Origin of the sequence: Pseudomonas entomophila (assembly GCF_018417595.1) — a bacterium.
GTDB classification, from domain to species: domain Bacteria; phylum Pseudomonadota; class Gammaproteobacteria; order Pseudomonadales; family Pseudomonadaceae; genus Aquipseudomonas; species Aquipseudomonas entomophila_C.
On sequence record NZ_CP070982.1, the window covers coordinates 3,672,650 to 3,729,940 of the forward strand.

Below are 57,291 nucleotides of genomic sequence, written 5' to 3' on the forward strand. Positions count from 1 at the left end.
CTGCCGTTGCTTGGAATGCGTTCTACTGAAGCGCCCAGTCCATCTGTTTGAGATGCACGCCCAGTATCATAGATTTTCATGTAAGACGATGCTGCCCCCGCCGCCAAACGCCCTCCCAATTCAAATACCTCACCGATGTGCAGCATCACGTAACTGAAGCAACTGCATTCCGCTCGCCCCCGGAGATCATCATGACCTTGTAACCTTGACAAACGACGCTAGAAAAAATAGCCCTCCCAAGCCAACAAACAAGCAATAGCTACTTATTTTCATGCTGTACTTCAAGAAATTCGGAAACTCATTACTGTCTTCGAGATTCAACCAACCACGACGAAACCCTAAGGATGGCCATATAAAAGCTAGACTCATGGCACTCACGATCAGCATGCGCGACCTTAATCTCGTCGTCCCCCAGAGGAAAATTTCATCCTCAAGGCCGCGACTCCGACCAAATGCACGGCACATGATATTAAATTGATGGGAGCCCGCAATATAGGCATTGATGACGACTCCAATAATCAACAATAGAAAGGGGACGATCAGCAACACCAGCCTTAAACCAACAGGCCATTCACTTAGATCAATCATATGCGGCCTCACAAACCAGTTAGCACGACCATCCTCCTGATTCAGCCCTCACTCGCTCCATCGAATGATCCGCTCCAACGGGGATATCAAGCACGCCTAAACTCTACTAAAAGTGCAACGAAAGCCATCCAGGCGAGAGCTATAAGTATGCAATACATACCTAACTTCATGCGCTTTCTCAAATAGGTCGGAAAATCATGAATGTCCTGCGGGTTCAGCCACCCCTGACGAATGCCTAGTCTTGGCCAAACCATCCCCGCCGTCATGGCACTCACCGTCATCAGTCGAAACTTTAGCGTCAGCGCCCCACCACTTTTCAGCTCCTCACGAAGACCTTCGCTTCGCTGCAGTGCGTCGCACATCACCTTGAAATGTCGCGAACCTGCGATATGCAGTTCAATTGCAAGCCCGACCAGCCCAACGCCGAAAGGAGCGAGTATTAACACTATTCTTAGTTCCACAGGCCACCAACTCAAGTCAATCACAAACAGCCTCGCACAACAATTCGCCTGCCCTTCCACCGAGCTTCCCCCCCGAAGGAACATGCCCTGATCGCTGCAATCTCACAGTTAAATCCACACGACAGACCTCATGAAACCTATTTTTAAGGTGTCGAAAAATGGTAAGTCCATCAGCCTGATCGTGCGAACGTCAACAAACCAGTAGCAAGCACCAACCACAAAAAACCAACAAGAGATAACCATGCGGAAATCACCATCAGTCGCCGAAGATTCTTAGGAAAACTCCTAATCTCCTCCTCTTCGAAAAGCCCTTTCCTAACCACATAAGACGGATAGAGAAACGCCCTACTTATTGTATTCACAAAATGCCATCTGTATTTTAAACTCGCCTCGCCGAGGTACCACCTCTGCTACTCGACCACACGCTTTTAGTCAGCACTCCAATCACTTGGCGATAACATTCAGCGCGAGCAAGAAAATACTCATTTCGCCCACCACCATATAAGGACTCCCTCAACCACTCTCCTCCCTTTCCATGGCTGAGGCTCCCAGATAAGAACCAGCTCCACACGGGCGCTGTGGCCATCAGACATGCATCATGCACGTTTGAACTCAACAAAAATCACAATAAACGATACCCAGCCCATACCAATAGCCATAAAACACATGGCGATTGTCATCAGCCTTTTTAGATAACCCGGAAATTCTCGATAGTCCTGCGGATCCAAATCACCTTGTCGTATTGATTGCGCCGGCCACAACAGAGCACCTGTCATCGCACTAACCGTCATAGCTCTGAATTTCAAAGTATAGGCACCCCCTCGCCCAAGTTCCTCACGCAGACATTGACTTCGCTGAAGCGCTGCGCACAACACATCAAAGTTGTGCGACATAGCAATATACATATGAATCGCCAAGCCCGAGAATATGATAAAAAATGGAATCAGCAATGAAGCAATCTTTAAATCTGCTGACCAATTACTCAGATCAATCACGAACGCACCCACAGTATTTCATGAGCGAGCCACATCAACAAAAAGCACAATAAATGCCGCAGAACTCAAGGCAATAAAAACACAACAAGCCGCAACCTTCATACGCTTTTTGAGATAGGCCGGAAACTCACGATAATCCTCAGCATTCAGACTACCTCTTCGAATTGCTAAAGCCGGCCATAATAGCTCACCCATCATGGCACTAACCGTCATAGACCGAAATTTTAAAGTATAACCTCCCCCTCTCTTCAGCTCCTCACGCAGACATTGACTCCGTTGAAGCGCCGCACACATAACATCAAATTGTCTCGAGGAGGCCATATGCGTGACTAGTACAACACTGACAAACAAACTTACGAACGGAACTAATAGTATCACAATCCTCAAGCCTACCGACCAATGGCTCAAGTCAATCATATATAGCCTCGACCATTGCGTTTCCACAGGCTGCTTTACCAATTTATCGAAACAACGAGCTTACTTGATTGCCGCGCCCCACCCAGAGCGCCTATGCCGCCTCCAGAAAGTTAACTTAGATATTAAAACCCCGGCACAATACAAGCTCCCACTGGAACGCTACTCATATCCATTTAGTGCGCACCTTAAAACTCAAGAAATAGCATAATGAATGCAGCCCAGGCCAAAGCAATCAACATGCAGTAGCTGGCCACCTTCATACGTGTCTTGAGGTAGACGGGAAAGTTTTTATAATCCTCCGGATCCAGGCTCCCCTTACGAATTGAAAGCGCCGGCCAACATAAAGCTCCTGCCATGGAGCTCACTGTCAAAGAGCGAAACTTTAAAGTATATCCCCCTCCACGCTTCAGCTCCTCATGCAGGCATGGACTCCGCTTAAGTGCTGCACACATCACGTCAAAATGTCGTGAGGCAGCAATATGCGCATTGATTGCAAGGCCGGCGAGCCCTGTCAAAAATGGTACAAGCAGAATCGCGATCCTCAAGTTAGCCGGCCAGCCACTGACATCAATCATAGGCTATCTCGTAAATCAGCTCCCCCATCTTTTCGCCGGCTTCACTCAAAGTCACAGCCCCACCATATGAGCCTGTACCAACCATCGCTATACCGCAGACCGCTTTCCCCCATGGGCCAAAATTACAGACCAATCTGATTGCAAGTTTCCCTACCTCTGCGCCGATAGCTCCTCCCGCAAGCCCGCCAGTAAAGCTACCGGTCTCAGTAAGTCTGACCTTTTTACACTCCTCAGTTTCCCCCGCACGGCAAGCCTCATAGATCTTCATGTAAGACGATGTCGCCCCCACCCCCACCGCAACATATCCCCCATACTTCAAGTACTTCGCCATCTTCGCCACTTCATCCAGATGCGTCGCATACCCCGGAATCGCCCCCGGCGCACCAGCCTTGGACCAGTGGTGCACCAGGCTTTTCGTGGAGATCCCCAACCCCTTGCGCAGACGTTCATGCCGGCCCAGGTCCAGGTACTTGCCAAGAAACGCGCTGTGCAACTGCGCGTTCAACTGTGCATACAACACCTTGCGCTCAGCAAAGAACTGCTGGCTGTTCAAATGCCGGTGCAAGGCGAACTCCCGCTGGTGCAACCGCTCGATCCCCTTGAGCGTGTCCCCCACCTGCCCTATCCCCCGCGCCAGCATGTCCTTGCCTACGCCCATGGACAGACTGGCGCCGCTGAGCACCCCGGCGACTTCACCGATGTGCTGCATCATGAAGTCGGCTTCCTCCTCGCTGAGGATCGCCAGCGACTCACGTGCGCTGCGCGCCGCGGCCATCAAATCGGCCTCTTCGCGGGTGCAGGCGAAGCTGTTGTCGGGGGCACCGAGCACGAAGAGCTCGCCGGCCTTGAAGCCTTGGTCGAAGGTGGGGTTGAGCCGGCGCACCAGCGACATGGGCAGGGTGCCCTGCACCGTGGCCAGCTGCTGCAGCACCTGCTCGCCGGCCATGCTGCGGGGCACGATGTAGAACCCGGGTTGCAGTGCGGAGGGTGCCGTAGAGACGGCGTGGGTGGCAGGCATGGGCCGCTCGACAACGCCACGCGGGACAGCCCGGGGATCGCTGGGTACCGGCGCCGACGCCCCGCGCGCCAGGCTGGGCATCTCGTCCAGCGGGGCAATCAGGCGATTGCTGCCCAGCGGGCAGCCACAGCGCACGCGCGCGCCGTCGACGACGGTAGGCACGCCGTCCTGCAGGAAGCGAGGGTCGCCGTCGATGAGTGTGCCCACCTGGCCGCAGCGTGGGCAGGGCGTGGTCGAGTCGCCTTCGAGCAACCAGCCGCTCCCGTTCACGTTGCCCGCCGCCCGTTTGCCGATGCACGTGGCGCCCGTGGTGGTGCGGTCGCCATCGAGGCCTTGCGCCTTGCCGAAGATAACGATGCGCAGATTCATCGGCGGGCACCCGATGCGCGGCCCTTGAAGCTATTCCTTGTCATGCGGCGTTTCCTTGTGCGTGGAAAACGCAGAACGCTAGCAGCTCAGCGGTGGCGCTGGGGGGGGCGGTGGCAAGTAAGGAAACCTCCTACAGTAGACTGGGATGACTCTGACTTACGCAGCCTTTTCGAGGCGTTCGCCGGAAGCCTTGCAGCGCCTAGGAGATCGAGCGCCGCCCGCGCGGCGCATCGCGGATGAATCCGCTCCTACATCGGTTGCAACGTGCCGCACCTGTCAGGCCATGGTTGCCTGCCTTGGCGCCAGCCGAAAAATCGCGTCGTACAAACAAGGCGGACAACCATGACCTATCAGGCATAGGCACGTTGCAACGAATGTAGGAGCGGATTCATCCGCGATGCGCCGCACGGGCGGCGCTCATCAGTCGAAACTTTAGCGTCAGCGCACCACCGTTTCTCAGCTCTTCGCGAAGACCTTCACTGCGCTGCAACGCGTCGCACATCACCTGGAAATGGCGCGAGCCTGAGATATGCAACTGAATTGCAAGCCCGGTCAGCACAATAACGAAAGGAGCGAGTAGCAACACTATCCTCAACTCCACAGGCCACCAGCTCAAATCAATCATAAGCAGACCTGTAGCTGTAACCTTAACGGGTAAATGATGATCAACCAGCCCGTGTAAACGCCAGCAACGCCACTGCAAATATCAACCATAAAAATCCAATAATGGAAAACCAGGCAGATACAACCATCATGCATCGAAGACCGGCAGGGAAAGCCACTACCTCGCTCTCGTCAACAAGGCCTTTGCGAATGACATAAGAAGGGTAGAGAAACGCTCCACTGACTGTATTTATAAAGTACCACCTGGATCTGAAACTTAGCTCATCGAAGGAACGTCTCCGCTGTTCCACCCAAGCACTTCTGGGGAGCGCTTTGACAACACGGTCGTAACAGCTCTCACGAGTAAGCATCAAACTCATGATCAGTCCGATCTGGCAAAGCAAAAACGGTATCGCCATAAACACCATGGCCCATCCCGTCGACCAGAAACTGCTCATTTCGATCGCCACTCATACAAAGCTTCTCCTAGCCACTCACCTCCCATACCACCACCTGTGGCACCGATGAATGAACCTGCCCCTACAAGCACTAGACCGCACGCAGCACCCCCTACGCCAGCTGTAACAGCACCTACGGCTCCACAAGAGAAGGTGGCCATCAGGGTGCCTACCCGTGCACCATGAACGCCACCGGCAAGCCCGCCAGCAAAGCTGCCAGCTTCAGTGAAGCGAACCTTTCTGCATTGCTCGGTTTCCCCTGCACGACATACCTCTTGTACTTTAAGGTAGGACGATGTCGCACCTAACCCCACCGCCACATGCCCCCCATACTTCAAATACTTCGACATCTTCGCCACTTCATCCAAATGCGTCGCATACCCCGGTATCGCCCCCGGCGCACCAGCCTTGGACCAGTGGTGCACCAGGCTTTTCGTGGAGATCCCCAACCCCTTGCGCAGACGTTCATGCCGGCCCAGGTCCAGGTACTTGCCAAGAAACGCGCTGTGCAACTGCGCGTTCAACTGTGCATACAACACCTTGCGCTCAGCAAAGAACTGCTGGCTGTTCAAATGCCGGTGCAAGGCGAACTCCCGCTGGTGCAACCGCTCGATCCCCTTGAGCGTGTCCCCCACCTGCCCTATCCCCCGCGCCAGCATGTCCTTGCCTACGCCCATGGACAGACTGGCGCCGCTGAGCACCCCGGCGACTTCACCGATGTGCTGCATCATGAAGTCGGCTTCCTCCTCGCTGAGGATCGCCAGCGACTCACGTGCGCTGCGCGCCGCGGCCATCAAATCGGCCTCTTCGCGGGTGCAGGCGAAGCTGTTGTCGGGGGCACCGAGCACGAAGAGCTCGCCGGCCTTGAAGCCTTGGTCGAAGGTGGGGTTGAGCCGGCGCACCAGCGACATGGGCAGGGTGCCCTGCACCGTGGCCAGCTGCTGCAGCACCTGCTCGCCGGCCATGCTGCGGGGCACGATGTAGAACCCGGGTTGCAGTGCGGAGGGTGCCGTAGAGACGGCGTGGGTGGCAGGCATGGGCCGCTCGACAACGCCACGCGGGACAGCCCGGGGATCGCTGGGTACCGGCGCCGACGCCCCGCGCGCCAGGCTGGGCATCTCGTCCAGCGGGGCAATCAGGCGATTGCTGCCCAGCGGGCAGCCACAGCGCACGCGCGCGCCGTCGACGACGGTAGGCACGCCGTCCTGCAGGAAGCGAGGGTCGCCGTCGATGAGTGTGCCCACCTGGCCGCAGCGTGGGCAGGGCGTGGTCGAGTCGCCTTCGAGCAACCAGCCGCTCCCGTTCACGTTGCCCGCCGCCCGTTTGCCGATGCACGTGGCGCCCGTGGTGGTGCGGTCGCCATCGAGGCCTTGCGCCTTGCCGAAGATAACGATGCGCAGATTCATCGGCGGGCACCCGATGCGCGGCCCTTGAAGCTATTCCTTGTCATGCGGCGTTTCCTTGTGCGTGGAAAACGCAGAACGCTAGCAGCTCAGCGGTGGCGCTGGGGGGGGCGGTGGCAAGTAAGGAAACCTCCTACAGTAGACTGGGATGACTCTGACTTACGCAGCCTTTTCGAGGCGTTCGCCGGAAGCCTTGCAGCGCCTAGGAGATCGAGCGCCGCCCGCGCGGCGCATCGCGGATGAATCCGCTCCTACATCGGTTGCAACGTGCCGCACCTGTCAGGCCATGGTTGCCTGCCTTGGCGCCAGCCGAAAAATCGCGTCGTACAAACAAGGCGGACAACCATGACCTATCGGGCATAGGCACGTTGCAACGAATGTAGGAGCGGATTCATCCGCGATGCGCCGCACGGGCGGCGCTCGGTCCTGAGAGCGCTGCATGACCCTCGCCTGCAACCTGGCAGCCGATACACGATCAAACACCTTCCTTGAGCAACAAAAAACCCGCCTAAGCGGGTTTTCTGCCAGGTCAATGACTGCTGCGCAGCATCTCCTTCGGCACGTACTTGCCAATCTCGTACTTGCCGATCGCCGCCCGGTGCACTTCGTCCGGCCCGTCGGCCAAACGCAGGGTCCGCTGCATCGCATACATGTACGCCAACGGGAAATCACCACTCACCCCCGCCCCGCCATGCAACTGAATGGCCCGGTCGATCACCTTCAGCGCGACATTCGGCGCCACCACCTTGATCTGCGCGATCTCGCTGCGCGCCACCTTGTTGCCGACGGTGTCCATCATGTATGCGGCCTTGAGGGTCAACAGCCGCGCCATGTCGATCTCCATGCGCGAGTCGGCGATCTTGTCGATGTTGCCGCCCAGGCGCGCCAGCGGCCGGCCGAACGCGGTGCGCTCCACCGAGCGCTTGCACATCAGCTCCAGGGCGCGCTCGGCCATGCCGATCGAGCGCATGCAGTGGTGGATGCGGCCTGGGCCGAGGCGCCCCTGGGCGATCTCGAAACCGCGGCCCTCGCCGAGGATCACGTTTTCATAGGGCACACGCACATTCTCGAACAACACCTCGGCGTGGCCGTGGGGGGCGTCGTCGTAGCCAAACACCGGCAGCGGGCGGACGATCTTCACCCCCGGCGTGTCGGTGGGCACCAGGATCATCGAGTGCTGCTGGTGGCGCTGGCCATCCGGGTTGGACAGGCCCATGAAGATCATCACCTTGCAGCGCGGGTCGCAGGCGCCGGAGGTCCACCACTTGCGGCCGTTGATCACCCATTCATCACCGTCGCGCACGGCGGTGGCGGCCATGTTGGTGGCGTCCGACGAGGCCACGTCCGGCTCGGTCATGGCGAACGCCGAGCGGATCTCGCCGCGCAGCAGCGGCTCGAGCCACTGGCGCTTCTGCGCCTCGCTGCCGTAGCGCACCAGCACTTCCATGTTGCCGGTGTCCGGCGCCGAGCAGTTGAACGGCTCCGGGCCCAGCAGCGAGCGGCCCATGATCTCGGCCAGCGGCGCGTACTCCAGGTTGGTCAGCCCCGCGCCGTATTCCGATTCGGGCAGGAACAGGTTCCACAGGCCTTCAGCGCGGGCCTTGGCCTTGAGCTCCTCGACAATGGCGGTGGGTTGCCAGCGGTCGCCCTCGGCGACCTGGCGCTCGAACACCGGCTCGGCCGGGTAGACGTATGCATCCATGAAAGCGCTGACGCGTTCGCGCAGTGCCTGGACCTTGGGCGAATAGGCGAAATCCATCGGGGCTACCTTCCGTCAATGAAGAACATGGGCCTGAGCCTAGAACAGCCGGCCTTCATCCACCTAGTCTATTTTCTACGTGTATAAACATTCATAACCGATATATGATCGACCGATAACTCCAACAAAGAGCGGCGCCCATGAACCTCAGCAAGGTCGACCTCAACCTGTTCATCGTCTTCGACGCCATCTACACCGAAGCCAACCTGACCCGCGCCGGGCAGATCGTCGGCATCACCCAACCGGCGGTGTCCAACGCCCTGTCGCGCCTGCGCGAAACCTTCAACGACCCGCTGTTCGTGCGCACCGCCCAGGGCATGGTGCCCACGCCCATGGCGCAGAACATCATCGGCCCGGTGCGCAGCGCGCTGACGCTGCTGCGCACCTCGGTGCAGGAGAGCCGCATCTTCACCCCGCTGCAGGCCAGCAAGACCTTCCGCATCAGCATGACCGACCTCACCGAGGCGGTGATCCTGCCGCCGTTGTTCCAGCGCTTGCGCCGGCTGGCACCTGCACTGGTGATCGAAAGCTTTTTATGCAAGCGCCGCGAGACCACCAAGGAGCTGGCTGCCGGGCGCCTGGATTTCGCCGTGGACGCGCCGCTGAACACCGACCCGCAGGTGCGCCACGTCAAGCTCATGCAGGACCGCTACGTCTGCGCCATGCGCCCGGGCCATCCGCTGGCCGAGCACAAGCTGACCCTCGACGCCTACCTGGGCATGACCCACATCCATATCTCCAGCCGCCGCAACGGCCTGGGCTATGTCGACCTGGCCCTGGGCAAGATGGGTGTGCAGCGCCGCGTCGCCCTGCGTTCGCAGCACTACCTGATGGCCTCGCAGGTGCTGCAGCAAACCGACATGGTGATGACCGTGCCCGAGCGCTTCGCCCGCCGCCACCAGTTGCGCCACCAGCCGCTGCCGGTGGAGGTGCCGCCCCTGGAAACCCACCTCTACTGGCACGAAAGCACTGATCAGGACCCGGCCAACCGCTGGATGCGCGAACAGATCATCGAGTTGTGCGAACGGGTGGCGGTGCAGGACGAGCAGGCGCTGGAAAATGCCTGAGCATTGCATGATGGCGAACAGCCGCTAGCACACCCATGCTATCGGCCAGCGTCTGGCCCCGTGCTACCGTCGACGACGTTCTCCCTCACCTGACATCAGGCCCGGCGCCCTTCTGCCCGGGCCCTGCAAAGGACCCTGCCGACATGAAGACAACCCTCGCCACCCTCACCCTCGCCGCACTGGTCCTCACTGGCTGCGCCACCCCCAAGCAATGGGAAGCTACTGGCGGCAGCAAGAACGATGGCCTGGTGCAGGTCTCCTACGAACAGGGCCAGTTCGAGAGCGGCCAGAGTGACGCGGCGCAGGGGCTGCAGGTTGCCACCGCGCGTTGCAAGACCTGGGGTTACCGAAACGCGGAAATCACCGGCAGCGAAAAGAGCCTCTGCCGCACCATGGGCCAGTACAACTGCCTGCAGACCACGGTCACCCAGGACTACCTCTGCAAGAAGTGACCCTTTCCCCATCGCGGGGGCCGGTTGCATGGGCTCCCGCACCTTGTCCCGCGCGCATTGCCATGGTCTTTCAGTAACCCTTGCGCCGCCCTGAAACGGGCTTCTCGAATTCATGGCACAAGCAATGGAACATGGCCCTCAGGATCTGGTGATGGTCTCCAAGCAGGCGCCTTGGGAATGGTTCTGATTCCCGGCTAAACGTAATGAAAAAATTTCCTACATAAATGGCAATATCAGAAAGATTGATCTCCAAACACCCAGGCAATGGTCAAAAAGGAAAAACATTCCTCCAAAGGCACGCGTAGGATTTCCCCCATGGCCGCCGATCGTCGGCGCCCCTGCACGGACACGCCCGATCATGCCCACCGCCCCGCTGTATTTCGATTACGCCGCCACCACCCCTGTCGACGACCGAGTCATCGAAGCCATGATGGCCTGCCTTGGCCGCGAGGCGAATTTCGGCAACCCCGCGTCCAGCGGTCATGCCCATGGCAAGGCCGCCCGCGAGGCCGTGGAGCAGGCGCGCCGCCAGGTGGCCGAACAGGTCGGCGCGCAGCCCGACGAGCTGGTCTGGACCTCCGGCGCCACCGAGTCCAACAACCTCGCCCTCAAGGGTATCGCCCAGGGTTTCGAACACCCCGGCCACCTGGTCACCAGCCAGCTGGAGCACAAGGCGGTGCTCGACACTGCCGCCGAACTGGAACGCCTGGGCTGGGCGGTGACCCGCCTGGCGCCGGACGCCCAAGGGCTGATCCAGCCAGCGGCCGTGCAGGCGGCGCTGCGCCCGGACACCCGCCTGGTGTCGCTGATGGCGGTGAACAATGAACTGGGCACGGTCACCGATTTCGCCAGCATCGGCGCGTTGGTGCGCGAACACGGCGCGCTGCTGCATGTGGATGCCGCCCAGGCCGTCGGCAAAGTGCTGATCGACCTTGCCCGGCAGCCGGTGGACCTGATGTCGTTCTCGGCGCACAAGGCCTATGGCCCCAAGGGCATCGGCGCCTTGTTCGTCGGCCCCCGCGCCCACCCGGTGCTGCGCGCGCAGATGCACGGCGGCGGCCATGAGCGCGGGCTGCGCTCCGGCACCCTGGCTACCCACCAGATCGTCGGCATGGGCAGCGCCTTTGCCCTGGCCGGCCAGCCGGGTAATAGCGAGCACGCATGTATCCAGCGCTTGAGCGACAGGTTGCGCAATGGCCTGCTGGCCCTGCCTGGCGTGCGCCTCAACGGCTGCCCGACACAGCGCATCGCCCACACCCTGAACCTGTGCATCGAGGCCAAGGGGTTCAACAGCAACGCGCTGGCCGGCGAGCTGGCGCTGTCGACCACCTCGGCGTGCAACTCGGCCGCCAATAGTGCATCCCATGTGCTGCTGGCACTGGGGCTCAGCGAAGCACAGGCACGCAACAGCGTGCGACTGAGCATCGGGCGCTACACCACAGAACAGGACGTGGACAAGGCGGTCGAAGTGTTCGGCCGGGTGATTGCGGCGGGGTCGGTTGCCTTGTGGTAAAAACGTCGCCCATTGACCTGATGCGACCTCTGTAGGAGCGGCTTCAGCCGCGATCACCCGCACAGCGGGTGCCAGGCACCGCGTTGCCGGCATCGCGGCTGAAGCCGCTCCTACAGGAACACCTCAGAACCGGATTATCGGGCCCTCGATGTCATTGGGCGGCGGCACCTCGGGATAACGCGGCAGGTGTGGCGGCGGAACGTCCGGCTTCGGATACACCGGCGGCATCACCGGCATGATGGTCGCATCGGTGCCGCCGGCAACCCGTTCCAATTCCTCTGGACCAAGCACACGCAGCGTGGGCGAGTTTTCAATCGACATGGGTATCACTCCTTTGCTGAGTCAGTAACCGGCGCGCGAACCGAACAGTTCTTCGGGCCATTCGGGAAACTGCGGTGGCGGGTCGCCCGGGCGCTGGCCGCCTCCGGCAACCGCTTCGATCTGCGCTTCATCCAGTTCCTGCAGCGCTTCTTCAACCTCGATCATCGTGAACGCTCCTTGTTGGGAAAGCGTGTCGATTATCGGCCGGTTGCCCCGACTTGACCCTAGGGCTGGTGTACTAGTGTCCGGTCTCGGAAATACGTTCTCTTTTGGCGAGTGGCTTGGGTGTTCGGCCAAGACGCCGCCAAAAGTGAACAGCTTATTTCCGAGACAGGACACGAGCTGCACATTGCCACCAGTCCACCCTCACTGCCCGGACAGAAAACTCACCAACTGCCGCCCGTGCGAACTCAGCGCCTCCCAGCCACGGAAGCAGATGCGCAGCTCCAGGGTCGCCCAGCGCTCCTCCAGTGCCACCGGACACACCGCCAGCTCCTGCTGGGCACGTAGTGCCGCGGTTTCCGGCAACATGGCGATGCCCGCGTGCTGGGCCACCAGCTGGGCGATGGCCTCGAAGCTCGGCGCGCGCACCCGCACCTTCAGCGGCATGGCCAGGTTCATCGCCAGCTCTTCGACGAAGCGCTGCATGGCGCGCTCGGGCGGCAGGCAGACGAAGGGGTAACCCAGGGCATCGCCGAGGCGCAACTGGCCACGCCCGGCCAAGGGGTGATCGACCGGCACCAACAACACCAGGCGCTCGGTGCGAAACGGCAGCGAGACCACGCCATCGTTGACCAGGTTGCCGTCGTACACACCGATCTCGCACTCCCCGCCCAACACTACCCGGAGCACATCGACACTCTTGTGCTCGACCAGTTGCAGGTCGACCTCCGGATAGTCCGCCAGGAACGGCCCCAGTACCGCCGGCAGCAAGGTGCTGTTGGTCACAGTCGAGGCCGCCACATGCAGGGTGATGCGCCGTTGGCCTGCCAGTTCCCGCATCGTGTCCTGCAGTTTCTGCGCCTCCCCCAGCACACCACGTGCCGTCTCCAGCACCAGCCGCCCGGCGGGCGTGAGCTGCATGCCGTCAGCCTTGCGGATGAACAGCGTCAGGCCGCTGCGCTCCTCGAACAGGCGCAAGCGGGTGCTGGCCGCCGACACCGCCACCGGGAAGGTCGCCGCGGCCTTGCTCAGGCTGCCGCTGCTGGCGATGGCAGCGATCAGGCGCAAGTCGGTCAGGTCGAAGTGCATGGGTTTCTCCAAATCAGAACGCCACGTTCAAGAAAAAGCGATTCTAGCGTGATGATCTTCTATTCAGAATAAGCCACGACCTGACTCGCATTGGATTCGCCATGACCCGCCTGCCCGACCCGCTCCAGCGTGCCCTCGCCAACGGCAGCCTCTTTGCCGTGCTCGCGGCACTGGGTTTCAGCTTCAAGGCCATCTTCGTCAAGCTCGCCTATGCCGCCGGGCCGGTGGACGCCATCAGCCTGCTGGCCCTGCGCATGGCCCTGTCGTTGCCGTTGTTCGCCTGGCTGGTGTGGTCCAGCCGCCGCCAGGATGGCGCGCCGCTGACGCTGGGCGACGGCCTGCGCGTGGCCTTGCTCGGGCTGTTCGGCTATTACCTGGCAAGCCTGTTCGACTTCTATGGGTTGCAGTACATCAGCGCCGGCCTGGAGCGGTTGATCCTGTTCACCTACCCGACCCTGGTGCTGCTGATCCAGGCCATCGCCCAACGCGAGCGCCCCACCTTGCGCACACTGGCGGCCATGGGCCTGTGCTACCTGGGGCTGGGTATCGCTTTCGTCCACGACATCGCCAGCTCCGGAGTCGGTAGCCAGGTGATCCTCGGTTCGCTGTGGGTGTTTGCCAGCGCGGTGACCTACGCGCTGTACTACTCGGGCACCGGAGCGATGCTCAAGCGCATGGGGTCGATGCGCCTCGCCGGGTTGTGCGGCACGGCGTCGTCGCTGATGGTGCTGGCCCATTACCTGCTGGTGGCCGATGTCGCACCGCTGCTGCAACTGCCAAGTGCGGTGTGGCTGTACGCAGCCTTGATGGCGCTGTTCTCCACGGTACTGCCAATCTACTGGGTGGCCCTGGCCATCCAGCGCCTGGGGCCGACCCACACGGCGGCGGTGGGCAACCTGGGGCCGGTGCTGACGGTGCTGGCGTCGTGGGCGATCCTCAACGAGGAGATATCGCTGTACCAGGTGGCCGGGTTGGCGCTGGTGCTGTTCGGGGTGTCGCGGTTGAAGCCGGCGAAGAAGGTAGAAGCAGCCGCATCGGCCAAACAAGCCGCGGCGTAGATGGCCCCAAGCGCACGCGCCTACAGGGAATCGCGTAAAGCTCGAGCATTGTGCAAGACAGTCACTGCCATCTAGGCGGTGGGCGCTCAACGGGTACCCACAATGATGCCCTGCTCGCGCAGCTGCTCCAGCAGCATCAGGCCTTTGTGCTGCACCTCTTCGTTACCCAGGGCCCGCAGGCGTTCACGCCCTGTGCCCGGCAGCCCCATCAGCAGTTGCCAGGCCATCGGCGCCACCCGGGCGAAGCGCACCTGTAACCCCGCGTCGCGATAGACCAGCAACAACGTCGGTGCCTCAGGCGGCACGAGCGGCTGGTAGTCCGACCCGATGCGTTCGACCGGCCAGCGATAGGCCAACACCCGCGCCACACACGACAGCAGCGGATCGCCTTCAAGCAGGTCCCCCAAGGGATCATGGGGCGGATCCTCGGCATCGCTCAGGTACAACTGCGCCTCGATCCATTCGTAATGCGCCAGCTCCAACTGCCAGGGGGCGTCGAGCTCGATGCCCTGCAGGTAGTCGATGAACGCCGTGGCGACCTCGCTGAACAGCGGTGTCTGGCTGCGGTAACACGCGTAGAAGTCCTGCACCCTGGCCTGCCAGCATGGCTCGCCCAGGGTGCTGCGTAACACCGGAAAACTACCGGCCAGCAAGCCTTCGACGGTGCCAAGGAACAGCTCGCGATAGACCGCCAGGCGTCGCGCCTCGATGCCGGGCGGCGGTGGATTGGCGGCCGGATCGCGCAAGTGCCGGGCCAGGGTGAACTGTTGCTCGCGCAGGGTATCAGCCATGGCGTGGCCCTCCATGGCGCTGTTGCAGGATGCGAACATGGGCCGTTTCGGCCAGCAACTCGGCCAGTGGCGGGTAGTTGAAGTCGCGTTCGAGCACGGTAGGCTGCGCGCCGAAGCGCTCGCAGGCCTGGGCGAACAAGGCCCAGACATCCTCCTTGACCGGCGCACCATGGGTGTCGACTTTTAGATCGGGCGCTTCGTCGTAGTGGCCGGCCACATGCATGCCCACCACCCGCTCGCGGGGGATGCCTTCGAGGAAGGCCTGCGCCTCGTAGCGGTGGTTGCAGGCATTGACGAAGACATTGTTGACGTCCAGCAGCAGGTCGCAGTCGGCCTCGACCAGTACCGCACGGATGAACTCGAGTTCGCTCATGGCCTGGTACGGAGCGGCATAGTAGCTGATGTTTTCCACGGCGATCCGCCGCCCCAGCAGGTCCTGGGCCTGGCGAATCCTTGCGGACACATGATGGACGGCTTCCTCGGTGAAAGGGATCGGCAACAGGTCATAGAGGTGGCCGTCGTCACTGCAATAGCTCAGGTGCTCGCTGTACAGGCGCACCTGGTGTCGGTCGAGGAAGCGCCTGGTGAGCCCTAGGAATGCCTCGTCCAGCGGAGCGGTTCCGCCCAGCGACAAGGATAACCCGTGACAGGCGATGGGGAAGCGCTCGGCCAGGCACTCCAGCTTCTGGCCGAAGGCTCCGCCGACACCGATCCAGTTTTCCGGGGCACACTCCAGGAAATCCACCTCGCCCGCAGCCATATCCAACAGTTCGGGCAGTAGGCCACGGCGCAAGCCGAGCCCGGTATGCAATGGGGAATCGATCATGATGAAGGGGTTCCAGGCAGGCGACAGGCCGACCGTGGAGCACATGGGCTCCACGGTCGGATGTGGGTCAGGAATTACCGGTCAGGTGGCTGAACAATCCATCGGGCATCACCCTGCCATTGGCCTTGTAGATCGTCGCCAGGTGGTCGGCAGCTTCCTGTTCGGAAATAAAGCCGTCGTGGTTGCTGTCGATCTTGTCGAAATCGCTGGCGCGGTCCTTGGCCACCACGAGGAACTCCTCGCGCGAGACCTTGCCGTCGTGGTTGGTGTCAGTGCGTGAGAACGAGGCGTCGCCGCACTTGCCTTCACCACATTTACCCTCGGCACCGGCTTTGGCGCTGGCACCACACTTGCCCTCGCCGCACTTGCCCTCGGTGCTGGCTTTGGCACTTGCGCCGCATTTGCCTTCACCACATTTGCCCTCCCCAGGCGTTTTGGCGGCAGCCAGCTGGTAGCCCTGGGACAGCGGTTCGACCGCGAAGGCGGTGTTGCCCAGGACCATGCCGCCGATCAGGGTGGCGCCGAGCAGGCCAAGCGTATTACGGGTGGTTTTCATGATGTCGCTCCACGTGTGGTTGAAAAGTGGAGCCATTTGGCCTGGGTGGTGTGTCACGGGTGTATCGCGCGGGAGCGGGTTTTGTATGAGAACAACGCGGGACGAGCGCTAGATACAGTGCGATACAAGGGGATGGGCGTCGTGGGAGCGGGCTAGCCCCGCGATAGTGCAAGCAGCTGCAAAAAAAGTGTGCCTGGTCGGGCGCCATCGCGGGGCAAGCCCGCTCCCACGACTGATCAGTCGCCAGCGTTCGATCAGTCGTCGAGCGGCTTTGGCGGCGCCGCAGGCTTGGCCGGTTTGGCCGGCTTGCCGGGTTTACCCTCCTTGGGGGCAGGCTCCGGAACGTTGGCCACCGGTTCCGGCGCGGTGACCGCTTTCTCGCTGGCGGGCAGCTCATCGACCGCCTTGAAGATCACCTGCGGGTCGATCTTTTCGCCACTGTCATCGTCCTTGAGGATGTGCCGCTCGCCATCCTTGCCCACCAGGATCACCTTGGTGCCCTTGCTGGCACCCAGCTTGAGCTCGCGGATCAGGGCCATGGTGGCCTGCTGCTCGAGGTTCTTGTCCTCGCGCTTGCCCATCATGTTGGCGACGCTGTACAGCACCAGGTTGCGTTCAGTGAAGCCCGCCTTGGTGGCAGGGTCTTCCAGGGCCTGGTTCAGGCCGCGCAGGGTCGGGTCGGCGGTACTCGGGGCGATGATGACCAGTGGCCTGGACTTGCCCAGTTCCTTGGCCAGTGGTGCGTCGCTGTCTGCGGCCAATAGCGGCCCGGCGATGGCGATCAGGGTGGCGAAGGTCAGTGACCGAACGAGCATGCGCATCTCCTTGTTCTCTCGATAACACCAAAGACTGCGGATCAGGGAGAAAGATCCGACGCGGGAGCCTAAACCACCTGACCAAACAGGTGGTCAGGCGAAAGGTAACTGACCATTACCAGACCGTCCCTGGCCGGCCGCCGTCTTCCCATGAATCTGCCAGCGGCTGACCTGAGCATAGTCCAAGGCCAACCCGCATGAAGTGCGTCAATGCAGGGCTACCCGCCAGGTACGTGCACTCCTGGCCAACGCTTCGCGGGTCAACGCCAGCAAGGTATCGTGCTCACGCTGGCGGATCCGCGCCTGCAGGCGGTCGATGGCCTCGTCGGGGGCATCCCGGGCGAGCAGATCGTCGAGTTGGTCATGGTCGGACTGCGGCACACGCAACCGTTCGGCGAAGGTGCTCTCGAGATATTGGCGCCAGAACCGCAGTTCCACCATCCAGGCGCTGATGGCTTCCTCGGTCTGCGCGGTAACGATCCAGTTGCGCGCCCAGGCGATATCCGCGGGCCCGAGGTTGGCCACGCCCCGGTAGAGCATGCCATCGAACTCGACCGGCAGATCCAGTTCGTACTGCAGGTCGACCCGGTAGGCCAGCGCCACCTCGAGCGACTCCACCCCTGCGGTCGGCATGATCTCGGCGTGCGCCCAGGCGAGTTCGTCGAGTTTCTGCAAACGCCACAGTTGCCCCCCGAGGTGCAGCAGCGCTTGCTCACGCTGCCCTGGCAGCATGCCCTGCTCGGCCTGCCAGACTCTCACGCGTACCTCCAGGTCACTGAAACGGAAAGTCGCACTGTCTTCGCAGCGGGTCACCACCGCGTTGTCGAACAGCTCCTGCCGCAATCCGGTGTTCTCCCGCATGAGCTGCATCATCCGCAACAAGCGGGTGGCCAGGTAGCGCGCACTGAACTCACCGCGAAAATCGGCCGACGTCGTGAGTTCGCCCAGCAGGTGGAAGAAGTGCCCGGAATCGGCCTCGTCTTCCAGAAGGCTCCAGACCGCCGCCATTTCATCACGCAGTTCGCTGTCCACCAGGTCGAGCCAGCGCAGTTTCAGCGGTACCTGGCTATCCGTCACTGTATTCCACACCGTCACGGCTGGGTCCGATGCCGCCAGCAGGTTACCGAACAAGTGCACCCTGCCCGCCCGCCACACGTGGGACTGATAGAAGCCCTCGGGCAGCGTGTCGATGCGGTTGTCGCTGAGGTCCAGGGTGTGCAGCCGCGCAGCATCCGTCACGCCGTAGGGCAGGTCGGCGATCTCCGTGCGGCTTAGCAGTAGCGCGTTGAGCCTGGGCATGCCAAGCACCGAGAACGGTCTGCGCAGCGGATTGCGCGAGAGGTTCAGGTAGACCAGCGACTTGCAGCCTGCCAGGACCAGCGCCTGGCCGGCATCCAGGATGATCCGGTTGTTCGACAGGTCGAGCACCTCCAGGCGCTCGCTCAACGCCAGCGGCAGGGGCAACCGTCGCAACTTGCAGCCGGTGATTTCCAAGGTGCGCAGGTTGGGGAACGCGCGCAGGAAATCGTCCGGTATCGACTTGAGCTTCATCACCCGCAACGCCAGGCACGATACATGGGGAAAACTGACCTGCGCCGGAATGCTTGGCAGTTGCTGCAGGCGGCTGTTGGCCTGGGTCAACAGGTAGCCTCCCCTCACGGGCGCATCACCGCTCAACTCCGGGACCAGAAAGCGCCAGCAACCCACGAGCCCCTGCACAAATTCACGGCGCGACTCCCATTCGGTGGTGGCGAAGGCCTTGCGCTGCCAGGCGCTCAGGGTCTTGGCCAGCAGTGCGTGCTGCTGCTCCAGCACGCCCAGCTGCGCGTCGGCATCCCGCCCAGCCTGCTGGAGCTGCTCAAGCCACTGCTGGATTTGCGCATCGCTGAACGCCGGGTACAAGTCCCGCAACCTTGTCACCAGTGCCCTGGGCCTGTTGCTGCTCAGGCCCAACCAGCGGCGCCAGCCGCTGAGCGGGTAACCGATGCGGCCATCGTCGAACCGCTGCGGTGCCCGGAATGAAGTGACTGGGCGGTCCAGCCCCAATGCCTCGACGACCGCCTGACGTCGCAGCAGAGCCCGACGGGCCAGCGTCGTGCGCAATGACGCAGCAAACGGTTCAGCGATGCCCAGCATGGCCCGTTGCCCGGCAGAAAAACCACGGGCCAGGACCGTGAACATCTCGCCTGGCTCCCCTATGGCATCGGCATTTCGGTCGCGCAACTGGAACCCTCCCTCGCGATGAACCAACTGCAGCTCGCGCCCCGTGCCAGCGGTGGTCAGCAGTGGTTCGCCGGCGTCACCATCGAACAGCGCCCAACGCGGTGACGATGCAGCGCCCGGCATTTCTTCCAGCAGTTTCAGGACGCACCGCGCCAAATCGAGGCTCTGCGGTGTATCGAAAGCCAGCGCCTCCAGTACCCTGGCGGCACGAATGCGCCTGACCCGGGTACTGGCCGCCTGGGCCATGGCCAAAGGCACCTGCTTGTCATCCAGCAGGCTTTGCCGATCAGTGTCGCTGGCTTCACGCAGCACTGCCTCGGCAGCGAGGCGATGCAGACTGGCAAAATCGCGTTGCAGCAGCTGCGTGGCATCGGTTGCGGGGTATTGCTCGTCGTACAGTTGCTCAAACACAACCCGCCGCTGGGCCCACAGGTACTCGGCCAGTGCCTGGTCGCTCATCTGCCCGGCACCCGGCAGCCCTCTGGCCTTGTCAAGCAAAGACACCTCACTGATGACCGCCCCGGTGCGCAGTTGGCTTACCAGCGCCGCGACACGCTCGGCCAACACGATGCGGCTCACCGTATCGCCCAGTTCAGCGTGCGGCGCCCGGCCATAGACATGCAGCCCGCGCAAGTCACTCGCATCCAGGCCGTGGATCGCCAGGGCCTGGTCGATCCGTGCGTCGTCCAGGGTGTCGAATGCTCCACCCAGCCGGCGAAACATCGCATGGCTGTCCTCCCACTCGGAGGGCTGCTCGCTCCAGATCCGCCAGGCACCGGCACCGTTATGGCGCAGCACAGGGCCATGCCCCTGCAGCGGGCGCAGTTGCCATTGCTCGTCCGAGGCACGCTGAATCACCGGGTAATAGTGGCCCAGCAACCTGATCCAGCGCTGATTGCCCAGTCGGTAGATCCCTTGATCGTCCACTGTGGCCTCGGCCCCGGGCGCCTCGCTGCGAAACGGTACGAGGTCGCCGCTCCACAGTTTTTCGCTACCGTCCTCCATCCGCGCCGGAACCAGCTCGTCCACCACATTCCAGGCCCGACGCACCGCCAACAGGCCGGCAACCGTCACGCCGGTCACGGCCACGGTCTTGCCGATGTTCAACACATGGTCCAGCGCCGCCCTGGTATCGCCTTCCTGCCAGTCCTCGACAGCATGAAAGGTTTCCTTCAGCAGGTCCCAGGCCGTCACCGCCAGCAAAGCGACGCCGATCTGCGGCACGAACAGCCCTGCCAGGCCCAGCAGGCTCCAGCCTTCGGCAGCCAGGCGCTTGTCGTGCTCCACTTGCAGCGCACGGTCGAGCTGCGCCACAGGTGGCGCGATCATCGCCGCATCGTCCTTTATTCGCGCGATGTGCGCATCGGCCAGGTGCTCGAACAAGGCAGCCGGGTATGCGCGCATGTGTTCATCCAGATCGCGGGTGGCCCAGGCGGCCACATCGCCCAGGCGCTCCTCGACCTTGGTGAAGAATTGCTGGCTGTCACGGCGGCGCACGAAGCGTCGGAAGAAGCGCTGGTACTCGACCTTGCGCAGACGCACGCCCAGTACACGCCTGGCAAAATCCTCCAAATCGTCGCGGGCGCTCCAGGGCCCCTGTGGGTCGCCTGGAATGTAGACCAGCACGCGCTGGCTGGTATCGAGCAACCAGCCCTTGTCGACCACATCCAATACCACGATCTGCTGCAAGTCGCAGCCAAATACCTGCAATTGCCTGGCAATCACTGGCGCCCCCTCCAGCGTGCCTGGCTGGCCATCACGATACAGGCCGATCACCAGCGCCAGTTCGGCCTCGGTCAGCACACCATCGACCTTTGCCTTGCAGGCATCGATCACCAGGTTGGCCTGGTACAGTTGGGTGAGCAACGCCTTGATGCCCTGCCCGTTCGCCGCCTGCCCTGCACCTGCATCCAGCACGCCAGCCAGGTGTTCCTGGTAACGCCTGCCCAAGTCCAATTCGCGGCACATCGCGGCAAAGCCCTGTGCGCCGGGGTGCGCCAGCGCGTTGCCGGCAGCATCGAGCACGGCATTGCGCCGGGGCTGTCCGTTGGCGCCGGCTTCCTGCACGGTGAAATTACACAATGCCGCCTCCAACAACGGCGTTTCGTAGTCGTCGGTGCCCTGCAAGGGATAACGCCCCGCGACCTGGCCACCTTCATTGGCCCAGTAAAAGTACTGCCGGCGAAAGAACAACGTGTCGACCGCCTGATCGACCTTGTAGCGCTCGGCCAACGCCTGCTGCAGCAAGGGCCTGGCGAATGCGTCGATTCCCTGGACGGGCGTAAACGCTGCGTCCAGCCCCTGCTGGCAGGCCAGGCTGGTCTTGAGCGCCTCGCTCAGGGCGCCGAACTGTGCCGGGCTCAATTCACTCATCCATGATGGTAGGCGGCGGGCGATCAAGCGGTCCTGATACGCCTGTTCGATGGCCAGCGTGTCGACGCTCGTTACCGGTTGCTTGGCAGTGGTGCCCATGTCGTACCTCCAGGTCAGAATGGCGTACGAGGCTACCCGCGGCCCTGGCACGGCAATGCCTAGCTAAATACCACCCACGCACTCATGCACCGCCAGACAGTTTCCACAGCCCTCCTGTCAGAATTTTTCCGCACGATGCTGGCAATCTGACTAGCGCTGACTACGCTCTGGGCTTGCCCCAGAGCCATCCGCTCAGGCGCATGAATGAAGGCAATCCGCTCTGATGCAATAACTGCCCCCGGACACTGCGAACGGATATCAAGCCGCGTCATCGCTTTCCCCCCACTGGAGTCTTCACGTCAAGGAGAGATGTGTGCGCTTTGGATCGGCATTCCTTTGCCTGTTGTTCGGCTGGGCAACGCTCAGCATCATCTCTGTCTGGGCGCGGCCCCTGCTGCCCATCGATGAAACCCGCTATGCACAGGTCGCCTGGGAAATGCACCTGAGCGGTGACTGGCTGGTGCCACGGATCCACGGTGAGCCGTACAGCCACAAGCCCCCCCTGCTCTTCTGGCTGATCAACCTGGGTTGGAGCGTGCTCGGCGAGCACCCCTGGGTGGCCAGGTTGGTGGGCGCGCTGATCACCCTGGCCGACCTGCTGTTGCTGGGTGCCCTGGCCCGCCGGCTGTGGCCCGGCGATGCCCGGGCCGCGGCGCTGGCACCTTGGGTGTTCTATGCCAGCCTGCTGGTGTTGGCCCTGAGCACGACGCTGATGTTCGACCTGCTGATGACCTGCGCGGTATTGATCGGCGTGCTGGGCCTGCTCGACACCGTGCAGCGTGATCGTGGCTGGCTGCTGTTCGCCCTGGCCACGGCCCTGGGCCTGCTGGCCAAGGGGCCGGCGCTGCTGCTGTACCTGCTTCCCGTCACCCTGGCCAGCCCCTGGTGGCTGGCCAGGGCCCCCGCCGCAGGCTGGGCGCGCTGGCACGGCTACCTGCTGCTGAGCCTGGCAGTGGGCATTGCCCTGGCCCTGTGCTGGGCGATTCCCGCGGTGGCCCGCGGGGGTGAGGCCTACCGCGACATGCTGCTGTGGGGGCAGACCGCCGGGCGAATGGCCAACGCCTTCGCCCACGAGCGCCCCTGGTGGTGGTACCTGCCCCTGTTACCGCTGTTGCTGCTGCCCTGGGCGCTTTGGCCGCACCTGTGGCGCGCCCTGCACAGGTTGTTGCGCCAGGCCGCGGCCGCCGAACGCCTGTGCCTGGTCTGGCTGCTGGCCGGCGTACTGGGGTTTTCCGCCATCAGTGGCAAGCAAGTGCACTACCTGCTGCCCCTGATGCCGGCCTGGGCGCTGCTGGTGGCCCGGGCCCTCAGCCAGCTGCCCGCCCCCCGCCCCGGGCTGGCCAGTTGCATGCTGGTGCTGGCGCCGTGGTTGCTGGCCGGCTCGGCCTTAGCCATCGGCCCGCTGCTCGGCTCGGCGGTCAAGGTGCCGGGCTGGTTGCGCGAGTTGTCGCCCTGGGCCGGCGCGGCCCTTGTCGCGGCGACCCTGGCGTGGCTGGTGCCGCTGCGGCGCAGGCCAGGGGCACTGAGCCTGGCGGCCCTGCCCTTGATGTTCCTGATCCTGCTGCATGGGTTGGTCATCAAGGCGATTGCCCCGCACTTCGCCCTGCTGCCGTTGACCGACCATCTGGAGGCCGCGCAACGCCAGGGCAAGGCCATTGCGCTGGCGGCGCAGTTTCGCGACCAGTACCCCTTTTCCCGACCGATGCCGCAGGTCATGACGCTGCTGCGCGAAGGCGAGGAAATCGCCTGGGCCCGCGCCAACCCACAAGGCCTGCTGGTGATCAATCACAAGCGCATCAGCGCCGAGCAACTGCAGGCGGCCCAGCGCTATCAACCGATACGCAGCGGCTACAGCGTGATCTGGTCGGCCCAGACACTGCTCGACACGCCCGGGCTGCTGGACAGCGAACTGCCGCTGAACGCCTTGAACATCGCCGACTGACGGGGGCTGCCAAGCGTTGCATGACAGCCTGATTAACAAAACTTAAACACCGTTGTGACATTTTTTTACAACTTGTAAGCCGAGGCTCTGCGGGTCGGCAAAGCCCAGCACGGCATTGGTCATTACCTGCCCAGATTCGAACATGGAGCTGCTAGATGAAGGTGACGGTTTTCGGTACCGGTTATGTTGGCCTCACCCAGGCGGTCTGCCTGGCCCAGGTCGGGCACTCGGTCATGTGCATGGATGTCGACGCCGAGCGCGTAGCGGCCCTGAGCCAGGGGCATTGCCCGATCTTCGAGCCGGGTCTTGCGCCCCTGCTGGAAAAGAACCTGGCCTGCGGCCGGCTGAGCTTCACCACCGATGCCAGGCGCGCCAGCAACCATGCCGAGCTGCTGTTCATCGCCGTCGGCACCCCGCCACTGGCCGATGGCAGCGCCGACCTGCGCCATGTGTTCGCGGTGGTCGACAGCATCGTGGCGCACGCCGACGGTTCCAGGGTCATCGTCAACAAGTCCACCTCGCCGGTGGGTACGGTGGACCGCATCAAGGCCCATATCGACCAGTGCGTGGCCGACAACCGCGACTTCCAGGTGCTCAGCAACCCAGAGTTCCTCAAGGAAGGCTCGGCCGTCGATGACTTCATGCGCCCCGAGCGCATCATCATCGGCGGCGCCGGGCCGGCGCAGGTCGAGCTGCTACGCGAGCTCTACCTGCCGTTCAGCCGCAACCGCGAAAAGCTCATGGTCATGGACGCGCGCAGCGCCGAGCTGACCAAGTACGCCGCCAACTGCATGCTGGCAACGAAGATCTCCTTCATCAACGAAATCGCCAACCTGGCCGAGCATGTGGGCGCCGATATCGAGATGGTGCGCCGTGGCATCGGCTCGGACCCGCGCATCGGCTACGACTTCATCTACCCCGGCTGTGGCTTTGGTGGCTCGTGCTTCCCCAAGGACCTGCAGGCCCTGCGCAAGTGCGCCGAGGCCGAAGGTTTCGAGCCGCACCTGCTGCGCGCGGTGGAGTCGGTCAACGAACGGCAGAAGAACCGCCTGTTCGACAAGATCGCCCGGCACTACCCCGAGGGTGTGCAAGGCAAGGTCTTCGCGCTCTGGGGCCTGGCCTTCAAGCCCAACACCAATGACATCCGCGAGGCCTCCAGCCGGGTGCTGATCGAAGCCTTGTGGGCTGCGGGCGCGAGAATCCAGGCTCACGACCCCCAGGCCATGGCGGAAATCCAGCGGCACTACGGCGAGCGCGCCGACCTGCGCCTGGTGCACTGCAAGGACGACGCGCTGGAGGGTGCCGACGCCCTGGTGATCGTGACCGAGTGGCAGGACTACCGGGTGCTCAACCTGGACCAGGTGCCGCATCTGCTGGCCGACCGGGTGGTGTTCGACGGTCGCAACCTGTTCGAGCCCGAGCACATGGCCGCCGCGGGCCTCACATACTACGGCATCGGCCGTGGCCAGGTGCAGCCGCCATGCCCGTACTGATCACCGGCGCCGCCGGCTTCATCGGTTTCCACCTTGCCCGGCGCCTGTGCCAGGAGGGCCTGGAGGTGGTGGGCATCGACAACCTCAACACCTACTACAGCGTCGAGCTCAAGCACGCGCGCCTGAAGCAACTGGCCGAATGGCCGAACTTTCGTTTCGTGCCCCTCGACATCGCCGACCAGGACGCGCTGCTCCGGCTGTTCGCCGCGCACCATTTTACCGAGGTGATCCACCTGGCCGCCCAGGCTGGCGTGCGCTATTCGCTGGACAACCCCGGCGTATACGGCCAGTCGAACCTGGTGGGGTTTCTCAACATGCTCGAGGCCTGCCGCCAGCACCGGCCCCAGCATCTGGTGTACGCCTCCAGCAGTTCGGTCTACGGCGCCAACGCCAAGCTGCCGTTCTGCGTCGAAGACCCGGTGGAGCAGCCAGTCTCGTTGTATGCCGCGAGCAAGCGCGCCAACGAACTGATGGCCCACAGCTACGCGCACCTCTATCAGATCCCCATGACCGGCCTGCGCTTCTTCACCGTGTATGGCCCGTGGGGCCGCCCCGACATGGCGCTGTTCAAGTTCACCCAGGCCATCCTCGAAGGCCGGCCGATCGACCTCTACAACCACGGCCAGATGGGGCGGGATTTCACCTACATCGACGACATCGTCGAAAGCATCCGACGCCTGCGCGTCAAGCCGCCCCAGGCCGGTGAAGGGCAACCGCCTTGCCAGCTGTTCAACATTGGTCGCGGCGAACCGGTCGAGCTGCTGGGCTTCGTCGAATGCCTGGAGGACGCCCTGGGCATCAAGGCACAGCGCAACTACCTGCCGTTCCAGCCGGGTGACGTGCACCAGACCTGGGCCGATGTGTCTTCGCTGGCGCGCTGGATCGATTTTTCCCCGAGCACCTCGCTGGAACAGGGTGTGCGGGCATTCGTCGGCTGGTACCGGGATTTCTACACCGGTACCCGCCGCGCAACCACAACAACGACACAGGAAGCCTGAATGACCGAACCCCTTGAGCTGTCGGTGCTGATACCGGCCAAGAACGAGGTCGACAACCTGCCCTCGCTGCTGGCGGAAATCCGCACTGCACTGGCGAATGAGCGCTATGAAGTGCTGGTGGTCGACGACGGCAGCAGCGACCAGACCCTGGCCATGCTGCAACAGTTGAAGAACCAGGGTTTCCAGCAGTTGCGCATCTTGCGCCACGAGCGCTCGCTGGGCCAGAGCACCTCGATCTGGCATGCCGCCCAGGCCGCTCGTGGGCGCTGGCTGGCGACCCTGGATGGCGATGGGCAGAACGACCCGGCGGACATCCCCGGCATGCTCGCGCTGGTACGTGGCAACGAGGACGTCAAGCTGGTGGCCGGGCACCGGGTCAACCGCCGCGACACGGCCAGCAAGCGCTGGGCCTCGCGCTTCGCCAACGGCCTGCGCAGCCGCCTGCTGAAAGACGCCACCCCCGACACCGGCTGCGGCCTCAAGCTGATCGAGCGCGCGGCCTTCGTCGGCCTGCCCTACTTCGATCACATGCACCGCTTCATCCCGGCGCTGATCCTGCGCCACAACGGCCGCATGCTGGTGCACCCGGTCAACCACCGGCCACGCCACGCGGGGATCTCCAAGTACGGCAACCTCGACCGCGCACTGGTCGGCATTCTCGACCTGTTCGGGGTCTGGTGGCTGATCCGCCGCACCCGCCTGGACGCCTGCCCACAGGAGCTCGAAGGATGACCCGGGAAACCCTCTGGCTGATCATCGGCTTCGCCGGCCAGGCCGTGTTCACCGGCCGCTTCGTGCTGCAGTGGCTGTACAGCGAGTTCAAGCGCCGCAGCGTGATCCCGGTGGGCTTCTGGTACCTGAGCATGCTGGGTAGCGCGCTGCTGCTGATCTACGCCATCTACCGCCAGGACCCGGTGTTCATCCTCGGCCAGGCCTTCGGCATCCTCGTCTACCTGCGCAACCTGCAACTGATCGCCCGCTATAAAGAGCAGAAGGAATAGCCCTTGCCACGTCTCAAGACTCTCGGCGCCGAGCGGCTGGCGCTGGTCGCCCTCGCGTTGTTGCTGATCGGCGCCGGTATCGGCTGGCGCCAGCCGATGAACGTCGATGAAGAGCGCTTTCTCGGCGTCGCCCTGGAAATGCTGCAGAACGGCAATTGGTTCATCCCGCACCGCGCCGCGGAAATCTACGGCGACAAGCCGCCGCTGTTCATGTGGACCGTGGCCCTGTTCACGGCCCTGACCGGGTTGCCCAAGGTCGCCCTGTACCTGCCTGGGCTGCTGTCGGCGGCGACCATCACCCTGGTCCTGCACGACCTCGGCCGGCGCCTGTGGAACCGGCGGGTCGGGCGTATCGCCGCGCTGCTGTTCCTGGCCACCTACCAGACCTACAGCATCCTGCGCACCGGGCAGATCGACAGCTTCCTCTGCCTGTGGGTGGCGCTGGGCTTCTACGGCATGGTCCGCCACTTGCTGCTGGGGCCGGCCTGGGGCTGGTTCTACCTGGCCTGCGCGGCCATGGGGCTGGGCATCATCAGCAAAGGCGTGGGCTTCGTCCCGGCGCTGATGCTGCTGCCCTACGCCTGGGCGGTGCACCGGGGCTGGCGCGGGGTCGTGGCCATGCCCGGCCAGGGCTGGCGCTGGAGCCTGGGGTTCATCTGGCTGCTGGCCGGCTGCGCGGTGTGGCTGCTGCCATTGCTGGTGTCGGTCGCCCAGGGCGGTGGCGCGGCGGAGCTGGCCTACCTGAAGGAGATCCTCCTGCGCCAGACGGCCAATCGCTACGCCAACGCCTGGGACCACCGCGAACCGTTCTGGTACTTCTTCGTCAAGGTCATCCCCAAGTACTGGCTGCCCCTGATCCTGGCCCTGCCCTGGCTGGTGCCGGCCTGGCGCAAGCAACTGCAAAAGCGCGACGGGCGTATTCTTCTGCTGCTCGGTTGGGTGGCGCTGGTACTGCTGTTCTTCAGCCTGAGCAGCGGCAAACGCAAACTCTACATATTCCCGGCGCTGCCGGGCCTGGTGCTGGCCATCGCTCCGCTGGTGCCCTGGCTGTTCAAGCGCTGGTTCCAGCAGCGGCCGGGCTGGCGCAAGGTGTTCGTCACGGTCGCGGTGGTGTGGTTCTGCCTGTGGTTCGCCCGAGGTTTCATAGAACCCGTGAAGGAAGGCCGCAACCCCCATGAAACCCTGATGGCCGATGCCGCGCGGGCCACCGGCGGCGCCGAACTGGTGCTGGTCAACTGGCGCGAGGGGCATTGGTTGTTCGCGCGTCAGCCGATCGTCCACTTCGGCTTCAGCGGCAAGGCCGTGGCGGACTCGGCGGTCTACTGGCTGCGCCAGCACCCCAAGGCCTTTGCCCTGATCCCGGCGGCCGAACTGGGCCGCTGCTTCAGCGCCGACAAGGCGCGCAAGCTTGGCGACACCTCGCGGCATGAATGGTATGTGGTCGGTGCCGACGCCGACAACGGCCAATGCCAAGCCGCGCCACCCGCCCAGGTCTACCACTTCACCTGGGCAGGCACGCCCGGGAACCTGCAAGCCGCCAAGGAGGGCGCCAGGCAATGACCACCCAGACTCTATCGACCCAGCGTTGGCGCTGGTGGCAACGTCTCAACCGCTGGTTCCTGATCGGCGGCGTGATCGTCCTGGTCGCCCTGAGCCTGATCGGCATCGAAGCCGCACGCTCGTTCTGGCCGCAACAACTCTACGCCCACCTGAGCAACCGTTGGACTGGCGATACGGCGCCCGGGCAGAACATCTGGCTGCCGGCCTACCAGGTGGTAATCGACGCCAAGGTGGTCGAGCAAGGCCTGGACAACCTCTCCGGCATCACCTATGACTACGACCGCGACCGGCTGCTGGCGATCACCAATGGCACGCCCATGGAAATCCTCGAGCTGAGCAAGCAAGGTGACATCCAGGCCCGCTACCCGCTGGTGGGTTTCCAGGACACCGAAGGGCTGGCGTACCTGGGCAACGGTCGCCTGGCCATCAGCGACGAGACCCTGCAACGCCTGGATGTGATCACCCTGCCTGCGACACCTCAACCGATCCAGGCCAGCCAAGCCCAGTGGATCACCCTGGAGATCAACCCGACCCTTCACAACAAGGGCTTCGAGGGCGTAACCTACGACGCCCGCCACGACCGCCTCTACGCCATCAAGGAACGTGGCCCGCGGCAACTGTTCGAAGTCACCGGCATGCTCGCGGCGTTGAACGGCGGGCCCCTGCACCTCACGGTCAGTGACCGGCGCGACTGGGTCAAGCGCAGCATATTCGCCACCGACCTGTCCGATGGCTACTACGACCCGCGCACCGGCCACCTGCTGGTGCTCAGCGACCAGTCGAAGAACATCACCGAACTGGATGGCGAAGGCCACTTCGTCAGTATTCGTTCGTTACGTGCCGGCATTGGCGGGCTGCGCAACAACGCGCCACAACCTGAGGGCATGACCATGGACAGCGACGGCAACCTCTACGTGGTCAGCGAGCCGAACCTGTTCTACCTGTTCAAGAAGCCCTGAGGTCCGCGCATGGCGCCGCTCGCTGTCGAACGTGTGCACAGGCCGTTCTGGATGTTGGTGCTGGCTTTGATCGCCCTGCTGCTGTTCTGGGGCCTGGGTGACCTGCCCTTCCTGAGCGTCAACGAAGCCCGTCGGGCGGTCACCACGCGGGAAATGCAAGAAAGCGGGCAGTGGTTGCTGCCCTCGATGAACGGCCAGTTGTACCTGTCCAAGCCGCCGCTGTTCTACTGGTTGGCATTGCTCAGCGCGCAACTGCCCGGTGGCCTCGGCGAGTGGAGCATGCGCCTGCCCTCGGCATTGTTCGCGGCAGCCTGCTGCCTGGCGCTGTATGACCTGGCCCGGCGCCTGGGCGGCCCACGCCTGGGGCTGTTGGCGGTGACGCTACTGGTCGCCAACGCCGGCTTCAGCCTGTTCGCCCGCCGCGCGGAAATCGAAATGACCCTGACCGGGTTGTGCTTGCTGGCCGGGTATTGTGCCTGGAGGTTCCTGTTCGTGCAGGGCCGACGCGGCTGGGTCTGGCTCAGCCATGGGCTGCTCGGTGCGGCGCTTTTGGCCAAGGGCCCGGTGTGCCTGTTGTGGGTGATCGCCCCCGTGCTGGCGTATGCGCTGCTCAGCCGTGATCCACGCGCCCGGGCCTACCTCTGCGACCTGCCGGGCTGGCTGCTGATGCTGGCGGTCGGCGGCTCCTGGTACTTGCTGGTGACGCTTCAGGAGGGTTGGGGCATCTGGGGGGCGATTCTGCAGGAAGACATCCTCAGGAAGATCAATGGACGGGGCGCCGAAGCCTGGTACGCCTACCTGCTGTACCTGGGGGGCGATTTCTTTCCGTTCTGGCTGGCGTTGCTGATCAGGCCTCGCCAGCTATGGCGGCAGATCCGCGAGCAACGGCCGTTGATGTTGCTGGCATGCTTCGCGCTGGTGCCGTTGCTGGTGTTCTCGCTGTTCACCGAAAAACATGCGAAGTACCTGCTGCCGACCTACCCGGCGATCGCCCTGCTGCTGGCGTGGCATTGGCAGGCGCTGCTTGAACAGGCCCGTACGCGCTGGCAGCGCTGGCTGCTGCAAGGCACTCCACTACTGGCACTGGCCGGTTTCAGCCTGTTCTACCTGATGTTCGAGGGGAAAGTGTTCGCCCACCGGGTCGCGGCGCTACCGCAACTGCACGCGGTCGCCCAAGCGTACCCAGGCGTGCCGGCCCATGCACTGGAGGCGCCGGACATGCGCCTGGTCTACTACCTCGGCCGGCCGGTCAGCACCCTGCCCACGCAAACAGCGCCAACAGTGCCCGCCCTGCTGTTCGTGCAGGGTGCGCTGCCACCTGCCCTGCAAGCGCTGGCACCGTGCACGCTGGTCCGCGTGGAGCCCTACCTCAAGCGCAAGCGCGCCGCCACCTTGCTGGGCCTGGGGCCCGTGTGCGCAGGTGCGCTCCAGGCGAGGCACTGAGCCGCGAGTGCTGCGGTCAGAACCTGAAGTTCGCCGTCAGCTCCGCCGAACGCCCCGGCGCCACCGTGGCGAACAGGCCGACGTGGGACGCATCGTAGATGGTCTCGTCGGTCAGGTTGAGCACGTTCAGCTGCAGGTCGAGGTGCTTGCTGACCTTGTAGGCCAGCATTGCGTCGTAGCGCCAGTAGTCATCGATGCTGACCGTGTTGGCATCGTTCATGTAGCGCTGGTCCATGTAGTTGGCCCCCGCCCCCACGGTCCAGCGCTCGGTGAGGTCGTAGGAGGTCCACAGGCTAAAGCTGTTCGGCGCGATGAACTTGGCGCGGTTGCCGTCGTTGCTGCCATCGCCCCCCGACTTCACCACTTCGGTATCCAGGTAGGTGTAGCCGGCCCAGACCGCCCAGGCGTCGGTGATGCGCCCGGTGGCGCCCAGCTCGATGCCGGTGACGCGCTGGTCGCCGTCCAGCGCCACCAGGCCGGTGGTCGGGTCGGTGACCCGGGCGTTGGTCTTCTCGGTACGGAACACCGCTGCGGTCAGCGAAAGCTGCTCGCTGAACACGTCCCACTTGGTGCCCAGCTCCAGGCTGCGGGACTTCTCCGGGTCCAGGTTGGCTTTGTTGCCATTGAGGTTGCCCGCCCCGGCACCGTCGGCGCCACCGGACTGGGTGTTTTCGCCGGAGGGGTTGGAGGAGGTGCCATAGGACAGGTAGATGCTGCCGTTGGGCAACGGCTTGAAGACGACGCCCACCTGGTAGTTCCAGAGTTCGCTGGACGACTCGGCACCGCCCGCGACTCGGTTCTTCACTTGGTAGTCGTCGTAGCGCAGCCCCAGGTTCAGGTCCCATTGCTCGTGCAGCGCCAGGGTATCGAAGACGTACAGTGATTTGACGTCGGTCTGGTACTTGCTGGTGACCTGGCCGGTCCCGGGCAGCAGGGTCCAGCCGCCATCGTGCGGGTTGGGGTTGTGCAGGTCGCCGGGGCGGCCGTTGTTGCCGGCGTGCTTGTCCTTGTCGGTGATGGTCTCGCGGCTGAGCTCCATGCCAGCGGAGTAACTGTGCTTGATGCCACCAGCGTGGAAGGTGCCGAACAAGTCGGTCTGGTTGATCAGCGAAGTGTTGACCACGTTGCGGGGCCGGAAGCCACGCGGTACCAGGCCGTTCTGTTCCTGCTCGGCATTGGCGAACACCGGCCGGCTCATCACGTAGTTCTGCATGCTGCGCCCGCCACGCAAGGTGTTGCGCACGGTCAGCTCGGGCCTGAACTCATGCTCGAGCACCAGGGTCGCCAGGTCGGCGGAGGTCTTGCGGAAATCGCGGTCGACCAGCCCGTAGAAGTTGTCGCGGTCGACATCCACGGGCTTGTTGTGGATCAGCGAGATGGGGTGGCCCTGGTCAGGGATGTCGTCGGTTTCGAGGTGGTAGTAGCTGGCGGTGACCCGGGTCGGGCCTTGCAGCCCCCAGGTGATGGTCGGCGCAATGCCCCAGCGCTTGACCTCGACCTCATCGCGGCCGGGGGTATCGGCCTCGTGCTTCATCGCGTTCAGGCGAAACGCCAGGTCCTGCTCGGGCAGGTACTGGTTGATGTCCAGGGTGTTGCGCCACAGCTGGTCGGTGCCCATGGTCACGCTGCCGGCAATGAAATCCTCGGCCTTCGCCGCCTTGCTCACCAGGTTGATCGAGCCGCCGGTGGAGCCCCGGCCACTGTAGGCCGAGCCCGGGCCCTTGACGATCTCGACCGACTCGACGTTGAACGCCTCGTGGGACATGCGCCCCAGGTCGCGCAAGCCATCGATCTGGATGTCGGTGCTGGCTTCGAAACCGCGAATGAAGGGCCGGTCGCCCAGCGGCGTCCCGCCCTCACCCGCGCCCAGGGTGATGCCCGGCGTGGTACGCAGCACGTCGGCCAGCGAGGTGGCGCCACGCTCCTTGATCAGGGTCTCGTTGATGACAGTGATCGACTTCGGCACTTCCCGAAGCGGGGCGGTGAACTTGGGTGATGACAGCGCGTCGACCTTGAATGTGTCGATGTGGTGCGTGCCTTTTACAGCGGTGGCGTCCAGTTCCAGGACCGAAGGAGGCCGGGGTTCGCCGGATTCGGATGCCTGCGCCAGGCTCGGCGCGGAGCAGGAAGCCAAGGCCAGGCCGAGCGCGGTGTACAGATGACCCGATTCATAACGACGTGTTGTTTCAGCATTGTCTGCCATTTGATTGCCATCACCCTTGAAATGATGCGCAATCCTATTTACGACAAATTATTGAAAACAGCACATTTACAAAATTTACGCGAAGTAACACGGTATTTCAGATATGAAATGATTACTTATTTAGTTACATATATTTACTTACATTTACTCGTTCAAACATTACACACAACCTCTGTAGGAGCGGCTTTAGCCGCGATGCAGGCAACACAGTGCCTGGCACCCGCTTCGCGGGTGATCGCGGCTAAAGCCGCTCCTACAGAGGTGATGCCAAGGCAATGGGCAAGGCCGGATCCAAACCGTTGGCACACCCCAGGATTTCACTGCTCGGCGACCTGCCCCACGGCCGGCAGCTCCCCCGCCAGATGCCCGGCCTGGCAAGGCTGGAACATGTCCAGTTGCGCACGGTAGACCGAGGTCTGCACATCCATAAGGCCCAGCACCGAGTGGAACAGGTTGTCATGGGACAACTCCGCCCCCGTGCGTTGCTCCATGCAGGTCAACGACAGCCCACGGCGCGCCGCCAGTTGCGGGGACATCCACAGCACCATGGGCACGTGGGTCTGCTCCTTGGGCGCCATGGCGTAGGGCAGCCCGTGCAGGAACACGCCCTTCTCCCCCAGCGACTCGCCGTGGTCCGACACGTACAGCATCGCGCTGTCAAAGCGTGCGGCATTGCCTTTGAGCAGGTCGATCACCTGCCCCAGCACATGGTCCGAATACAGCACCGAGTTGTCATAGGCGTTGCGGATGGTCTGTTCTTCGCACTGGTCGAGCTGGTTGTCCTTGCACACCGGCGTGAAGCGTTCGAAGGCTGCCGGGTAGCGTTTGTAGTAGGCCGGGCCGTGGCTGCCCTTCATGTGCAGCACCACGACCGTGGTGTCGTTGCGCTGGTCGAGGTAACCCTGCAGGCCGGACAGCAGCACTTCGTCGAAGCACTCGCCCTTGTTGCACACCTGGGCGACATCGGCATGGGACAGGTCTTCGCTCGGCACCCGGTCACAAGCCCCCTTGCACCCCGAGTTGTTGTCCCGCCACAGCACTGAAACACCGGCACGCTGCAGCACGTCGAGCAGCCCTTCACGATGATCGGCGAACTGGCTCTTCCATTGCTGGCGCCCCAGGTCCTGGAACATGCAGGGCACCGAGATCGCCGTGGCGGTACCGCAGGAGCTGACGTCACGGAAGCTGAGCACTTGCCGGCGCGCCAGCTCCGGGTTGGTGGCCCGCTCATAGCCGTTGAGGGAGAAGTTCATGGCCCTGGCGGTTTCGCCGACCACCAGCACCAGCAGCTTGGGCCGGCCGCCCGCGCCGGCCTCGACCCGTTGCCGCGCATCGAGGCCAACCTGCACGAAGGCCTCGGGCTTGTCGAAGGTGTGCTTGGCATAGCTGTGCACCGCACCCAGCACGTTCGAGGGCACCAGGATCAGGCGCACTTCGCGGTTGTTGCGCAGCAGCGACGCGTACGACTGATACTGCGTGGCCACGATCACCCCGACCATGGCCAGCACCAGCGCCAGGCTGCCCAGGCGCCAGGCCGCCTGGCGCCGCCAGCGCGGCCGGGCCAGCGGCAGGCGGCAAACCACCAGCGCGGGCAGCACGCCGGTCAGCAGCAGCCAGAACAGCAGGCCGGGGCTGAGCAGGTCGCGCGCCTCGGCCGGGTCGGTCTGGATGACGTTGGTCAGCATCGAGGCGTCGATGACGATGCCGTAGCGCGAGATGAAGTAGCTGGCGGCGGAGGCCACGAGGATCAGGGTGACCAGTACCGGGCGCAGCAGCCGCCCCCAGCACAGCGCCCAGAGAATGATGAAATGCCAGGCCAGCACGAACAGTGGCAGGCTGATCAGGAACAGCGGATTACCGTTTTCGAAACCGTCGATGGCGCGCCAGACGGTCGACCAGAACACCGAGTTGACGGCAACGGTCATCCACAAGGCGACCAATAAGATAACGCCCAGTGGGTTGATGCCCTTTTTCTTCAAGCCCACTTCGGCATGTGCAGCTATAGCGTCCTTGTTCATGAACCTACTACTCCCCAACCTATCAACGCTTTGGATCTGGTGTCCTGTCTTGGGAATACGTTCTCTTTTGGCGAGTGGCTTGGGTGTTCGGCCAAGGCGCCGCGACGAGTCATAGCAGGGCTATGGCGAGGAGTGGCAACGCCGGCCGGGCGCCCAAGACGCCGCCAAAAGTGAACAGCTTATTTCCGAGACAGGACACTAGTTATGTGATGAAAACTTGCGACTGCGAATCAGTGCATGGCACTTGATGATCAACACCATTCCCCAAGGAATGACCAGGCCCACGCTCATCAGCACAAGCAACAAGCTGTTGCGTTCGGCCACCCGGAAAAAGTCCAGCACCGCGCACGCCAGCACCAGCAAAAGCCCCATGGCCGAAACAGCGCCTGGCTTTCCCGGGTGGGCATGAAACAGTGGGTGATGCTGGATATAGCCGACCAGCCAGAGAAAAACCCAGCTCATGATCGAAGTCATGAACACCATGAGAAACAGCAATCGATACGCAAACATGGTGTCAGGCATGACCCGCGCCTCCGTTCTTTTGAACGCGCATGGCCATCCTTTTAAGGTGTGTCGAATGAAAAACTCGTTAAAAATACATGCGAAATAAATCCAGGCGCCCCACAGTGGCTGCCCTTATGCATGTAGAAAGTCGAGTCTTTGCCCAAATCGATCGGCTCGGGCAGAGCGGAATCGCGCCTGGCATCATCATGAGCAGGTCGCGTAAAACTGAAAACGGGGTGCATGAGCAGGCAATCCTTGTCCACTCCCACAATTGGGAACGCCTTGACTCTAGCAGCCCCTGCACCATCCGCTAGCCTGCCATCGCAACTTTCACCTGGGCCAACGCAGGCAAACCCGCCAACCCAGGTGCCTGGTTGCGTCAGCGTAGCCAACATCGATTACCCCACCCGTGCGCTGAGCAATGCCCTGCACGATGGAAAGCCCCAGCCCGGAGCCTTCTTCCCGGCGCCCTTGGCCGCGATAGAACGGGTCGAACACCCGCCCCCATTCCGTCGGGTCGATGCCCGGGCCATTGTCGCGCACACACAGTTGCACCACGGCCGGGGTCTGTTCCATCTGCACATCGACCTTCCCACCAACCGGCGCATGGCGAATGGCATTTTCGACCAGGTTCTTGATGACCGCGCGCAATTCGACATCGCGGATCGCCACACGCACATCATCCCCTTCGACACCGATGTCCAGTTGCTTGCGCTGGGCCAGCGGCATGAGGTATTCCAGCACGGCGCGGCAGGCCTGGTGCAGCGACACCGCCTCTGCCGGTTGCGCCTGGGCCGTCAGCGGCGTGCGCAACTCATGGGCGGCATCGCCGCCAACACCGCGACAGGCCATCGGCGACCGTGACAGGAATGGGCAGCGTGTCGAGGCCAACATTCGTTGCAACGTGCCGCACCTGTCAGGCCATGGTTGCCAGCCTTGGCGCATGGCTTGAGTCGGGCGGGGCGGCGGCAGCGCCAGCTGAAAAATCGCGTCGAACAAACAAGGCGGACAACCATGGCCTAACTGGCATGGCCACGTTGCAACAGGTGTAGGAGCGGATTCATCCGCGATGCGCCGGGCGGGCGGCGCTCGGTCTCCAGAGCGCTGCGACTCAAACATCGAGCACCTCGAAAACACGGGTTCTAGAAATTGAAACTGAGCTGCTTGAGGCTGCGCAGGTCGATGCTGCGCTCGGCGACGAAGGGCAGGATGGCGTCGGCCACCGGCTGCAACTGCCGGGTCAGGTAATGCTCGTGGTCGATGGGCGCCTGGCGGTTTTCCAGTGGCTCGGGGCCGGCCGTGGTGATGACGTAGCTGATCCAGCCGCCACGTTGATATTGCAACGGGCGCCCGAGGCGACGGTTGTACTCGTCCGCAAGCCTTGCGGCGCGCACATGGGGCGGCACATTGCGCTGGTAGTCGGCCAGCGGTCGACGCAGGCGCTTGCGGTAGATCAGCAGTTCATCCAGCTCGCCGGCCATCGTGCGCTCCACGTAGTCGCGCAGATAGTCACGATAGGGCTGCCCGCGGAAGATCCGCCCATAGAGCTCCTGCTGGAACTGGCGGGCCAGGGGCGACCAGTCGGTGCGCACCGACTCCAGCCCCTTGTAGACCATCTCCTCGCTGCCATCGGCGCGACGCACCAGGCCGGCATAGCGCTTCTTGCTGCCCTCCTCCGCGCCACGGATGGTCGGCATCAGGAAACGCCGGTAATGGGTTTCGTACTGCAGCTCCAGGGCGCTTTCCAGGCCCATGGTTTCGCCCAGGTGCCGGTGCCACCACTGGTTGACTTCGGCCACCAGCTCACGGCCGATACGGGCTGCCGCGTCCTCGTCATGGGCGCCCTTGAGCCAGACGAAGGTCGAGTCGGTGTCGCCGTAGATCACATCGAAGCCCCGCGCCTCGATCAACAGCCGGGTCTGGCGCATGATCTGGTGCCCGCGCATGGTGATCGACGACGCCAGGCGAGGGTCGAAGAAACGACAGCCGCTGGAACCAAGCACCCCGTAGAAGGCATTCATGATGATCTTCAACGCTTGCGACAGCGGCGCGTTAGCGTCGCGCTTGGCCGCCTCGCGCCCCTGCCACACGCGCTCGACGATGGCCGGCAGGCAGTGCTGGCGGCGTGAAAAGCGCGCACCGCGAAAACCTTCGACCGAATGGGCGTCATCCGGCTGGCGCAGGCCTTCGACCAGGCCCACCGGGTCGATCAGGAAGGTGCGGATGATCGACGGATACAGACTCTTGTAGTCCAGCACCAGCACCGAGTCGTACAGGCCCGGTCGCGAGTCCATGACGAAACCGCCCGGGCTGGCTTCGCCCTCGCCGCTGCCCAGATTCGGCGCGACATACCCCATGCGATGCATGTGCGGGATGTACAGGTGGCAGAACGCGGCCACCGAGCCACCGCTGCGGTCCACCGCCAGGCCGGTGACCGATGAGCGTTCGAGAAGGAAGTCGAGCAGCCGGGTGTGGGCGAAGATCCGCGTGACCAGCTCGCAGTCCTTGAGGTTGTAGCGGGCCAGGGCCGGCTTGTCCTCGGCGAACATGCGGTTGATCTCGTCCATGCGCTGGTAGGGGGTGTCGATGGCCTTGCCTTCACCCAGCAATTGCTGGGCAACGCTTTCCAGGCTGAACGACGGGAAGCTCCAGGTCGCCGAACGCAGTGCCTCGATGCCATCGATCAGCAACCGGCCGGGCGCCTCGGCGAAGAAGTGGCTGCGGCTGCCGTGCTCGCGCAGGTGCATCGGCGCACCATCACGGCCCAGGCACAACGGTACGTTCAGGCGCTGGGCGTGCTCGTGCAGCAGGCGCAGGTCGAACTGCACCAGGTTCCAGCCAATGATCGCGTCAGGGTCGTGGCGGGCCAGCCATTGGTTGAGGCTGTCGATCAGCGCGGCGCGGTCGGTACAGTAATGCAGGGCGAAGTCCACTTCGCAGGCAGCGCCATTGGCCGGGCCGAGCATATACACGTCGCGCTGGCCGCAGCCTTCCAGGGCAATGCTGTAGAGCTCGCCACGCTCGCTGGTCTCGATGTCCAGCGACACCAGGCGCAGCGGTGGGCGGTAGTCCGGGTCAGGCTTGAGCTGAGCGTCGTGCAGTACGCCTTGGTCATCGGGGCGGCCATCGAAACGCACCGGGGCGGTGATGAAGCGCTCCATCAGGTAACGCTCGGGTGGGCGGATGTCGGCCTCGTAGACCTCTACTCCGGCGCTGCGCAGGCGCTTGTCGAGGGCGATCAGCTGGCGGTGCTGCCGGCAGTACAGGCCCAGTACCGGACGTTGTTCGAAGTCGCGCAGTTGCAAGGGCTTGAGCTCGACGCCCTGCTCGCCCGCCAGCAACGCCCGGGCGTGCTCGCCGTGCTCGACGGGAATGAACGCTACCGAGGGTTGCGCGGCCAGGCGCAGGCGCCGTGGCCCCTGGTCGGTGGCCAGCCAGTACTCCACGCAAGTGCCTTCGGGCGTGTCATGCCAATGACGGGTTAGGACAAAGCCCTGTTGCAGCTGCACCGCGTGAACCTCTGGTCGTCGTGCTCGATGGCTGATTCTACCGCCTAACCGCGCCAGACGATGCATTCCTGCAAGGCCGGTTCCTACAGTGTGCGGTTACCTTGCACCCGCGACAAATCCCGCTTGCCGCCCGCTGAAGGCCAGCAACCACGCCAATGCAACCAGCACCAGCACTACCGCGCCAAACGACCCGACCCCCGCGCCCGTCAGCAACAACCCACCCACGATCCCGCCCAGGGCAATCGCACTGTTCCACACCGTCACCAGCATCGACTGGGCGACATCCCCACCCTCGCCCGCCGCATCGGCGCAGGCTGTCTGCAGCAAGGTCGGCGCGCCGCCATAAGTCAGCCCCCACAAAGCCACGCTGGCATGCACCAGCCAAGCCGAACCCTGCAGGTGCCCAAGCGCCAGGGTCGCCAAGGCGAACCCGGCCAGGCAAAGCAGCACCAGCCCACGCAGGCGCCGGTCGACGCCCAGCCCGACCAGCACGATCCCCGCCAGCGAGGCCAGGCCGAAGGTCATCAGCACCTGGCCAACCTCGCCCGCCATGCCTGCCGCCGCCAGCAACGGCACGATGTAGGTGTACAGAATGTTGTGCCCGAGAATCCACGCCAGGATCACCAGCAACACCCGCGCCACCCCCGGCGTGCGCAGTACCTGCGCGGCCGCCGGGCGCCTGCCGGCCACCTGTCCCGGAAAATCCGGCACGGCCCGCAGCACCCAGGCCGCCAGCAGCAACGCGGCCAGGGTCACCACCACGAAGGTGGCGCGCCAGCCCATCCAGGCCCCCAGCCAGGTGGCAATGGGCAGCCCCAGCGACAAGGCGATCGGTTGCCCGAGCATGGCCACCGCCATCGCCTTGCCCTGCTGCGCCGGCGCCACCATGCGCCGTGCATGCCCGGCGATCAGGCCCCAGGCCAGTCCGCCGGCGGCGCCACTCAGAAAGCGCAGCACGAGTGTCAGGTGATTGTCGCTGGAGAACGCGGTCAGGCCGTTGAACAGGATGAAACCGCCTATGGCCAGCAACAACGCACGACGGCGCCACCAGCCCTGGGTCAGGGTCACCAGCGGGATGGCGGTGAGCAACGAACCGAGCGCGTAGGCGGTGACCCACTGGCCGGCCATGGCCTGGCTGATCGCCATGCCATCGGCGATCTGGTCGAGCAGGCCCGCCGGCAGCGTTTCACTGAGAATGGCGATGAAGCCGGTCAGGGCCAAGGCCAGCAGGCCGCTCAACGGCAGCCTGGCGGCGGGCTCATTGACGCTGGCCGCAGTGGATGTGCAATTCATGGGTGCCTCCTGGGTTCAATCGAGGCAAGCATCTTGCGGTGTTGCGGTATTACGGAAAAAGCCGGGTAGAATTCCGCTCACCCAGGACATCGATGTCCGCAATAGGAGTGCAACATGGACAGCCTCAGCGGCTTCGTGGTTTTCAACCGGGTCGCCGAAACCCGCAGTTTCGTCGCGGCCGGGCAGTCGCTGGGCATCAGCGCCTCGGCGGTGGGCAAGCGTGTGGCGCGCCTGGAGGCCCGACTGGGCGTGCGCCTGTTCCACCGCAGCACCCGCAGCATCACCCTGACCGCCGAGGGCACGCTGTTCCTCGAGCGCAGCCGGCGCATCCTCGCAGAGATAGAGGCCACCGAGCAGGCGCTCTCGCAAGCCAGCGGCACGCCACGCGGGCGGCTGCGGGTCAGCCTGCCGCAGGTGACCGGGCTGGTGATGCCGGCACTGGCCGAGTTCATGGCGCGCTATCCGGATATCGAGCTGGACCTGGATTTCAGCGACCGCATGGTGGACATCGTCGGTGAAGGCTTCGATGTGGTGATGCGCGGTGGCCAACCCCTGGATTCGCGCCTGAACGCCAAGTTCCTCGGGCACTTCCAGCATTGCCTGGTGGCTTCGCCGGAGTACCTGCGCGAGCGCGGCACACCGCAGCACCCGCGCGAGCTGGGTCGGCACAGCTGCCTGCACTACCGCTTCCCCAGCACTGGCAAACTGGAAACCTGGCCGCTGCGCCGGGAACATCCCGAGCAGGACTACGAGATCCCCATTTCGATGGTCTGCAACCATGTCGAAACGCGGGTCTGTTTCGCCCTGAATCACCGCGGCATCACCTGCCTGCCGGACTTCAACGTGCGCAAGGAACTGGCCAGCGGCAGCCTGGTGAGCGTGCTCGACAGCTTCATGGAGCGGCGCGGCAGCTTCTACCTGCTGTGGCCGTCGGGCCGGCAGATGCCACCGAAGCTGCGGGTGTTCATCGACTTCATGCTCGAGCGGGTGCTCCCCGCGACCCAGGTCAGCCGTACAGGTAGCTGATGTCCCGGTGCGGCAACGGCGGCACCTGGGCCAGCAGGAAGTCGCGCAATTTCTGCATCTGCCGCGCCTTCGGGCTGGACTTGAGCCAGGTCATGTAATAACCGTCGCCGGTGGCCACCGCGTGCGGGAAGGGGGTGATCAAGTTGCCAGCCGCCAGATCGGCGCTGGCCAGCACCAGGTCGACCACCGAGATGCCCAGGCCCTGCTGGGCCGCCGAAATACCCTGGTCGAGGGTGTCGAACACCTGGCCCTGGTCGATGCTGATATCCAGCGCGTCCATGCGCGCCAGCCAGCGCCGCCAGTCGCGCCGGTCCGGTGAAGGGTGCAGGAATTCGCAGTGCCTGAGCGCCGCCAGCTCCGGCGCGGGGCTGTCCAGGTACTCGGGATGACAGACCGGGATCAGCCATTCATCGAACAGCTTCAGGTTCTCCACGTCCGCCGGGAAACGCCCGTTGCCCAGCAGGATGGCGCAGTCGTAGGGCTCGGAATAGAAATCCACCGCATCGATGTCCATCCACACACTCGACAACTGCACCGAACAGCTGTTGTCGACCTTCTTGAAGCCATCCAGGGCCCGCAGCAACCAGCGCACGGTCAACGTCGACGGTGCCTTCAGGCGCAGGCCGTAGCGGTCCTGGCGCAACAGGGCGCAGGCATTCTCGATGATCTTGAAGCCGACCTTGAGCTCCTGGGCCAGCAGCTGGCCGTGCTCGGTCAGGCGCAGCTTGGGGCCGCGGCGCTCGAACAGGTCGCAGCCGAACATGGCTTCCAGGGTCTTGATGTGGTGGCTGACCGCGCCCTGAGTGAGCGCCAACTCCTGCGCCGCGCGGGTGAAGGAACCGTAGCGCGAGGCCACTTCGAAAGCACGCAGGGCGTGCAGGGCTTGAATCCGTTCAGACATCGGCGCCGTCCAGAGCATGAGTGAGGCTAATAGTAGGTCATAGTTCCAGGCGTTTTACAACGCCGGAGCCATCTCTGAAAATGCCGGTAAATAACAATTACATATAGCCCAATCGCTCGACTAATACGGAAAAGTTATTTAACGCTGCATTTGGATATACCTGGGGAAATCATGTTTACGGGTTATGGAAACTGCTACCGCCTGGATGCGCTAGAGCTGGCCGATGAACATGTGCAGAACAGACACCACTGGACGCACAAGACCATAGAACATTTCAAGGAAACCCTCGCCCACCCCGACTTCCCGTGCCTGTTCGGGCGCAAGGCGGTCACCGCGCGCACCTGCCACATCATCTTCGCCCGGGCGCAGCAACTGGCCGACGACATCGCCCGGGGGCTGGCCGACTACGTCCGCACCGTCGAACCGCTACCGATCAAACAGCGCATCGGCCATCCGCTGCTGGTGTTCCTCGAGACCGCGCCGGACACCACGCTGAGCGATCAACAGGCCCTGGCCTGGGATGTGCTGCGCCAAGTCCATGCCCGCGACCCGCAACCCTGGCCTGAAGCCGTCCCACAGGACCCGCACGACGCGCACTGGTCGTTCTGCTTCGCCGGCATGCCGTTGTTCATCAACATGAGTTTTCCCGGCCATCAACAGATGAAGAGCCGCAACCTGGGCAAGCATATCGCCTTCGTCGTCAACGCCCGCGAGAGCTTCGACGAAGTCGCCAGCGCCCAGACCGAAAGCGGCCAGCGCATTCGCGCACGCATCCGCGACCGGGTCCGTCACTACAACGACGGCGTGATGCCGGACACCCTCGGCTTCTTCGGCCACGGCGACAACTTCGAATGGAAACAGTACCAACTGCAGGAGCCCGGCTCGCTGAACCCCGCGCGTTGCCCGTTCCATACACAAGCAACAACTGACTCACTGATCGAGAACTGAACGTGAATACCGCACTGACCGCCACCTACGCCCTCACCGTCCTGCTGCTGATCGCCACCCCAGGCCCGGTGGTGGCACTGATCGTCAACACCGCCGCCGCCTCCGGCTCGCGCAAGGCCCTGTTCACCGCCGTCGGCACCAACTGGGCGTCACTGGTGCTGATCGGCGCCGCCGCCTGGATCATCATGACCAGCGCGGCCATCGACAAGGCCTGGCTCAACGGCATGAGCCTGCTGGGTTGCCTGTTCATCGGCTACATCGCCGTGGGCACCCTGCGCGAGGCCCTGCAGGCACCGGTCGAAACCGCCCCCAGCACGGTGCCGACAGGCCGTGGCGGCCTGGTCCAAGGGTTCATGGTGGGCATCTCCAACCCCAAGGACATCATCTTCTTCATCTCCTTCTTCCCACAGTTCATCCAGATCACCGAGTCGTTCAGCAAAAGCATGGTGGTGCTGTCGCTGCTGTGGGTCGCCATCGATTTCGCCGTGCTCAGCCTGTACATCTTCGCCATCGGCAAGATCGCCTCGCAGCGCAGCAGCCGGCTGATCAGCCTGGCCTCGGGGGTCGCGCTGCTGCTCATCGCCATCGTCGGCCTGGGCTACAACCTCAGGGAACTGGCGGCCTGAGCCCATTGCCCATCAACCCAGGAGCGCCCATGACGATCCTCGACACCTCAGTGGCAGACCCCATGGGCAGCACCCATCCCCTGCAGCACGACTACCAGCGCTTCCTCCAGCTGGGCAGCCGGCGCATTCCGCACACACTCTACGTGCATGAACGCGGCTACCGCTCCGGCACCATCAACACCGACGCCCTGGGCATGCGCTACAGCCATTTCGCCGGCAAGCGCTTCTCGGTCGCCGAGCGCGGTGGCCTGGCGCGGGTCAACCTGCTGGTGGGCGGCTCGACCGCGATGGGCATCGGCGCCAGCTCCGACGAACACACGGTGGCCTCTTACCTCTCGCTGCTGACCGGCGAGATCTGGCTGAACCTGGCCGGCTGCGGGCTCAACGCCACCCAGGAGCTGCTGATGTTCCTCACCCACCAGCACCGCTTCGGCCAGATTGGCCATGTCGTGGTGTTCAGCGGGCTGAACACGCTGGCCCAGGAAACGCTGGGCGAGATAATGACCAGCGCGCAAGCTGCGCAAACCGGCCAACAGGACTACTTCAACCGCTTCCACGAAGGTGTTCAGCCCACCGAGGAACCACGCCGCGAGTCATTGTGGCAACGCCTGGGCCACGCCCTTGCGCCGCGCCGCCCGGGCCCCTGCCCCGCACTGGAACCGGTGTCCAGCCCGGACAAGCGCCTGATCCGCGCCGCCGACAGCATCGGCCGCACACTGCGCCAGTGGGACCGCCTGCTGGCCGACGGCCACACCACCCTGACCTTCATCCTCCAACCCCTGCTGCCCTGGTGCAGGGAAGCGCTACCGGCCGGCGAGCAGGCCATGCTCGAACGGCTCGAACAACAGCCGTCCAATTTCGATCGCCTCATCGATGGCGCCTTCGACAGCCAGTTGCACATGGCCTTCTTCCGCCGCATCAAAAGCCAGGCCGACCCAGTCTCTTGCTACGACATGAACAGCATGCTCAGCAGCTCGCCGGTGTTCGCTGAAAGCCTGTTCGCCGACCGCCTGCACTTCAACGACCTGGGCAACAACGCCCTGGCCAAGGTGATCACCGCCAAACTTGGCCTGGCCCAGGAAAAATACGCCCAGCGCAAGGTCACACCAATCAAGCTCGTCTGATCAGGAATTCCCTGACTATCGTCGAGCACACTCAGGTGGATAGAATAGGCCGGTCATCGCTCCTGATCCGCCTGAGGCACCCGCGCACCTGTCATGACCATCGAAGCCGCCCCCAAGCGCCGTAGCACCCACGCAGCCGTGTTGCCGCTGCTGCTGACCTCCTTCGCTGCGCAGGCGCTCGACGTGAGCATCGACCCGCATGCCGACCTGCTCTATCGCCAGGCCCTCCCCTTGCTGGAGCAGGCCGACAACCAGGCCGACACGGCCAGCCCCCTGCGTACCAGCGCCGGCGACCCGGAACTCAGCCGCCAGGGCCAGGCCCTGGCCCGTACCCTGCCCACCGCAGTGGCGTTGCTGAAGAAGTCCGTCGCCCTCGACCACCCGGTGGCCCAGTATCGCCTGGCCCTGTACTACACCACCTATCTACCTGCCGGGCAGATCGCCGATGCCGCCTGCCCGCTGCTCGAAGCCAGCCTCAAGCAGGGGTTCGCGCCACCGGCCCTGGCCATCGCCCGCTGGTGCTCGGCCTACAGCGCCAGCCCCGCCTACCGCCAGGCGCTGGAGGCGATCCCCAGCATGGCCACCCTCTACGCGCCCTACTATCCCCAGCCGGCAACGCACCTGGCTTGCAGCCGCAGCCGGCCGCAAGGGTTGGAAATGCAGTGGGGGCGCCAGCGTGATTACCAGGCCGAGGTCTACCGCCTGCTCGGCGAACTGGACCCGCCACATCGCCAGGCGCTGATGCAGAAGGCCATAGACATCAATGGCTGTGCCGCGGCGCAGCAACGCCTGGTAGGCGCCGGCTTGCCGGCGAACACGGCACCTCGGTAATCGGCTTCGCCGATTTGCCACGCCCTCTGTAGGAGCGGCTTCAGCCGCGATCACCCGCGAAGCGGGTGCCAGGCAGCGCGGCTGAAGCCGCCCCCGCAGAACAAACAAGCAAGATCGTTCAAGCCAGCCCCTCGCCGCTCTGGCATGCTGGCCAGCCCTGTCGAGCCGTTGCCTTGCCCATGTCCAGCCCGCCCGTTGCCCGCCACGCCTTCCTCAAAGGCGCCATCGCCATCCTGCCACTGTCCCTGGCCGTCGCCCCCTGGGGCCTGCTCGCCGGTTCCATGGCCATCGAGGCCAACCTCAGCGCCTGGGAGGGCCAGGGCCTGTCGGCCATCGTCTTCGCCGGCGCCGCGCAACTGGTGGCCATTGGCATGCTCAAGGGCGGCGCCAACCTGTTCTCGATCCTGCTCACCACCCTCCTGCTGACCTCGCAGCACCTGCTGTACGGGCTGTCGATGCGCCCGGTGATGTCCGGCCTGCCGACCCGCTGGCGGCTGGGCCTGGGTTTCCTGCTCACCGATGAATTCTTCGCCCTCACCAGCCACCACGACCAGCAGCAGTTCAACCGCTGGTACGCGCTGGGCGTGGGCCTGACGTTCTATGTGGCGTGGAACCTGTTCACCCTGGCCGGCATCGTCCTCGGCCAGAACATCCCGCACCTGGACCAACTGGGCCTGGACTTCTCCATTGTCGCCACCTTCGTCGCGCTGATCGCGCCGCTGGTGCGCAACCTGCCGACCGTGGTGTGCGTGGCGGTGTCGCTGTTCTGCTCGGTACTGTTCAGCTACTGGCACTGGGAAACCGCCCTGGTAGCCGCCGGCCTGCTGGGCATGGCTGCCGGCTTCGTCTGCCAGAAATTCTCCGGAGGCCGCTCATGATCTGGCTGCTGATCTTCGCCATGGGCGCGGTGGTGTTCCTCAACCGCTACGCCTTCCTCGAACCGCGCCTGCCGCTGCGTCTGAGTTCCAACGCGCGGCAGTTCCTCGGTTTCGCCGTGCCCGGCATGCTCACGGCAATTTGCGGCCCGATCATCTTCCTGCCCGGCCACCAGCTCGACCTCAGCCCGCTCAACCCCTACCTGCTAGGGTCACTGGTGGCCATCACCCTGGTGCTGTTGACCCGCAGCGTGTTGCTGAGCATGCTGGCAAGCATGCTGATCTTCTTCCTCCTGCGCAGCTGGCTGGCATGAGCACGCCCCTGCGCGAACAGGCCCACCTGTGGCAGGCACCCGCCCTCGGCGACGTCGAGATGCTGCACGCCCGCTACATCCAGCAGCGTTTTGCCCCGCACGTGCATGAAGGCTATGTGTTCACGGTGATCGAGTCCGGCGCCCAGCGTTTCTGGCACCGCGGTAGCGAGCACCTGGCACCGGTGGGCAGCATGGTGCTGATCAACCCCGACGAGCTGCACACCGGCGCCACCGCCCACGAGGCCGGCTGGCGCTATCGCGGTTTCTATCCCGAGCATGAGCGAGTCACGGGTGTGCTCGACGAGTTGGAGCTGGGCCGCCATGGCCTGCCCAGGTTCAAGGACAGCGTGATCCAGGACCCGGCCCTGGCCGCGGCGTTCAGCCAGTTGCACCAGCTTTCCGAGAGCAACGCCAGCGCCCTGGAGCAACAGACCGCCTGGCGCCATGCGGTGCTCGCCCTGGTGCAGCGCCACGGCCATTGCGCCGAGCCCGCCGCCCCCGGCAACGAACCGCTGGCCGTGGCCCGCGCCCGTGAACTGTTGGAGAGCCAGCTGGCCGAGCCGCCGTCGCTCGAGGCCCTGGCGGCGGCGGTGAACCTCTCCCCGTTTCATTTCGCCCGGGTGTTCCGCCAGGCCACCGGCCTGCCGCCCCACGCCTGGCTCAAGCAGCGGCGCCTGGCCCGCGCGCGGGAGTTTCTGAGAAGTGGCCTGCCTGCGCTGGAAGTCGCCCTGGCCCTGGGCTTTGCCGATCAAAGCCACCTCACCCGCCAGTTCAAGCAAGCCTATGGCGTGACGCCGGGAGCCTACCGGCAGGCCTGCCTGAACCTGGCGTAACCCGCCTGCATGCCCTCACGCCACTGCTACACTCAAATGGCTGAATGGAGGATCGCGTCATGTCCGAACGAGAAATCACCACGCTCCTGTCGCTGATGAGCCAGCGCCAGGCCTGCCTGAGCAGTGCCTGCAAGGAGATCGCCGACTGGATCGACCGCCAGGGCGACATACCCGCCGCCGGCAAGATCCGCGCCAGCCTCAAGGCGCTGGAGGCCGACGAAGCCCAGGTGCGCAAGACCCTGACCTCGCTGAACATCGAACGGCCGCTGCCACGCTTCCGTAGCTGACCGTCGGACCGGGATTTACACCCCCTTCCCTGTAGGAGCGGCTTCAGCCGCGATGCAGGCGACGCGGTGTATTGCACCCGCCTCGCGGCTGATCGCGGCTGAAGCCGCTCCTACAGGGATGGCGCAGGGCTCAAGCTGGTGGTACCAGCGCAGTCGGTCAGTGGTTCATGTGCATATGGTCGTGCCCGCCGCTCTCGGCAGTCAGCGCACGCACCGGCGCCTGCACCTGCACGGTCTCCTTCGCGCCCTTGGCATCCTCGATGGTCAGCGTCAGCGCTACCTGCTCACCTTCCTTCACCTGCTGGTTCAGGCCCATCAGCATCACGTGCAGGCCATTCGGGTCCAGCTTCACCGCCTTGCCGGCCGGCAGCTCGACCGCCTTGACCTCACGCATGCCCATCACATCGCCGTTCATGGTCATCTCGTGCACCTGCACGGTCTTGGCCACGGGCGAAGCCACGCCCACCAGCTTGCTGTCGCTGCTGGCGGTGAGGGTCATGAAGGCACCGGTGGACTGCTGGTGCGGCACGCTGGCGCGCACCCAGGCATCGCTCGCGGTGGTCTGGGCCAGGGCCGGCAGGGCCAGGCTCATCAGGGCCAGGGCGGCCAGGCCGCGCTTGATCGGTTGCATCGACATTCAGCAGATCTCCATCAGGGTGACCAGGTCTTCGGCGCATTCCTTGGCGTTCAGGGAATGGCCCAGGCTCAGGCGCAGGGTGCCACGCGTATCGTAGACGTAGCTGGTGGACGAGTGAGAGATGGTGTAGGTGTCGCCGGCCGGAACCTTTTCGTAGAACACCTTGAATTCCTTGGCCACCTCGGCGATTTCCTCGGGGGTGCCGGTCAGGGCGACGATCGACGGGTCGAAAGCCTTGACGTAGGCGTCGAGCACCTCGGGGGTGTCGCGCTCAGGGTCCAGGGTGATCAACACCGGCTGGAACAGGTCGCGGTCACGGCCCCTGAGTATCTTGCGGATCTGCGCCACGCGCGCCAGCGCGGTCGGGCAGACCGCCGGGCACTGGGTGAAACCGAAGAAGATCATCGGCATCGAGCCGTAGAAGCTCGACAGGGTGCGCTCGTTGCCTTGAGTATCCTTGAGCTTGAATTTGCGCCCGAGGATTTCGTTGCTCATGTTCTTGCCGTACTTGAAGTCCAGGCCGCGTGCCGGGCTGCAGCCCGCCAACAAACCAAGCCCCAGTACGCCCATCCCGGCGACGACCGCGCGCCGGGTCAACAGATCAGTCATGGAACCATCCTTTACAGGGAAGGTGCCGGCCCTTGGGGCGGGCCGAGCGAAAACCGGCGCATTCTGGCATGCCCCCCCCCGAGCATCTACCAGACCTGGCGAGGATCTGGCTGCAGCCCTTTGAATCCGGGGCGCGACCGGTTGTCGCAGGGATTGAATCCGTAACAGTTTGTTGCTAGGGATCAATGAAACTCGCCGGCAAGCCGGCTCCTGCAAAGGTTCAACCTGCAGGAGCCGGCTTGCCGGCGAAGAGGCCAGCACGAACAGCCACTACCTTCAGTAGTAGGCGTTCTCTTTCTGGCTGTGGTCAGTCACGTCACGCACGCCCTTGAGCTCCGGAATACGCTCGAGCAGGGTGCGCTCGATGCCTTCCTTCAGCGTCACATCGGCCTGGCCGCAGCCCTGGCAACCGCCACCGAACTGCAGCACGGCGATGCCGTCGTCGACCACGTCCACCAGGCTCACGGCGCCGCCGTGGCTGGCCAGGCCGGGGTTGATCTCGGTCTGCAGGTAGTAGTTGATGCGCTCGTTGATCGGGCTATCCTCGTTGACCATTGGTACCTTGGCGTTAGGGGCCTTGATGGTCAGCTGGCCGCCCATGCGGTCGGTGGCGTAGTCGACCAGCGCGTCTTCGAGAAACGGCACGCTGACGGCGTCCAGATACGCGGTGAAGCTCTTCAGGCCGACCGGCTCGTCGTCGGGTTTCTCTTCGCCCGGCTTGCAGTAGGCGATGCAGGTCTCGGCGTACTGGGTGCCCGGCTGGGTGATGAAAATGCGGATGCCGATGCCAGGCGTGTTCTGCTTGGAGAGCAGATCGGCCAGGTAATCATGGGCGGCGTCGGTAATGGTTATAGCGCTCATGGAAGTTCCTCACAGACTTGCCGGCAGTGTACGCCAACCCGGCCTTCGAACAAAGTCCTAGCATTTGACTCGGGATAGCGCCAAGGCCGGTTGCCGCGCCGGTTCCACCGCGATCCAGCCCTGCAAGCGCCCATACAGGCCACGTTCAAGCCATTGGTAGCTGAGCCACGACATTAGTCCGATTGACGGCACGCAAAGGGCGAACACCAGGTATGGGTTCAACTGCAGCCGCTGACTGGCGAACGAGCCGCCGTACAGCACCAGCACATGGATCAGGTATACCGAGTAGGAGCAGTCGCCCAGCGCCTTGAGTAGCCGGTTGCCCTTGAACCAAGGCTCCAGGGCGATGAACGCCAGTACCACCAGCGCGCTGGGCAGCCCCCAGTGCAGCAGGCGTTGGGAGGCGTCCAGGTGGTAGAGAGCGAAACCGGCCGTGGCCAGCAGCGTCAATGGCAGCCACAGGCCCTCGCGGATCAGCCCCCGGCGATACAGCACGCCCAAGCCGATGCCCAGCAGGAACTCGTAGACGATGTCGTTGTTGTAGAAGCGGCTCAGCACACCCAGCCGGCCCAGCACTTCGCTGACCAGCAGCAGTGCAGCCGTCACCAGCAACAGGTGATGGCGCTGGCGCACCAGGAAGGCCAGGCCGAACAACAGGTAGAAGAACATCTCGAAATTCAGCGTCCAGCCCACGTTGAGGGTCGGGTACAGGCCGTAGCCGCCGGGGTTTTCCGCAGGAATGAACAGCAGCGACAGCAGCAGGTGCTGCCAGGCGAACACCTGGTGCGGCATCCAGCGGCTGGCGACCAGCATCAGCGCCGCCATCAGCAGGGTGTAGAACCAGTAGGCCGGGACGATGCGCAAGGCGCGGTTGAGCAGGAACTGCCTGGGAGCAATATCCTTGTCGCGGGTCGAGAGGTAGATCACCAGGCCGCTGATGACGAAGAAGATGTCCACCCCGACCGCCCCGCGGTCGCTGAGCAGTTGGCCGAGGGGGCCGGTGGCGTGGAAGTCGAAGAAAATCTGCATGAAGTGGTGGCAGACCACCACCCAGGCGGCGAATGCCCGGAGAGCCTGAAGCGAATACAGCATGAAATACCCTGCGATTGCCGGTGTGTTCGGGCCCTGGCGAGCGCGTTGCGCTCGTTCGCGGGTAAACCCGCTCCCACAGGTATTGTGCGCAACCCAGGGTTTGCACGATCCCTGTAGGAGCCGGCTTGCCGGCGAATGGGCTGCACCGCAGCCCCAAGACCTACCTTGACCCTCCGACCGCAGGATGCCGGCAAAGGTCAGGCCAGCCGATCAGAGGTTCTCGTAGCGGTTCATGTCCAGCACCCCCGCCTCCACCGGATCGGTCTCCTGGATATAACGGTTCAGGTCATGGAAGTAGCGCCAGAACTCCGGGTGGCTGCGGCGCACGCCCCAGCGCATGACGATGCGCTCGAACTTCGCCGTGTCGTCGCGGGCCGCTTCCAGGTCCTCGACGAACTCCGGCACATCCTTCGCTGGCACATTGAAGATGAAGTTGGGGTAGCTGCTGAGCACGCCCGGCACCAGGGTCAGGGTGTCCAGCCCCGGCTGGTAGCGGTACGCCTCGCCCAGCAGGAACGCCACGTTGCTGTGGGCGCGGTTGCGCAACAGGCTGTAGACCTGACGCTGGCCGCCCTGCCCTTCGATGCGCAGCATCGTCGCCTCGGGCAACTGGTCGATCACCTTCAACCCGGCGGCCGGGCGCGACACCAGGCGGCTGAGCGACTGCTCGACATCGCGGAACTCCTCGCTCATCTGCGGCCGCGAGCAATACGCGCCCTGGCAGCGGTTGATCGGGTCGGGCGCGGCGTTCAGGCTGCCGGTGCGCTGCAACAGCTTCAAGCCGAAATCACGCTTGGGGTCGTGCTTGTCCAGTTTCAGCGCGCTCGGGGTGCTGGTGTCGATGTCCTCGTAGTCCATCCACATCTTCACCTTGCCGCTGTTCTGGTACCAGTTGCCCAGGATCTCACTGCGCTTGCCGGCCGGCATCAGGCGCAGGAAGTTGACCTCGGCGCCATTGCGGATCAGGTCGAAGTACAGGCGCGTCTGCAACTGGTGCGAGACGTTGCCGAACACGTCGAAGTTCACCGCCAGCTGGTAGTAGGTGCGCTCGAACAGCGGGTAGTCGAACAGCCACATCGTCAGCGGCACGTCGCCGATCAGGCCCTTGGTGACCGAAGCGCTGTCGAAGTGGCGGAAGATGCTGAGCAAGGCGTTGTCGTTGCCCGCCCACAGTGTCGACCAGCTCGGCGCCGGCTGCTCGGCGTAGGCTTCGCGGCGCAGCGCCTCGTACTCATTGCGCTTGTCGCGGTAAGCGTGCCACAGGCCCAGCACGCTGCCGACGTCGTCGATCTGGCCGGGCATGGCCAGCAGCGGCGTGGCCTCGCCCCGGTACTTGGCGTCGGTGATGTACAGGTCGTGGGCCGGCTCCTGGAACAGCGCCCAGAAGTTGTCGCGGATCACGTCGGTGGCGATCTGCCCGCGGCACACCGGGCCACGGATGAAGGTGCGCACGAAGTACTCGGCGTTGTCCAGCATGAACTGGTAGCGGGCCACCGCCGGGATCGCCTCGAAGGTCTCGAACGGGTTGGCGCGGTGGCGCGGGCCGTAGCCGGGCAACGCGCTGGCATGCCAGTCGCCGCTGTAGAACAGCTGCTTGACCCGCTTGAGCTTCTGCGGGCCCATCGGGTAGGTGATGTGGGTCTTGTGGACGATCACCCCTTGCACCGGCACCAAGCGGTAATAGAAGTCGGTGCCCGGCGGGTCGTTGGGGCGACGGGTGGCGATCAGGTCCACCGGCCGGCCGCTCGGAGTGCGCGAACGCACCCACTGGAAGAAATGGCCCTGCTCACCGCCGACGAAATAAATGTGGGCCAGGAACAGGTGCTCGTACAGCCAACGGGCAACCAGCGCTTCGGTCGAGCCCGGGCGGTTGAGCAGCTCTTCCCATTCGAAAATCTGCCGGGCTTCCGCCGCGTTGGGCACGAACTGGGTCTTCTCCACCGGCGCGCCGGCCGCCAGCCAGCGTTGCAGCGTCTGGTACTCCTGGTCGGTCAGGCCGGTGACCGCCAGCGGCATGCCCTCCTTCGGGTGGGCGCCGGCATAGGCGTCGAACTCGTGGGGCATGGGGCACATGTTGTTGCGGTTGAGCCCCAGCACGATTTCGTCCGGCAGCTTGGCGTTGGGCGTGAGCGGCGTCTTGTGCCCCAGTTCGAGCATGCGCGCCATCAGCGCGGCCTGGCTGCCCTGCTTGTCCAGCACCGAGTAGAACCCGGCCTTGCGCCAGCCGGCCTCGTCACGGGCGTCGTAGAACAGCCGCGTGGTGGGCACCGCCTTGCTGCGCTCGCCCTGGTACACCGGCACTTTCGAGGCGCCGCGCTCGGCGCCCTCGGCGCTGCCCAGGTTGAGCTGGCAGGCAGCATCGTTGCAGGCGTGGCAGGCCACGCACTTCTCGGTGAAGATCGGTTGGATGTCCCGGGTGTACGAAATCGCCGGGCTCGATTGGGGGGCCTGCGCGAACGCCACGCCACTGATCAGCAGGGCGAAGACGCTGGCAAGTATGCGAAGCAACATGTGCCGAAAGTCCTGGTTTCTGAAAGCCATCACGATATGCCTGACCGGGTCCTGGGTGCTGGGGCATGCGCCAACATGAAGGAAATTCATGCAAAACGGCGGCACGCCTAAAATCCGTGCAGCTTTGTTATTATTCGGCACCTTCTGATATTCGCCCGACCAGGTAGTTCCTATGTCCGACCGCAGCGCTCGTTTACAAGCACTCCAGAACGCACTCAAAGAGCGCATCCTGATCCTCGACGGCGGCATGGGTACTATGATCCAGAGTTACCGCCTGGAGGAACACGACTATCGTGGCACGCGCTTCGCCGATTGGCCAAGCGACGTGAAGGGCAACAACGATCTGTTGCTGCTCACCCGCCCCGATGTGATCGCCGCGATCGAGAAAGCCTACCTGGACGCCGGCGCGGACATTCTCGAAACCAACACCTTCAACGCCACGCAGATTTCGCAAGCCGACTATGGCATGGAAGCGCTGGTGTACGAGCTGAACGTCGAAGGCGCGCGCGTCGCCCGCCAGGTGGCGGACGCGAAAACCCTGGAAACCCCCGACAAGCCGCGCTTCGTCGCCGGCGTGCTCGGCCCGACCAGCCGCACCTGCTCGATTTCCCCCGACGTCAACGACCCCGGCTACCGCAACGTCACCTTCGATGAGCTGGTGAGCAACTACATCGAGGCCACCCGTGGCCTGATCGAGGGCGGCGCCGACCTGCTGCTGATCGAGACCATCTTCGACACCCTCAACGCCAAGGCAGCGATCTTCGCCGTGCAGCAGGTGTTCGAGGAAGACGGCGTCGAACTGCCGATCATGATCTCCGGCACCATCACCGACGCCTCCGGCCGCACCCTGTCCGGCCAGACCACCGAAGCGTTCTTGAATTCGGTGCGCCACGCCAAGCCGATCTCCATCGGCCTGAACTGCGCCCTCGGTGCCAAAGACCTGCGCCCGTACCTGGAAGAGCTGTCCACCAAGGCCGACACCTTCGTCTCCGCGCACCCCAACGCCGGCCTGCCCAACGCCTTCGGCGAGTACGACGAGACGCCCGCGGAAATGGCCGCGGTGGTCGAGGAGTTCGCCGCCAGCGGCTTCCTCAACATCATCGGCGGCTGCTGCGGCACCACCCCGCCGCACATCCAGGCCATCGCCGAGGCCGTGGCCAGGCACAAGCCACGGGCCATCCCGGACATCCCCAAGGCCTGCCGCCTGTCGGGCCTGGAGCCGTTCACCATCGACCGCCAGTCGTTGTTCGTCAACGTCGGCGAGCGCACCAACATCACCGGTTCCGCCAAGTTCGCCCGGCTGATCCGCGAAGAGAACTACACCGAAGCCCTGGAAGTCGCCCTGCAGCAGGTCGAGGCCGGCGCCCAGGTGATCGACATCAACATGGACGAAGGGATGCTCGACTCCCAGGCCGCCATGGTCCGCTTCCTCAACCTGATCGCTGGCGAGCCGGACATCTCCCGCGTCCCCATCATGATCGACTCCTCCAAGTGGGAGGTGATCGAGGCGGGCCTGAAGTGCATCCAGGGCAAGGGCATCGTCAACTCGATCTCGATGAAGGAAGGCGTCGAGCAGTTCAAGCACCACGCCCGCCTGTGCAAGCGCTATGGCGCCGCCGTGGTGGTGATGGCCTTCGACGAGGTCGGCCAGGCCGACACCGCCGCGCGCAAGAAAGAAATCTGCCAGCGCAGCTACGACATCCTGGTCAACGAAGTGGGCTTCCCGCCGGAAGACATCATCTTCGACCCGAACATCTTCGCCGTGGCCACTGGCATCGAAGAGCACAACAACTATGCCGTCGACTTCATCGAGGCCTGCGCCTACATCCGTGACCACTTGCCCCACGCCCTGAGCTCGGGTGGCGTGTCGAACGTGTCGTTCTCGTTCCGTGGCAACAACCCGGTGCGCGAGGCGATCCACTCGGTGTTCCTCTACCACGCCATCCAGAACGGCCTGACCATGGGCATCGTCAACGCCGGCCAGTTGGAGATCTACGACGAGATCCCCGCCGCCCTGCGCGAGAAGGTCGAGGACGTGGTGCTCAACCGCACCCCGCACGGCACCGACGCCCTGCTGGCGATCGCCGACGATTACAAGGGCGGCGGCGCCACCAAGGAAGTCGAGAACGAAGAATGGCGCTCGCTGCCGGTGGCCAAGCGCCTGGAGCATGCGCTGGTCAAGGGCATTACCGCCTACATCGTCGAAGACACCGAAGAGTGCCGCCAACAGTCGGCGCGCCCGATCGAGGTCATCGAAGGCCCGCTGATGAGCGGCATGAACGTGGTCGGCGACCTGTTCGGCGCCGGCAAGATGTTCCTGCCCCAGGTGGTCAAGTCGGCCCGGGTGATGAAGCAGGCCGTGGCCCACCTGATCCCGTTCATCGAGGCGGAAAAAGGCGACAAGCCCGAGGCCAAGGGCAAGATCCTCATGGCCACGGTGAAGGGCGACGTGCACGACATCGGCAAGAACATCGTCGGCGTGGTGCTGGGCTGTAACGGCTATGACATCGTCGACCTGGGCGTGATGGTGCCGGCCGAGAAGATCCTGCAGACCGCCCGCGAGCAGAAGTGCGACATTATCGGCCTGTCCGGGCTGATCACCCCGTCGCTGGACGAAATGGTCCACGTCGCCCGCGAGATGCAGCGCCAGGACTTCCACCTGCCGCTGATGATCGGTGGCGCCACTACTTCGAAGGCCCACACCGCGGTGAAGATCGAGCCCAAGTACTCGAACGACGCCGTGGTCTACGTCACCGACGCCTCGCGTGCGGTGGGCGTGGCCACGCAACTGCTGTCGAAGGAGCTCAAGGCCGGCTTCGTCGCCAAGACCCGCGAAGAGTACGTGGAAGTGCGCGAGCGCACCGCCAACCGCAGCGCCCGCACCGAGCGCCTGAGCTACGAC

General features: G+C 63.9%; 51 protein-coding genes (1 of these 51 running past the window's edge). 22 read left to right on the forward strand and 29 right to left on the reverse strand.

Annotated elements, in window-relative coordinates; all coding sequences use genetic code 11:
• Positions 1-674: 674 nt before the first annotated feature.
• The 9 genes from JYG34_RS15930 to JYG34_RS15970 all read right to left on the reverse strand — a co-directional run bounded on the left by JYG34_RS15930 (position 675) and on the right by JYG34_RS15970 (position 8,646).
• Positions 675-1,073: a hypothetical protein gene (locus JYG34_RS15930; RefSeq protein ID WP_213657359.1), complete on the reverse strand. Its 399-nt coding sequence runs from the start codon at positions 1,071-1,073 to the stop codon at positions 675-677.
• A 572-nt stretch (positions 1,074-1,645) separates the two neighbouring features.
• A complete protein-coding gene (locus JYG34_RS15935; protein WP_213657360.1) occupies positions 1,646-2,044 on the reverse strand; it encodes a hypothetical protein in 399 nt (132 codons plus the stop codon).
• An 18-nt stretch (positions 2,045-2,062) separates the two neighbouring features.
• Positions 2,063-2,257 (reverse strand): hypothetical protein, encoded by a 195-nt coding sequence (locus JYG34_RS15940; protein WP_213657361.1) that lies wholly within the window; start codon positions 2,255-2,257, stop codon positions 2,063-2,065.
• A gap of 389 nt (positions 2,258-2,646) precedes the next feature.
• On the reverse strand, positions 2,647-3,036 hold the full coding sequence (locus tag JYG34_RS15945; protein WP_213657362.1) for a hypothetical protein: 390 nt from the start codon (positions 3,034-3,036) through the stop codon (positions 2,647-2,649).
• Positions 3,029-4,423, reverse strand: a complete 1,395-nt coding sequence (locus JYG34_RS15950; RefSeq protein ID WP_349629295.1) for a PAAR domain-containing protein — start codon at positions 4,421-4,423, stop codon at positions 3,029-3,031. Before JYG34_RS15950 ends, JYG34_RS15945 begins: the two co-directional genes overlap by 8 nt.
• A gap of 388 nt (positions 4,424-4,811) precedes the next feature.
• Positions 4,812-5,048, reverse strand: a complete 237-nt coding sequence (locus tag JYG34_RS15955) for a hypothetical protein (protein ID WP_213657363.1) — start codon at positions 5,046-5,048, stop codon at positions 4,812-4,814.
• A 40-nt stretch (positions 5,049-5,088) separates the two neighbouring features.
• Positions 5,089-5,484 carry a hypothetical protein gene (locus tag JYG34_RS15960; protein WP_213657364.1) on the reverse strand — a complete coding sequence of 132 codons (396 nt, stop codon included), beginning with the start codon at positions 5,482-5,484 and terminating at the stop codon, positions 5,089-5,091.
• Entirely contained in the window at positions 5,481-6,890 is a 1,410-nt protein-coding gene (locus JYG34_RS15965; RefSeq protein WP_349629296.1) for a PAAR domain-containing protein, read from the reverse strand. Before JYG34_RS15965 ends, JYG34_RS15960 begins: the two co-directional genes overlap by 4 nt.
• A gap of 526 nt (positions 6,891-7,416) precedes the next feature.
• Entirely contained in the window at positions 7,417-8,646 is a 1,230-nt protein-coding gene (locus tag JYG34_RS15970) for an acyl-CoA dehydrogenase (RefSeq protein ID WP_213657365.1), read from the reverse strand.
• Positions 8,647-8,786: 140 nt separating this feature from the next.
• On the opposite strand from JYG34_RS15970, the gene JYG34_RS15975 reads away from it, so the two are divergent.
• The 3 genes from JYG34_RS15975 (at position 8,787) to JYG34_RS15985 (ending at position 11,678) form a co-directional block, all read left to right on the forward strand.
• A complete protein-coding gene (locus JYG34_RS15975) occupies positions 8,787-9,713 on the forward strand; it encodes a LysR family transcriptional regulator (RefSeq protein WP_213657366.1) in 927 nt (308 codons plus the stop codon).
• 143 nt (positions 9,714-9,856) lie between these two features.
• Positions 9,857-10,165 (forward strand): YecR family lipoprotein, encoded by a 309-nt coding sequence (gene yecR, locus JYG34_RS15980; RefSeq protein ID WP_213657367.1) that lies wholly within the window; start codon positions 9,857-9,859, stop codon positions 10,163-10,165.
• Positions 10,166-10,523: 358 nt separating this feature from the next.
• Complete coding sequence (locus tag JYG34_RS15985) at positions 10,524-11,678, forward strand: cysteine desulfurase family protein (RefSeq protein ID WP_213657368.1); 1,155 nt, start codon at positions 10,524-10,526, stop codon at positions 11,676-11,678.
• 123 nt (positions 11,679-11,801) lie between these two features.
• On the opposite strand, the gene JYG34_RS15990 is transcribed toward JYG34_RS15985, so the two are convergent.
• The 3 genes from JYG34_RS15990 to JYG34_RS16000 all read right to left on the reverse strand — a co-directional run bounded on the left by JYG34_RS15990 (position 11,802) and on the right by JYG34_RS16000 (position 13,250).
• Complete coding sequence (locus JYG34_RS15990) at positions 11,802-11,999, reverse strand: hypothetical protein (RefSeq protein WP_213657369.1); 198 nt, start codon at positions 11,997-11,999, stop codon at positions 11,802-11,804.
• Positions 12,000-12,020: 21 nt separating this feature from the next.
• The gene (locus tag JYG34_RS15995; protein WP_213657370.1) at positions 12,021-12,164 is read right to left on the reverse strand and encodes a hypothetical protein; all 144 of its coding nucleotides are present in this window, start codon (positions 12,162-12,164) and stop codon (positions 12,021-12,023) included.
• A gap of 201 nt (positions 12,165-12,365) precedes the next feature.
• The gene (locus tag JYG34_RS16000) at positions 12,366-13,250 is read right to left on the reverse strand and encodes a LysR substrate-binding domain-containing protein (RefSeq protein WP_213657371.1); all 885 of its coding nucleotides are present in this window, start codon (positions 13,248-13,250) and stop codon (positions 12,366-12,368) included.
• Between the two features lie 101 nt (positions 13,251-13,351).
• Between JYG34_RS16000 and JYG34_RS16005 the strand changes: the two genes are divergently transcribed.
• Positions 13,352-14,308, forward strand: a complete 957-nt coding sequence (locus JYG34_RS16005) for a DMT family transporter (protein ID WP_213657372.1) — start codon at positions 13,352-13,354, stop codon at positions 14,306-14,308.
• A gap of 86 nt (positions 14,309-14,394) precedes the next feature.
• Here the strand turns inward: JYG34_RS16005 and JYG34_RS16010 are convergent, their stop codons facing one another.
• The 5 genes from JYG34_RS16010 to JYG34_RS16030 all read right to left on the reverse strand — a co-directional run bounded on the left by JYG34_RS16010 (position 14,395) and on the right by JYG34_RS16030 (position 21,991).
• Positions 14,395-15,099, reverse strand: a complete 705-nt coding sequence (locus tag JYG34_RS16010; protein ID WP_213661203.1) for an HvfC family RiPP maturation protein — start codon at positions 15,097-15,099, stop codon at positions 14,395-14,397.
• Positions 15,092-15,925, reverse strand: a complete 834-nt coding sequence (locus JYG34_RS16015; RefSeq protein WP_213657373.1) for an HvfB family MNIO-type RiPP peptide maturase — start codon at positions 15,923-15,925, stop codon at positions 15,092-15,094. The genes JYG34_RS16010 and JYG34_RS16015 overlap by 8 nt, the downstream gene beginning before the upstream one ends.
• 67 nt (positions 15,926-15,992) lie before the next feature.
• Positions 15,993-16,481, reverse strand: a complete 489-nt coding sequence (locus tag JYG34_RS16020) for an HvfA family oxazolone/thioamide-modified RiPP metallophore (protein WP_213657374.1) — start codon at positions 16,479-16,481, stop codon at positions 15,993-15,995.
• Positions 16,482-16,735: 254 nt separating this feature from the next.
• Positions 16,736-17,296, reverse strand: a complete 561-nt coding sequence (locus JYG34_RS16025) for a DUF4174 domain-containing protein (RefSeq protein WP_213657375.1) — start codon at positions 17,294-17,296, stop codon at positions 16,736-16,738.
• A 207-nt stretch (positions 17,297-17,503) separates the two neighbouring features.
• Positions 17,504-21,991 carry an NEL-type E3 ubiquitin ligase domain-containing protein gene (locus tag JYG34_RS16030; protein ID WP_213657376.1) on the reverse strand — a complete coding sequence of 1,496 codons (4,488 nt, stop codon included), beginning with the start codon at positions 21,989-21,991 and terminating at the stop codon, positions 17,504-17,506.
• A 313-nt stretch (positions 21,992-22,304) separates the two neighbouring features.
• Between JYG34_RS16030 and JYG34_RS16035 the strand changes: the two genes are divergently transcribed.
• The 8 genes from JYG34_RS16035 (at position 22,305) to JYG34_RS16070 (ending at position 31,387) form a co-directional block, all read left to right on the forward strand.
• Positions 22,305-23,933 carry an ArnT family glycosyltransferase gene (locus JYG34_RS16035; protein WP_213657377.1) on the forward strand — a complete coding sequence of 543 codons (1,629 nt, stop codon included), beginning with the start codon at positions 22,305-22,307 and terminating at the stop codon, positions 23,931-23,933.
• Positions 23,934-24,088: 155 nt separating this feature from the next.
• Positions 24,089-25,426: a UDP-glucose dehydrogenase family protein gene (locus tag JYG34_RS16040; RefSeq protein ID WP_213657378.1), complete on the forward strand. Its 1,338-nt coding sequence runs from the start codon at positions 24,089-24,091 to the stop codon at positions 25,424-25,426.
• The gene (locus tag JYG34_RS16045; RefSeq protein ID WP_213657379.1) at positions 25,414-26,424 is read left to right on the forward strand and encodes an NAD-dependent epimerase; all 1,011 of its coding nucleotides are present in this window, start codon (positions 25,414-25,416) and stop codon (positions 26,422-26,424) included. Before JYG34_RS16040 ends, JYG34_RS16045 begins: the two co-directional genes overlap by 13 nt.
• The gene (locus JYG34_RS16050) at positions 26,425-27,156 is read left to right on the forward strand and encodes a glycosyltransferase family 2 protein (RefSeq protein WP_213657380.1); all 732 of its coding nucleotides are present in this window, start codon (positions 26,425-26,427) and stop codon (positions 27,154-27,156) included.
• Positions 27,153-27,425, forward strand: coding sequence for a lipid-A-disaccharide synthase N-terminal domain-containing protein (locus JYG34_RS16055; RefSeq protein ID WP_213657381.1), 273 nt, complete (start codon positions 27,153-27,155; stop codon positions 27,423-27,425). Before JYG34_RS16050 ends, JYG34_RS16055 begins: the two co-directional genes overlap by 4 nt.
• Positions 27,426-27,428: 3 nt before the next feature.
• Positions 27,429-28,985 (forward strand): ArnT family glycosyltransferase, encoded by a 1,557-nt coding sequence (locus tag JYG34_RS16060; RefSeq protein WP_213657382.1) that lies wholly within the window; start codon positions 27,429-27,431, stop codon positions 28,983-28,985.
• A complete protein-coding gene (locus JYG34_RS16065; RefSeq protein ID WP_213657383.1) occupies positions 28,982-29,944 on the forward strand; it encodes an SdiA-regulated domain-containing protein in 963 nt (320 codons plus the stop codon). Before JYG34_RS16060 ends, JYG34_RS16065 begins: the two co-directional genes overlap by 4 nt.
• Before the next feature lie 9 nt (positions 29,945-29,953).
• Positions 29,954-31,387, forward strand: a complete 1,434-nt coding sequence (locus tag JYG34_RS16070) for an ArnT family glycosyltransferase (RefSeq protein WP_213657384.1) — start codon at positions 29,954-29,956, stop codon at positions 31,385-31,387.
• Between the two features lie 16 nt (positions 31,388-31,403).
• Here JYG34_RS16070 and JYG34_RS16075 read toward each other — a convergent pair whose 3' ends face one another.
• The 6 genes from JYG34_RS16075 to JYG34_RS16100 form a co-directional block, all read right to left on the reverse strand.
• Positions 31,404-33,590 carry a TonB-dependent receptor gene (locus tag JYG34_RS16075; RefSeq protein ID WP_213657385.1) on the reverse strand — a complete coding sequence of 729 codons (2,187 nt, stop codon included), beginning with the start codon at positions 33,588-33,590 and terminating at the stop codon, positions 31,404-31,406.
• Positions 33,591-33,907: 317 nt separating this feature from the next.
• A complete protein-coding gene (locus tag JYG34_RS16080) occupies positions 33,908-35,608 on the reverse strand; it encodes a phosphoethanolamine transferase (RefSeq protein WP_213657386.1) in 1,701 nt (566 codons plus the stop codon).
• A gap of 198 nt (positions 35,609-35,806) precedes the next feature.
• Complete coding sequence (locus JYG34_RS16085; RefSeq protein WP_213657387.1) at positions 35,807-36,130, reverse strand: hypothetical protein; 324 nt, start codon at positions 36,128-36,130, stop codon at positions 35,807-35,809.
• 312 nt (positions 36,131-36,442) lie between these two features.
• Entirely contained in the window at positions 36,443-37,006 is a 564-nt protein-coding gene (locus JYG34_RS16090; protein ID WP_249746294.1) for a sensor histidine kinase, read from the reverse strand.
• A 248-nt stretch (positions 37,007-37,254) separates the two neighbouring features.
• On the reverse strand, positions 37,255-39,621 hold the full coding sequence (locus JYG34_RS16095) for a DNA polymerase II (protein WP_213657389.1): 2,367 nt from the start codon (positions 39,619-39,621) through the stop codon (positions 37,255-37,257).
• A gap of 96 nt (positions 39,622-39,717) precedes the next feature.
• Entirely contained in the window at positions 39,718-40,914 is a 1,197-nt protein-coding gene (locus JYG34_RS16100; protein ID WP_213657390.1) for an MFS transporter, read from the reverse strand.
• A gap of 114 nt (positions 40,915-41,028) precedes the next feature.
• Between JYG34_RS16100 and JYG34_RS16105 the strand changes: the two genes are divergently transcribed.
• Complete coding sequence (locus JYG34_RS16105) at positions 41,029-41,940, forward strand: LysR family transcriptional regulator (protein WP_213657391.1); 912 nt, start codon at positions 41,029-41,031, stop codon at positions 41,938-41,940.
• On the opposite strand, the gene JYG34_RS16110 is transcribed toward JYG34_RS16105, so the two are convergent.
• Positions 41,921-42,841: a LysR substrate-binding domain-containing protein gene (locus JYG34_RS16110; RefSeq protein WP_213657392.1), complete on the reverse strand. Its 921-nt coding sequence runs from the start codon at positions 42,839-42,841 to the stop codon at positions 41,921-41,923. The genes JYG34_RS16105 and JYG34_RS16110 overlap by 20 nt on opposite strands.
• 171 nt (positions 42,842-43,012) lie before the next feature.
• Here JYG34_RS16110 and JYG34_RS16115 point away from each other — a divergent pair, with 171 nt between their 5' ends.
• From JYG34_RS16115 to JYG34_RS16150, 8 genes are all read left to right on the forward strand, one after another.
• Positions 43,013-43,789 carry a YqcI/YcgG family protein gene (locus JYG34_RS16115; RefSeq protein ID WP_213657393.1) on the forward strand — a complete coding sequence of 259 codons (777 nt, stop codon included), beginning with the start codon at positions 43,013-43,015 and terminating at the stop codon, positions 43,787-43,789.
• A gap of 2 nt (positions 43,790-43,791) precedes the next feature.
• Complete coding sequence (locus JYG34_RS16120; protein ID WP_213657394.1) at positions 43,792-44,415, forward strand: LysE family translocator; 624 nt, start codon at positions 43,792-43,794, stop codon at positions 44,413-44,415.
• Between the two features lie 29 nt (positions 44,416-44,444).
• A complete protein-coding gene (locus JYG34_RS16125; RefSeq protein WP_213657395.1) occupies positions 44,445-45,539 on the forward strand; it encodes a hypothetical protein in 1,095 nt (364 codons plus the stop codon).
• A gap of 93 nt (positions 45,540-45,632) precedes the next feature.
• Complete coding sequence (locus tag JYG34_RS16130; protein ID WP_249746176.1) at positions 45,633-46,370, forward strand: sel1 repeat family protein; 738 nt, start codon at positions 45,633-45,635, stop codon at positions 46,368-46,370.
• Between the two features lie 179 nt (positions 46,371-46,549).
• A complete protein-coding gene (locus tag JYG34_RS16135; RefSeq protein WP_213657396.1) occupies positions 46,550-47,248 on the forward strand; it encodes an AzlC family ABC transporter permease in 699 nt (232 codons plus the stop codon).
• Positions 47,245-47,559 carry an AzlD domain-containing protein gene (locus JYG34_RS16140; RefSeq protein WP_011534512.1) on the forward strand — a complete coding sequence of 105 codons (315 nt, stop codon included), beginning with the start codon at positions 47,245-47,247 and terminating at the stop codon, positions 47,557-47,559. Before JYG34_RS16135 ends, JYG34_RS16140 begins: the two co-directional genes overlap by 4 nt.
• Entirely contained in the window at positions 47,556-48,392 is an 837-nt protein-coding gene (locus tag JYG34_RS16145; protein WP_213657397.1) for an AraC family transcriptional regulator, read from the forward strand. Before JYG34_RS16140 ends, JYG34_RS16145 begins: the two co-directional genes overlap by 4 nt.
• Before the next feature lie 59 nt (positions 48,393-48,451).
• The gene (locus JYG34_RS16150) at positions 48,452-48,679 is read left to right on the forward strand and encodes a hypothetical protein (RefSeq protein ID WP_213657398.1); all 228 of its coding nucleotides are present in this window, start codon (positions 48,452-48,454) and stop codon (positions 48,677-48,679) included.
• A gap of 157 nt (positions 48,680-48,836) precedes the next feature.
• Here JYG34_RS16150 and JYG34_RS16155 read toward each other — a convergent pair whose 3' ends face one another.
• The 5 genes from JYG34_RS16155 to JYG34_RS16175 form a co-directional block, all read right to left on the reverse strand.
• Positions 48,837-49,316, reverse strand: coding sequence for a copper chaperone PCu(A)C (locus JYG34_RS16155; RefSeq protein WP_213657399.1), 480 nt, complete (start codon positions 49,314-49,316; stop codon positions 48,837-48,839).
• The gene (locus tag JYG34_RS16160) at positions 49,317-49,925 is read right to left on the reverse strand and encodes an SCO family protein (RefSeq protein WP_213657400.1); all 609 of its coding nucleotides are present in this window, start codon (positions 49,923-49,925) and stop codon (positions 49,317-49,319) included.
• 276 nt (positions 49,926-50,201) lie between these two features.
• Positions 50,202-50,786, reverse strand: coding sequence for a Fe-S biogenesis protein NfuA (nfuA, locus tag JYG34_RS16165; protein ID WP_110996563.1), 585 nt, complete (start codon positions 50,784-50,786; stop codon positions 50,202-50,204).
• A gap of 57 nt (positions 50,787-50,843) precedes the next feature.
• The gene (locus tag JYG34_RS16170; RefSeq protein ID WP_213657401.1) at positions 50,844-51,878 is read right to left on the reverse strand and encodes an acyltransferase family protein; all 1,035 of its coding nucleotides are present in this window, start codon (positions 51,876-51,878) and stop codon (positions 50,844-50,846) included.
• A 210-nt stretch (positions 51,879-52,088) separates the two neighbouring features.
• Complete coding sequence (locus JYG34_RS16175; RefSeq protein WP_213657402.1) at positions 52,089-54,389, reverse strand: fatty acid cis/trans isomerase; 2,301 nt, start codon at positions 54,387-54,389, stop codon at positions 52,089-52,091.
• A gap of 172 nt (positions 54,390-54,561) precedes the next feature.
• Between JYG34_RS16175 and metH the strand changes: the two genes are divergently transcribed.
• On the forward strand, positions 54,562-57,291 hold the 5' portion of the coding sequence (gene metH, locus JYG34_RS16180) for a methionine synthase (RefSeq protein ID WP_213657403.1). It continues 978 nt past the right edge of the window; 2,730 of the gene's 3,708 nt are visible here — the first part of the coding sequence; the start codon lies at positions 54,562-54,564; its stop codon lies beyond the right edge, outside the window.

What these genes read in the sequence shown, in the direction of transcription:
- JYG34_RS16010 (WP_213661203.1), bottom strand. Translation starts at nt 15,099, where the DNA reads ATGGCTGATACCCTGCGCGAGCAACAGTTCACCCTGGCCCGGCACTTG.
- JYG34_RS16055 (WP_213657381.1), top strand. Translation starts at nt 27,153, where the DNA reads ATGACCCGGGAAACCCTCTGGCTGATCATCGGCTTCGCCGGCCAGGCC.
- JYG34_RS16000 (WP_213657371.1), bottom strand. Translation starts at nt 13,250, where the DNA reads ATGCACTTCGACCTGACCGACTTGCGCCTGATCGCTGCCATCGCCAGC.
- JYG34_RS16150 (WP_213657398.1), top strand. Translation starts at nt 48,452, where the DNA reads ATGTCCGAACGAGAAATCACCACGCTCCTGTCGCTGATGAGCCAGCGC.
- JYG34_RS15995 (WP_213657370.1), bottom strand. Translation starts at nt 12,164, where the DNA reads ATGATCGAGGTTGAAGAAGCGCTGCAGGAACTGGATGAAGCGCAGATC.
- JYG34_RS15950 (WP_349629295.1), bottom strand. Translation starts at nt 4,423, where the DNA reads ATGAATCTGCGCATCGTTATCTTCGGCAAGGCGCAAGGCCTCGATGGC.
- JYG34_RS16100 (WP_213657390.1), bottom strand. Translation starts at nt 40,914, where the DNA reads ATGAATTGCACATCCACTGCGGCCAGCGTCAATGAGCCCGCCGCCAGG.
- JYG34_RS16015 (WP_213657373.1), bottom strand. Translation starts at nt 15,925, where the DNA reads ATGATCGATTCCCCATTGCATACCGGGCTCGGCTTGCGCCGTGGCCTA.
- JYG34_RS16070 (WP_213657384.1), top strand. Translation starts at nt 29,954, where the DNA reads ATGGCGCCGCTCGCTGTCGAACGTGTGCACAGGCCGTTCTGGATGTTG.
- JYG34_RS16155 (WP_213657399.1), bottom strand. Translation starts at nt 49,316, where the DNA reads ATGTCGATGCAACCGATCAAGCGCGGCCTGGCCGCCCTGGCCCTGATG.
- JYG34_RS16105 (WP_213657391.1), top strand. Translation starts at nt 41,029, where the DNA reads ATGGACAGCCTCAGCGGCTTCGTGGTTTTCAACCGGGTCGCCGAAACC.
- JYG34_RS15990 (WP_213657369.1), bottom strand. Translation starts at nt 11,999, where the DNA reads ATGTCGATTGAAAACTCGCCCACGCTGCGTGTGCTTGGTCCAGAGGAA.
- JYG34_RS16085 (WP_213657387.1), bottom strand. Translation starts at nt 36,130, where the DNA reads ATGCCTGACACCATGTTTGCGTATCGATTGCTGTTTCTCATGGTGTTC.
- JYG34_RS16110 (WP_213657392.1), bottom strand. Translation starts at nt 42,841, where the DNA reads ATGTCTGAACGGATTCAAGCCCTGCACGCCCTGCGTGCTTTCGAAGTG.
- JYG34_RS16005 (WP_213657372.1), top strand. Translation starts at nt 13,352, where the DNA reads ATGACCCGCCTGCCCGACCCGCTCCAGCGTGCCCTCGCCAACGGCAGC.
- JYG34_RS16115 (WP_213657393.1), top strand. Translation starts at nt 43,013, where the DNA reads ATGTTTACGGGTTATGGAAACTGCTACCGCCTGGATGCGCTAGAGCTG.
- JYG34_RS16025 (WP_213657375.1), bottom strand. Translation starts at nt 17,296, where the DNA reads ATGCTCGTTCGGTCACTGACCTTCGCCACCCTGATCGCCATCGCCGGG.
- JYG34_RS15940 (WP_213657361.1), bottom strand. Translation starts at nt 2,257, where the DNA reads ATGACGGTTAGTGCCATGATGGGTGAGCTATTATGGCCGGCTTTAGCA.
- JYG34_RS16130 (WP_249746176.1), top strand. Translation starts at nt 45,633, where the DNA reads ATGACCATCGAAGCCGCCCCCAAGCGCCGTAGCACCCACGCAGCCGTG.
- JYG34_RS16040 (WP_213657378.1), top strand. Translation starts at nt 24,089, where the DNA reads ATGAAGGTGACGGTTTTCGGTACCGGTTATGTTGGCCTCACCCAGGCG.
- JYG34_RS16065 (WP_213657383.1), top strand. Translation starts at nt 28,982, where the DNA reads ATGACCACCCAGACTCTATCGACCCAGCGTTGGCGCTGGTGGCAACGT.
- JYG34_RS15945 (WP_213657362.1), bottom strand. Translation starts at nt 3,036, where the DNA reads ATGATTGATGTCAGTGGCTGGCCGGCTAACTTGAGGATCGCGATTCTG.
- yecR (WP_213657367.1), top strand. Translation starts at nt 9,857, where the DNA reads ATGAAGACAACCCTCGCCACCCTCACCCTCGCCGCACTGGTCCTCACT.
- JYG34_RS16125 (WP_213657395.1), top strand. Translation starts at nt 44,445, where the DNA reads ATGACGATCCTCGACACCTCAGTGGCAGACCCCATGGGCAGCACCCAT.
- JYG34_RS16020 (WP_213657374.1), bottom strand. Translation starts at nt 16,481, where the DNA reads ATGAAAACCACCCGTAATACGCTTGGCCTGCTCGGCGCCACCCTGATC.
- JYG34_RS15960 (WP_213657364.1), bottom strand. Translation starts at nt 5,484, where the DNA reads ATGAGCAGTTTCTGGTCGACGGGATGGGCCATGGTGTTTATGGCGATA.
- JYG34_RS16145 (WP_213657397.1), top strand. Translation starts at nt 47,556, where the DNA reads ATGAGCACGCCCCTGCGCGAACAGGCCCACCTGTGGCAGGCACCCGCC.
- JYG34_RS16175 (WP_213657402.1), bottom strand. Translation starts at nt 54,389, where the DNA reads ATGTTGCTTCGCATACTTGCCAGCGTCTTCGCCCTGCTGATCAGTGGC.
- JYG34_RS16140 (WP_011534512.1), top strand. Translation starts at nt 47,245, where the DNA reads ATGATCTGGCTGCTGATCTTCGCCATGGGCGCGGTGGTGTTCCTCAAC.
- JYG34_RS16075 (WP_213657385.1), bottom strand. Translation starts at nt 33,590, where the DNA reads ATGGCAGACAATGCTGAAACAACACGTCGTTATGAATCGGGTCATCTG.
- JYG34_RS15970 (WP_213657365.1), bottom strand. Translation starts at nt 8,646, where the DNA reads ATGGATTTCGCCTATTCGCCCAAGGTCCAGGCACTGCGCGAACGCGTC.
- JYG34_RS16050 (WP_213657380.1), top strand. Translation starts at nt 26,425, where the DNA reads ATGACCGAACCCCTTGAGCTGTCGGTGCTGATACCGGCCAAGAACGAG.
- JYG34_RS16090 (WP_249746294.1), bottom strand. Translation starts at nt 37,006, where the DNA reads ATGTTGGCCTCGACACGCTGCCCATTCCTGTCACGGTCGCCGATGGCC.
- JYG34_RS16170 (WP_213657401.1), bottom strand. Translation starts at nt 51,878, where the DNA reads ATGCTGTATTCGCTTCAGGCTCTCCGGGCATTCGCCGCCTGGGTGGTG.
- JYG34_RS15965 (WP_349629296.1), bottom strand. Translation starts at nt 6,890, where the DNA reads ATGAATCTGCGCATCGTTATCTTCGGCAAGGCGCAAGGCCTCGATGGC.
- JYG34_RS16160 (WP_213657400.1), bottom strand. Translation starts at nt 49,925, where the DNA reads ATGACTGATCTGTTGACCCGGCGCGCGGTCGTCGCCGGGATGGGCGTA.
- JYG34_RS16135 (WP_213657396.1), top strand. Translation starts at nt 46,550, where the DNA reads ATGTCCAGCCCGCCCGTTGCCCGCCACGCCTTCCTCAAAGGCGCCATC.
- JYG34_RS15985 (WP_213657368.1), top strand. Translation starts at nt 10,524, where the DNA reads ATGCCCACCGCCCCGCTGTATTTCGATTACGCCGCCACCACCCCTGTC.
- JYG34_RS15975 (WP_213657366.1), top strand. Translation starts at nt 8,787, where the DNA reads ATGAACCTCAGCAAGGTCGACCTCAACCTGTTCATCGTCTTCGACGCC.
- JYG34_RS16045 (WP_213657379.1), top strand. Translation starts at nt 25,414, where the DNA reads ATGCCCGTACTGATCACCGGCGCCGCCGGCTTCATCGGTTTCCACCTT.
- JYG34_RS16080 (WP_213657386.1), bottom strand. Translation starts at nt 35,608, where the DNA reads ATGAACAAGGACGCTATAGCTGCACATGCCGAAGTGGGCTTGAAGAAA.
- JYG34_RS15955 (WP_213657363.1), bottom strand. Translation starts at nt 5,048, where the DNA reads ATGATTGATTTGAGCTGGTGGCCTGTGGAGTTGAGGATAGTGTTGCTA.
- nfuA (WP_110996563.1), bottom strand. Translation starts at nt 50,786, where the DNA reads ATGAGCGCTATAACCATTACCGACGCCGCCCATGATTACCTGGCCGAT.
- JYG34_RS16030 (WP_213657376.1), bottom strand. Translation starts at nt 21,991, where the DNA reads ATGGGCACCACTGCCAAGCAACCGGTAACGAGCGTCGACACGCTGGCC.